Origin of the sequence: Cupriavidus gilardii (assembly GCF_013314895.1) — a bacterium.
In the GTDB taxonomy this organism is placed as follows: Bacteria; Pseudomonadota; Gammaproteobacteria; order Burkholderiales; family Burkholderiaceae; genus Cupriavidus; species Cupriavidus gilardii_C.
Genome location: NZ_JABTYE010000030.1, coordinates 1 through 52,591, shown reverse-complemented (window position 1 = coordinate 52,591; position 52,591 = coordinate 1). Strand labels below are relative to the sequence as shown.

At 68.5% G+C, this 52,591-nt stretch carries 53 protein-coding genes and 1 tRNA gene; 22 read left to right on the top strand and 32 right to left on the bottom strand.

Going from position 1 to position 52,591, the window contains the following annotated elements:
- The coding region (locus HTY53_RS22295; protein WP_174108795.1) for a UbiD family decarboxylase at positions 1-902 on the bottom strand (902 nt) is incomplete at its 3' end.
- Between the two features lie 651 nt (positions 903-1,553).
- Between HTY53_RS22295 and HTY53_RS22290 the strand changes: the two genes are divergently transcribed.
- Positions 1,554-2,678: a lytic transglycosylase domain-containing protein gene (locus tag HTY53_RS22290; RefSeq protein ID WP_174108794.1), complete on the top strand. Its 1,125-nt coding sequence runs from the start codon at positions 1,554-1,556 to the stop codon at positions 2,676-2,678.
- Between the two features lie 152 nt (positions 2,679-2,830).
- On the opposite strand, the gene HTY53_RS22285 is transcribed toward HTY53_RS22290, so the two are convergent.
- The 13 genes from HTY53_RS22285 to glyA form a co-directional block, all read right to left on the bottom strand.
- Positions 2,831-4,015, bottom strand: coding sequence for a pyridoxal phosphate-dependent aminotransferase (locus HTY53_RS22285; RefSeq protein ID WP_174108793.1), 1,185 nt, complete (start codon positions 4,013-4,015; stop codon positions 2,831-2,833).
- Between the two features lie 195 nt (positions 4,016-4,210).
- Positions 4,211-4,705: a transcription antitermination factor NusB gene (nusB, locus tag HTY53_RS22280; RefSeq protein WP_149317773.1), complete on the bottom strand. Its 495-nt coding sequence runs from the start codon at positions 4,703-4,705 to the stop codon at positions 4,211-4,213.
- Positions 4,698-5,198, bottom strand: coding sequence for a 6,7-dimethyl-8-ribityllumazine synthase (gene ribH / locus HTY53_RS22275; protein WP_053821206.1), 501 nt, complete (start codon positions 5,196-5,198; stop codon positions 4,698-4,700). Before ribH ends, nusB begins: the two co-directional genes overlap by 8 nt.
- Before the next feature lie 74 nt (positions 5,199-5,272).
- Positions 5,273-6,382 (bottom strand): bifunctional 3,4-dihydroxy-2-butanone-4-phosphate synthase/GTP cyclohydrolase II, encoded by a 1,110-nt coding sequence (ribBA, locus tag HTY53_RS22270; RefSeq protein ID WP_174108792.1) that lies wholly within the window; start codon positions 6,380-6,382, stop codon positions 5,273-5,275.
- A 316-nt stretch (positions 6,383-6,698) separates the two neighbouring features.
- Positions 6,699-7,328 carry a riboflavin synthase gene (locus tag HTY53_RS22265; RefSeq protein WP_174108791.1) on the bottom strand — a complete coding sequence of 210 codons (630 nt, stop codon included), beginning with the start codon at positions 7,326-7,328 and terminating at the stop codon, positions 6,699-6,701.
- Positions 7,329-7,406: 78 nt separating this feature from the next.
- A complete protein-coding gene (ribD, locus tag HTY53_RS22260) occupies positions 7,407-8,525 on the bottom strand; it encodes a bifunctional diaminohydroxyphosphoribosylaminopyrimidine deaminase/5-amino-6-(5-phosphoribosylamino)uracil reductase RibD (RefSeq protein ID WP_174108790.1) in 1,119 nt (372 codons plus the stop codon).
- 104 nt (positions 8,526-8,629) lie between these two features.
- On the bottom strand, positions 8,630-9,238 hold the full coding sequence (locus HTY53_RS22255) for a GspH/FimT family pseudopilin (RefSeq protein WP_238510700.1): 609 nt from the start codon (positions 9,236-9,238) through the stop codon (positions 8,630-8,632).
- Positions 9,181-9,636 (bottom strand): type IV pilin protein, encoded by a 456-nt coding sequence (locus tag HTY53_RS22250; RefSeq protein WP_174108789.1) that lies wholly within the window; start codon positions 9,634-9,636, stop codon positions 9,181-9,183. Before HTY53_RS22250 ends, HTY53_RS22255 begins: the two co-directional genes overlap by 58 nt.
- Positions 9,637-9,638: 2 nt before the next feature.
- Positions 9,639-10,358 carry a pilus assembly protein gene (locus HTY53_RS22245; RefSeq protein WP_174108788.1) on the bottom strand — a complete coding sequence of 240 codons (720 nt, stop codon included), beginning with the start codon at positions 10,356-10,358 and terminating at the stop codon, positions 9,639-9,641.
- Positions 10,352-11,359, bottom strand: a complete 1,008-nt coding sequence (locus HTY53_RS22240) for a PilW family protein (RefSeq protein ID WP_254600072.1) — start codon at positions 11,357-11,359, stop codon at positions 10,352-10,354. Before HTY53_RS22240 ends, HTY53_RS22245 begins: the two co-directional genes overlap by 7 nt.
- Positions 11,356-11,913 carry a hypothetical protein gene (locus tag HTY53_RS22235; protein ID WP_174108787.1) on the bottom strand — a complete coding sequence of 186 codons (558 nt, stop codon included), beginning with the start codon at positions 11,911-11,913 and terminating at the stop codon, positions 11,356-11,358. Before HTY53_RS22235 ends, HTY53_RS22240 begins: the two co-directional genes overlap by 4 nt.
- A 117-nt stretch (positions 11,914-12,030) precedes the next feature.
- On the bottom strand, positions 12,031-12,495 hold the full coding sequence (nrdR, locus tag HTY53_RS22230) for a transcriptional regulator NrdR (protein WP_053821213.1): 465 nt from the start codon (positions 12,493-12,495) through the stop codon (positions 12,031-12,033).
- Positions 12,496-12,565: 70 nt separating this feature from the next.
- Positions 12,566-13,813: a serine hydroxymethyltransferase gene (glyA, locus tag HTY53_RS22225; protein WP_174108786.1), complete on the bottom strand. Its 1,248-nt coding sequence runs from the start codon at positions 13,811-13,813 to the stop codon at positions 12,566-12,568.
- Between the two features lie 521 nt (positions 13,814-14,334).
- Here glyA and ybgC point away from each other — a divergent pair.
- From ybgC to HTY53_RS22175, 10 genes are all read left to right on the top strand, one after another.
- Positions 14,335-14,739 (top strand): tol-pal system-associated acyl-CoA thioesterase, encoded by a 405-nt coding sequence (ybgC, locus tag HTY53_RS22220; protein WP_174108785.1) that lies wholly within the window; start codon positions 14,335-14,337, stop codon positions 14,737-14,739.
- Positions 14,736-15,419 (top strand): protein TolQ, encoded by a 684-nt coding sequence (tolQ, locus tag HTY53_RS22215; protein WP_174108784.1) that lies wholly within the window; start codon positions 14,736-14,738, stop codon positions 15,417-15,419. The genes ybgC and tolQ overlap by 4 nt, the downstream gene beginning before the upstream one ends.
- A gap of 25 nt (positions 15,420-15,444) precedes the next feature.
- The gene (gene tolR / locus HTY53_RS22210) at positions 15,445-15,882 is read left to right on the top strand and encodes a protein TolR (protein ID WP_149317785.1); all 438 of its coding nucleotides are present in this window, start codon (positions 15,445-15,447) and stop codon (positions 15,880-15,882) included.
- 51 nt (positions 15,883-15,933) lie between these two features.
- Positions 15,934-16,941: a cell envelope integrity protein TolA gene (tolA, locus tag HTY53_RS22205; protein WP_174108783.1), complete on the top strand. Its 1,008-nt coding sequence runs from the start codon at positions 15,934-15,936 to the stop codon at positions 16,939-16,941.
- Between the two features lie 323 nt (positions 16,942-17,264).
- Positions 17,265-18,518: a Tol-Pal system beta propeller repeat protein TolB gene (gene tolB / locus HTY53_RS22200; RefSeq protein WP_174108799.1), complete on the top strand. Its 1,254-nt coding sequence runs from the start codon at positions 17,265-17,267 to the stop codon at positions 18,516-18,518.
- A 30-nt stretch (positions 18,519-18,548) separates the two neighbouring features.
- Positions 18,549-19,055, top strand: coding sequence for a peptidoglycan-associated lipoprotein Pal (gene pal / locus HTY53_RS22195; RefSeq protein WP_149318008.1), 507 nt, complete (start codon positions 18,549-18,551; stop codon positions 19,053-19,055).
- 54 nt (positions 19,056-19,109) lie between these two features.
- Complete coding sequence (gene ybgF / locus HTY53_RS22190) at positions 19,110-19,868, top strand: tol-pal system protein YbgF (protein WP_174108781.1); 759 nt, start codon at positions 19,110-19,112, stop codon at positions 19,866-19,868.
- Between the two features lie 160 nt (positions 19,869-20,028).
- Positions 20,029-20,718 (top strand): 7-cyano-7-deazaguanine synthase QueC, encoded by a 690-nt coding sequence (queC, locus tag HTY53_RS22185; RefSeq protein WP_174108780.1) that lies wholly within the window; start codon positions 20,029-20,031, stop codon positions 20,716-20,718.
- Positions 20,719-20,775: 57 nt separating this feature from the next.
- On the top strand, positions 20,776-21,888 hold the full coding sequence (locus tag HTY53_RS22180) for a YeeE/YedE family protein (RefSeq protein WP_174108779.1): 1,113 nt from the start codon (positions 20,776-20,778) through the stop codon (positions 21,886-21,888).
- Between the two features lie 94 nt (positions 21,889-21,982).
- A tRNA-Lys gene (locus HTY53_RS22175) sits at positions 21,983-22,058 on the top strand.
- Between the two features lie 90 nt (positions 22,059-22,148).
- On the opposite strand, the gene HTY53_RS22170 is transcribed toward HTY53_RS22175, so the two are convergent.
- From HTY53_RS22170 to HTY53_RS22155, 4 genes are all read right to left on the bottom strand, one after another.
- Positions 22,149-23,264 (bottom strand): AI-2E family transporter, encoded by a 1,116-nt coding sequence (locus tag HTY53_RS22170; RefSeq protein ID WP_174108778.1) that lies wholly within the window; start codon positions 23,262-23,264, stop codon positions 22,149-22,151.
- A 124-nt stretch (positions 23,265-23,388) separates the two neighbouring features.
- Positions 23,389-23,898 carry a DUF3318 domain-containing protein gene (locus HTY53_RS22165; RefSeq protein ID WP_174108777.1) on the bottom strand — a complete coding sequence of 170 codons (510 nt, stop codon included), beginning with the start codon at positions 23,896-23,898 and terminating at the stop codon, positions 23,389-23,391.
- 182 nt (positions 23,899-24,080) lie between these two features.
- Positions 24,081-24,458, bottom strand: a complete 378-nt coding sequence (locus HTY53_RS22160; protein WP_174108776.1) for a phage holin family protein — start codon at positions 24,456-24,458, stop codon at positions 24,081-24,083.
- 182 nt (positions 24,459-24,640) lie between these two features.
- Positions 24,641-24,958 (bottom strand): DUF883 family protein, encoded by a 318-nt coding sequence (locus HTY53_RS22155; RefSeq protein WP_315904136.1) that lies wholly within the window; start codon positions 24,956-24,958, stop codon positions 24,641-24,643.
- A 407-nt stretch (positions 24,959-25,365) separates the two neighbouring features.
- On the opposite strand from HTY53_RS22155, the gene HTY53_RS22150 reads away from it, so the two are divergent.
- Complete coding sequence (locus tag HTY53_RS22150) at positions 25,366-26,010, top strand: peroxiredoxin (protein ID WP_174108775.1); 645 nt, start codon at positions 25,366-25,368, stop codon at positions 26,008-26,010.
- A 175-nt stretch (positions 26,011-26,185) separates the two neighbouring features.
- On the opposite strand, the gene HTY53_RS22145 is transcribed toward HTY53_RS22150, so the two are convergent.
- On the bottom strand, positions 26,186-27,379 hold the full coding sequence (locus HTY53_RS22145) for an acyl-CoA dehydrogenase (RefSeq protein WP_174108774.1): 1,194 nt from the start codon (positions 27,377-27,379) through the stop codon (positions 26,186-26,188).
- A gap of 282 nt (positions 27,380-27,661) precedes the next feature.
- Between HTY53_RS22145 and HTY53_RS22140 the strand changes: the two genes are divergently transcribed.
- The gene (locus tag HTY53_RS22140) at positions 27,662-28,516 is read left to right on the top strand and encodes an IclR family transcriptional regulator (RefSeq protein ID WP_174108798.1); all 855 of its coding nucleotides are present in this window, start codon (positions 27,662-27,664) and stop codon (positions 28,514-28,516) included.
- 30 nt (positions 28,517-28,546) lie between these two features.
- Here HTY53_RS22140 and kynA read toward each other — a convergent pair whose 3' ends face one another.
- The 3 genes from kynA to kynB all read right to left on the bottom strand — a co-directional run bounded on the left by kynA (position 28,547) and on the right by kynB (position 31,499).
- On the bottom strand, positions 28,547-29,449 hold the full coding sequence (gene kynA / locus HTY53_RS22135; protein WP_438820984.1) for a tryptophan 2,3-dioxygenase: 903 nt from the start codon (positions 29,447-29,449) through the stop codon (positions 28,547-28,549).
- Positions 29,450-29,471: 22 nt separating this feature from the next.
- Positions 29,472-30,728 (bottom strand): kynureninase, encoded by a 1,257-nt coding sequence (gene kynU, locus HTY53_RS22130; RefSeq protein WP_174108773.1) that lies wholly within the window; start codon positions 30,726-30,728, stop codon positions 29,472-29,474.
- Between the two features lie 96 nt (positions 30,729-30,824).
- On the bottom strand, positions 30,825-31,499 hold the full coding sequence (gene kynB, locus HTY53_RS22125) for an arylformamidase (RefSeq protein WP_174108772.1): 675 nt from the start codon (positions 31,497-31,499) through the stop codon (positions 30,825-30,827).
- A 188-nt stretch (positions 31,500-31,687) separates the two neighbouring features.
- On the opposite strand from kynB, the gene HTY53_RS22120 reads away from it, so the two are divergent.
- On the top strand, positions 31,688-32,170 hold the full coding sequence (locus tag HTY53_RS22120) for an Lrp/AsnC family transcriptional regulator (RefSeq protein WP_174108771.1): 483 nt from the start codon (positions 31,688-31,690) through the stop codon (positions 32,168-32,170).
- A gap of 27 nt (positions 32,171-32,197) precedes the next feature.
- Here HTY53_RS22120 and HTY53_RS22115 read toward each other — a convergent pair whose 3' ends face one another.
- Both HTY53_RS22115 and HTY53_RS22110 read right to left on the bottom strand, forming a co-directional pair.
- A complete protein-coding gene (locus HTY53_RS22115) occupies positions 32,198-32,629 on the bottom strand; it encodes a MarR family winged helix-turn-helix transcriptional regulator (RefSeq protein ID WP_174108770.1) in 432 nt (143 codons plus the stop codon).
- 47 nt (positions 32,630-32,676) lie between these two features.
- A complete protein-coding gene (locus HTY53_RS22110; RefSeq protein ID WP_174108769.1) occupies positions 32,677-33,246 on the bottom strand; it encodes a flavin reductase family protein in 570 nt (189 codons plus the stop codon).
- 201 nt (positions 33,247-33,447) lie between these two features.
- Here HTY53_RS22110 and HTY53_RS22105 point away from each other — a divergent pair, with 201 nt between their 5' ends.
- From HTY53_RS22105 to msrA, 5 genes are all read left to right on the top strand, one after another.
- On the top strand, positions 33,448-34,518 hold the full coding sequence (locus tag HTY53_RS22105; RefSeq protein ID WP_174108768.1) for a peptidase M29: 1,071 nt from the start codon (positions 33,448-33,450) through the stop codon (positions 34,516-34,518).
- 76 nt (positions 34,519-34,594) lie between these two features.
- Positions 34,595-35,434, top strand: a complete 840-nt coding sequence (locus HTY53_RS22100) for an alpha/beta fold hydrolase (RefSeq protein ID WP_174108767.1) — start codon at positions 34,595-34,597, stop codon at positions 35,432-35,434.
- Between the two features lie 159 nt (positions 35,435-35,593).
- Positions 35,594-36,838: an acyl-CoA dehydrogenase family protein gene (locus tag HTY53_RS22095; protein WP_174108766.1), complete on the top strand. Its 1,245-nt coding sequence runs from the start codon at positions 35,594-35,596 to the stop codon at positions 36,836-36,838.
- On the top strand, positions 36,835-38,472 hold the full coding sequence (locus tag HTY53_RS22090; protein WP_174108765.1) for a class I adenylate-forming enzyme family protein: 1,638 nt from the start codon (positions 36,835-36,837) through the stop codon (positions 38,470-38,472). Before HTY53_RS22095 ends, HTY53_RS22090 begins: the two co-directional genes overlap by 4 nt.
- 59 nt (positions 38,473-38,531) lie before the next feature.
- On the top strand, positions 38,532-39,077 hold the full coding sequence (msrA, locus tag HTY53_RS22085; protein ID WP_174108764.1) for a peptide-methionine (S)-S-oxide reductase MsrA: 546 nt from the start codon (positions 38,532-38,534) through the stop codon (positions 39,075-39,077).
- A 33-nt stretch (positions 39,078-39,110) separates the two neighbouring features.
- On the opposite strand, the gene HTY53_RS22080 is transcribed toward msrA, so the two are convergent.
- The 5 genes from HTY53_RS22080 to HTY53_RS22060 form a co-directional block, all read right to left on the bottom strand.
- Positions 39,111-40,220, bottom strand: a complete 1,110-nt coding sequence (locus HTY53_RS22080) for a DUF72 domain-containing protein (RefSeq protein ID WP_174108763.1) — start codon at positions 40,218-40,220, stop codon at positions 39,111-39,113.
- A complete protein-coding gene (locus HTY53_RS22075; RefSeq protein WP_174108762.1) occupies positions 40,213-41,445 on the bottom strand; it encodes an SAM-dependent methyltransferase in 1,233 nt (410 codons plus the stop codon). Before HTY53_RS22075 ends, HTY53_RS22080 begins: the two co-directional genes overlap by 8 nt.
- Before the next feature lie 217 nt (positions 41,446-41,662).
- Positions 41,663-42,301: a pyridoxamine 5'-phosphate oxidase gene (pdxH, locus tag HTY53_RS22070; protein WP_174108761.1), complete on the bottom strand. Its 639-nt coding sequence runs from the start codon at positions 42,299-42,301 to the stop codon at positions 41,663-41,665.
- 266 nt (positions 42,302-42,567) lie between these two features.
- Positions 42,568-43,761, bottom strand: a complete 1,194-nt coding sequence (locus HTY53_RS22065; protein WP_174108760.1) for an MFS transporter — start codon at positions 43,759-43,761, stop codon at positions 42,568-42,570.
- 336 nt (positions 43,762-44,097) lie between these two features.
- Positions 44,098-46,398 carry an AsmA family protein gene (locus HTY53_RS22060; RefSeq protein ID WP_174108759.1) on the bottom strand — a complete coding sequence of 767 codons (2,301 nt, stop codon included), beginning with the start codon at positions 46,396-46,398 and terminating at the stop codon, positions 44,098-44,100.
- A gap of 299 nt (positions 46,399-46,697) precedes the next feature.
- Here HTY53_RS22060 and HTY53_RS22055 point away from each other — a divergent pair, with 299 nt between their 5' ends.
- Positions 46,698-47,540 carry a tRNA threonylcarbamoyladenosine dehydratase gene (locus HTY53_RS22055; RefSeq protein ID WP_438820985.1) on the top strand — a complete coding sequence of 281 codons (843 nt, stop codon included), beginning with the start codon at positions 46,698-46,700 and terminating at the stop codon, positions 47,538-47,540.
- A 12-nt stretch (positions 47,541-47,552) separates the two neighbouring features.
- Here HTY53_RS22055 and HTY53_RS22050 read toward each other — a convergent pair whose 3' ends face one another.
- A complete protein-coding gene (locus tag HTY53_RS22050) occupies positions 47,553-48,131 on the bottom strand; it encodes an AAA family ATPase (RefSeq protein ID WP_174108757.1) in 579 nt (192 codons plus the stop codon).
- A 128-nt stretch (positions 48,132-48,259) separates the two neighbouring features.
- On the opposite strand from HTY53_RS22050, the gene HTY53_RS22045 reads away from it, so the two are divergent.
- Positions 48,260-48,733 carry a bacteriohemerythrin gene (locus HTY53_RS22045; protein ID WP_371556932.1) on the top strand — a complete coding sequence of 158 codons (474 nt, stop codon included), beginning with the start codon at positions 48,260-48,262 and terminating at the stop codon, positions 48,731-48,733.
- A 164-nt stretch (positions 48,734-48,897) separates the two neighbouring features.
- Here the strand turns inward: HTY53_RS22045 and trxA are convergent, their stop codons facing one another.
- Positions 48,898-49,743, bottom strand: a complete 846-nt coding sequence (trxA, locus tag HTY53_RS22040) for a thioredoxin (protein WP_174108756.1) — start codon at positions 49,741-49,743, stop codon at positions 48,898-48,900.
- A 320-nt stretch (positions 49,744-50,063) separates the two neighbouring features.
- Between trxA and HTY53_RS22035 the strand changes: the two genes are divergently transcribed.
- Complete coding sequence (locus tag HTY53_RS22035) at positions 50,064-51,761, top strand: long-chain fatty acid--CoA ligase (RefSeq protein ID WP_174108755.1); 1,698 nt, start codon at positions 50,064-50,066, stop codon at positions 51,759-51,761.
- A gap of 82 nt (positions 51,762-51,843) precedes the next feature.
- On the opposite strand, the gene HTY53_RS22030 is transcribed toward HTY53_RS22035, so the two are convergent.
- Complete coding sequence (locus HTY53_RS22030) at positions 51,844-52,590, bottom strand: ankyrin repeat domain-containing protein (protein WP_254600071.1); 747 nt, start codon at positions 52,588-52,590, stop codon at positions 51,844-51,846.
- Position 52,591 lies beyond the last annotated feature (1 nt).

Here is a 52,591-nt window from a genome sequence, read left to right as displayed (position 1 = left end):
TAGCCGGACGGGTGGGTTGGGTCGGGCTGGATATGGCCCTCCAGCACGATCTCGGCAGAGGCCGGCACGCTCAGCTCGGACAGCGTCGGCGTCAGGCATCCGGCCAGCGCGGTACGACTGCCGCGCAGCAGGCCGGCGAACTGGTATTCGGACAGCGTATCGGGCACCGGCGTGACCGCGCCAAGCATCGTGGCCGGATCGGCGCCGAGCGCGACCGCGATCGGAAACGGCTTGCCCGGATGTGCGAGCGCATGCTCGCGGAAATCCAGCGCGCCGCCGCGGTGGGCGAGCCAGCGCATGATGACCTGATTGCGGCCGATCACCTGCTGACGGTAGATGCCCAGGTTCTGCCGCTTCTTGTGCGGGCCTTTGGTTACCACCAGCCCCCAGGTGATCAGTGGCGCGGCGTCGCCGGGCCAGCAGGTCTGGATCGGCAGGCGCGTCAGATCGACGTCATGGCCTTCCCAGACGATCTCCTGGCAGGCGGGGCTGGAGACCTTCTTCGGCGCCATGTCCCAGACCGACTTGACCAGCGTGAACAGCTTGCCGGCCTCGCGCAGTCCGCGCGGCGGCTCGGGTTCCTTCAGCGCCGACAGCACGCGCCCGATGTCGCGCAGATCGGCCAGCGATTCCGCGCCCATGCCCAATGCGACCCTGCGTGGGGTGCCGAACAGATTGGCCAGCACCGGCGTGTCGAAAATCGCCCCAGGAGCTGCCGTGGTGTCGCCTGCGGTCGCGGTCCGTGTGGGCCTCTCGAACAGCACCGCCGGACCTTCGGCCCGCAGCAGCCGATCGCAGATCTCGGTCATTTCGAGGTCCGGCGACACTGGCGTCGCAATGCGCCGCAACTCGCCTTGCTGTTCGAGTTGACCGATGAAATCGCGCAAGTCTTTGTATTGCATCAGGAATTTGTCGTTTGGCGAGGGGCGGGGCGATGGCGCCACGCTCGTCGGAGAGCGGATTGGAGTGCAGTACGGTCCCTGTTCGACCGCGCCGCGAGAAAAATTTTGCGCTACAGCGTACCGGCAAATTGTAAGTTTTTTTCAAAGGCAGGCGGACGGGCCGGGCCCGACAACCTAGGCCAGCACTGCGATTGCGACCGGTCGAGTGATTCCTTGACCCCACGATAGCGGGGTTTCGTTATAACGGAAAGGAATGATTTTTCGTTCCTTAATTCTTGACTCGATATAAAACGGTTTTTACAATCGCGTCTGCTCAAAGGTGTGCTGCGTTGCAACAACGAACTTCTCGATCCTGTCAAGGGGTGTAACGCAGATCACCATGTTGGATCAACCAGAGCGGACCGCTACAAGGGAGGTCCCTCCGATCACCGCCGGCACTGACCGGCGCGTCTTGAGTCTTCGCAGCAGGGCAGGCTACCCCAAGAGCCTCCTCTGCTAATCGCTGGGCGCTTGGGGAGCGCCCACCAACAACAGATGCCGGTCGCCCCTGCAAGGCGGTGCGGTGTCCTTACTTGACTACGTTGCCAGAGGACGGTGATGCGTGGGCGAATGCCCTGCAGGACCGGGAGACGGCGGCGCATGGAGGTAAGCATGAGTGGTTGGAAAACCCTTCATCTTCCCGGTGTCGGGCGGGCGTTGCAGGTCCGCTTCAGGCAACCGGTTCCCGGTGTGCGGCGTGCCCTGCAGGTTCGTCTCGCGCATCCGGTCGCAGGCCGCGCGTTGCGCAGCGGTCGTGCAACCTTGAAGTACGCGCTGAACAGCGCCGGTCTGATCGCAGTGGTGGCCGGTATTTCGCTGTCGGTCAGCCAGGAATGGCGCACCGCGCTGGCCGGCATGCTGGCCGGCGACGAAGCGCCTGCGATTCTGCTGCAGGCGGCGACCGCGTCGGCGCCGGCGCATGCCAGCACGGCCGACGTGGCAGCAGCCAAGCTGCTGCCGGCGGTCAAGGTGCCGGCCGGCGGCGCCGCTGCCTCGCCGGTAGCGACGGCCGCCACGGCCGGCCTGCCGACCGTCTCGGGCGTTGGCGAGTGGGCCAATGCCAGCCAGTCGAAGGTGCCGTCGGTCGCCCATCTGGCGGCCCGTATTCCGGCCCAGCGCGTGGCCCTGGACGCGCGATACAGCAGCACGCTGGCCAGCGCCCGCGAACAGGCCGCCGTGGCCGAGTACATCGCGCGCAAGTACCGCGTGGCCGCACAGGCGACCGCGCAGCTGGTCAAGGCCGCGTATCTGACCGGCCGCGAGGTTGGCATCGATCCGCTGCTGATCCTGGGCGTGATCGCGATCGAGTCCAGCTTCAATCCGTACGCGGAGAGCGGCGTGGGCGCGCAGGGCCTGATGCAGGTGATGACCAAGGTCCACCAGGACAAGTACGAGCACGTCGGCGGCGTCGCGGCCGCGCTCAATCCGTACGCCAACATCAAGATCGGTGCGCTGGTGCTGAAGGATTGCATCGCCCGCGCCGGTTCGATCGAAGGGGGCCTGAAGTACTACGTCGGGGCCACCACGGCGACCGATGGCGGTTATGGCGCCAAGGTGCTGGCCGAGCGCGCACGGCTGCGCCAGGTGCTGGGCGTCCGCGGCAACGCGCCGGCGGCCAAGCCGGACGTGATCGAGTCACTGCCGGGGCCGTCGTCGACCAAGACGCAGGCCGAGCATACGCCGGAGCCGCAGGACAGCCTCGAGCTCGAGGCGGCGCAGACGCCTCGCAAGGCCTGATCCCGGTCGGATTCCTAGGACGGATTCCTCGGTTGGATTCCCGCGCGGCTTGTCCGCGCAGCGCGAAAAGAAAAGCGGCGCAGCCTGATTGGCTGCGCCGCTTTCGTTTTGGTGGGCCGCGGCGATGGCCGCCGATTGCGCTATCGCGATCTCTATTGCCCGAACAGCTTGCCCAGCCGCCGCATCGCCTCGTCGATGTGGGCCATCGACGTGGCGTACGAGATGCGGATGTACTCGCGCGCGGTATGCGGGCCGAAATCGAGCCCGGGCACGAGCACCACGCCGGCCTCGTGCAGCATCGCCTGCGTCAGCCGGTCCGAATCGCCGGCGGCCGGGTGCTGCACGCCCCGGCAATCGGCGTAGACATAGAAGGCGCCATCGGGTTTGACCGGTACGCGGAAACCCAGCGCTTCGAGGGCCGGCACGATGGCGTCGCGGCGGCGCTGGAACTCGGCCTTGCGCCCGTCGTAGATCGCCAGCGCCTCGGGCGTGAAGCAGGCCAGCGCGGCGTGCTGCGCCACCGCGGAGGCGCAGATGAACAGGTTCTGCGCGACCTTCTCGAAGTCGGCGACCAGCGCGTCCGGCACCACCAGCCAGCCCAGCCGCCAGCCCGTCATGTTGAAGTATTTGGAGAAGCTGTTGACGGTGACGGCATTGTCGTCCAGCGACAGCGCCGATACGGGCGCGCCGTCGTACGACAGCCCCTGATAGATCTCGTCGACGATGGCGAAACCCCGGCGCCGGCGCACCTCGGCGAGGATGCCCGCCAGCTCGTCCGGCAGGATCGACGTGCCGGTCGGGTTCGACGGCGAGGCCAGCAGCACGCCGCGGGTTTGATCGCCCCAATGTTCGCGCACCTGGTCGGCGGTCAGCTGGAAGCGCGCCTGCGGGCCGCTGGGGATCATCCGGGCGACGCCGTCGAAGGCCGCGACGAAATGCCGGTTGCACGGATAGCTCGGGTCGGGCATCAGCACCTCGGCACCGATCTCCACCAGCACCGCGCAGGCCAGCAGCAGCGCGCCCGAGGCGCCGGCGGTGACGATCACGCGCCGGGCCGGGATATCGAGCCCGTAGGCAGTCTTGTAATAGCCGGCGATGGCCTCGCGCAGCGCGTGGATGCCCAGCGCGCCGGTGTATTGGGTCACGCCACGACGCATCGCCGCTTCCGCCGCGCGTACCACCGGCTCGGCCGCGGTGAAGTCGGGCTCGCCGATGCCCATATGGATGATGTTCCGGCCGGCGCGTTCGAGTTCGGCCGCCTGCTTGGCGAGCTCCATCACGTGGAAGGCGCGGATATTGGCGAGGCGGGAGGCGGTGGCGAGGCGCTGTGGGTCCATGGCGGGAAAGAGGATTCGGAGTCGTTGTTGTCGATGTCGGGGGAAAACGGCGCGCGGCAAACGGCGCGGCAATCAGCGCGGCAAACGGCGCGGCAAACGGCGCGGCACACGGCGCGGTACGCGATCATCGCCCGAAATGAAAACACCCGCCTGGGCGGGTGTCGGTCCGGCGCGTGCCGCGGGGCAGGGCGCCGGTCAGCGTCGGGCCGCGACCTCGGTGGCGCGCACCTGGGCGGCGACCTTGTCGAGCACGCCGTTGACGTACTTGTAGCCCTCGACGCCGCCGAAGGTCTTGGTCAGCTCGACGGCCTCGTTGATGACGACCTTGTACGGGATATCGATGCAGTGCACCAGCTCATAGCTGCCGATCAGCAGCGCGGCCCGCTCGACCGGCGACAGCTCCTCGACGGTGCGGTCCAGGAACGGCGAGAAGGCGGCGGTCAGCCGTTCTTCCTCGCGCACGGCACCATTGAGCAGCGCGTCGAAATGCTCGCGGTCGGCCTTGTTGAAGCCCTGGGCGTCGTGCAGATGGGCCTGGATCGCGCCGATGTCGTTGCGGTTCAGCAGCCACTGATACAGGCCCTGCAGCGCCAGTTCGCGCGAACGGCGGCGCGCGCTCTTGGGCGGCGCCTTGGCGTCGGAGCGGCCGGACTTGGCGGCAGGCTTGCCGCCCTGTGCTGCATCACTCATCGTCGTCCTCGTCCTCGTCGTCCTGGCCGCGCAGCGAATCGAGCGCTGCCACCAGGTTGGCCATCTCCACCGCGGCACGGGCGCAGTCGCGGCCCTTCTCACGGGTGCGGGCATGGGCTTGCGCGTCCGTATCGACGGTCAGGATGCCGTTGGCGATCGGCAGGTTGAAGTCCAGGCCGACGCGCGTGATGCCCGCGCCCGACTCGTTCGACACCAGCTCGAAGTGGTAGGTCTCGCCGCGCACCACGGCGCCCAGCGCGATCAGCGCATCGAACTGGCCGCTCTCGGCCATCTTTTGCAGCGCCAGCGGAACTTCCAGTGCGCCGGGCACCGTCACCACCAGGGTGTCTTCGCCTTCGATGCCGAGCTTTTCCAGCTCGGCCAGGCAGGCTTCGCGCAGTTCGTCGCAGACCGGCTCGTTGAACCGCGCCTGCACGATGCCGATGCGCAGGCCTTCGCCGTCGAGGTTGCTCGGGTAGAAACCGTGATCCATATCGTTCTCCAGGGTTCGGTGGGGGGCCGCGCCAGGGTGGGGCGGCCCCCGGTATCGGGTAGTGTCAGGGGCGCTTAGTCGTCGTCGCCGTTCATCGGCTGGTAGCCGGTCACTTCGAGATCGTAGCCGGTCATGCTGGGCATCTTGCGCGGCGAGGCCAGCACGCGCATCTTGCCGACGCCGACATCGCGCAGGATCTGCGCGCCGATGCCGTAGGTGCGCAGGTCCGGCTTGCGCGGGGCGCGGGTCTGCGGTTCGTCCAGCGCGCTGAATTGCGCGAACAGCCGCTCGGCGCTGTCGCCGCAGTTCAGCAGCACCATCACGCCGCTGTCGGCCGCGCCGATCGCCTCCAGCGAGGCCGGCACGGTCCACGAGTGGGTGGTGCGGGAGACTTCGAGCAGGTCCAGCACCGACAGCGGCTCGTGCACGCGCACCAGCGTTTCCCGGTCGCGCTGCGGCTCGCCCTTGATCAGCGCCAGATGGGCCTGGCCGCTCGGCGTGTCGCGGTAGGCGATGCTGCGGAAGGTGCCGTACGGCGTCTGCATGGTGCGCTCGCCGACGCGGTCGACGATGCATTCGGTGCGGCTGCGGTAGTGAATCAGGTCCGCGATGGTGCCGATCTTCAGGCCGTGCAGCTCGGCGAATTCGATCAGGTCCGGCAACCGCGCCATGGTGCCGTCGTCCTTCATGATTTCGCAGATCACCGCGGCCGGTGTCACGCCGGCCAGCGCGGCCAGGTCGCAGCCCGCTTCCGTGTGTCCGGCGCGCATCAGCACGCCGCCGGGCTGGGCGGTCAGCGGAAAGATGTGGCCGGGCTGGACCAGATCGCTGGGCTTGGCGTCGCGGGCAACGGCGGCCTGCACGGTACGGGCGCGGTCGGCCGCCGAAATGCCGGTGGTGACGCCCTCGGCCGCCTCGATCGACACGGTGAACGCGGTGCCGTGCGGGGTGCCGTTGCGGCTCACCATCGGATGCAGGTCCAGCTGGCGGCAGCGTTCCGGCGTCAGCGTCAGGCAGATCAGGCCGCGGCCGTACTTGGCCATGAAGTTGATGGCCTCGGGCGTGACGAAATCGGCCGCCAGCACCAGATCGCCCTCGTTCTCGCGGTCTTCCTCGTCGACCAGGATGACCATGCGGCCGGCACGGATCTCGGCAATGATGTCTTCGGTTGGGGCGATCGTCATGAGGTAGGCAAAGGAAAGTCTGGCGGGGGCGGCCCCGGGGCGATGCCCGTGAGGCGACTGCGGCGCGCCGGGGCGGCGCGCGGTTTAACCCGGCATTGTACGCGATGCGGGCCGGGGGCAAGGGGCGCCCGGGGGCTGCTTGGCCGAGCCGCACGGTGGGGATGGACGCGGGGATGGATCCGGGGATGGATCCGGGGATCGAGCCCGGGGATCGAGCCCGGGGATCGAGCCGGGGGATGGACCCGGAGGCTGGACCCGGAGGCTGGACCGGGTCGAATCCGGGTCCGGCGGGCCTGTGCGGGCCCGCCGACGGGTTTCAGCCCGCCTTGCCCTCGGCGCTCAGCATCCGTTCCACGTAGCGCGCGATCAGGTCGATCTCCAGATTGACCTTCGCGCCGGGACGCAGGTCCTGCAGCGTGGTCACCTCGATCGTATGGGGAATCAGGTTGATCGAGAATTCGCAGCCGTCCGCCTGGTCGGCCACGCGGTTGACGGTCAGCGAGACGCCGTTGACCACCACCGAGCCCTTGTACGCCAGATAGCGCGCCAGCTCCCGCGGCGCCCGGATGCGCAACTCGTGCGATTCGCCGACCGGGGCGAAATGGGTGACCTCGCCGAGACCGTCGACATGGCCGGACACCAGATGGCCGCCCAGCCGGTCCGCGAGCCGCAGCGCCTTCTCCAGATTGACGCGGCCGGGCTGCGCCAGGCCGGTGGTCTTGTCCAGCGACTCGCGCGAAACCTCGACGTCGAAACGACCGGGCCGCAGCGCCACCACGGTCATGCAGGCGCCCTGGATCGCGATGCTGTCGCCGATCTGGACGTCGGACAGATCGAGGCCGCCGGCGTCGATTTGCAGGCGGACGCCGGCGTTCTCGGTGTTCTGGTCGCCCAGCGGCGTCACGGAGTCGATGCGGCCGACGGCCGCCACAATGCCAGTAAACATGGTCTGGTCAGCAGAGAAGGAAATCGAAGGGGTAGAGGAAAGCGGCATGCGGGCAGTCCGGTGCGAGGGCCGTGCCGATCAGCCGGCCGGATGGCGCCGCGCGATCAGCCGCAGGTCGTCGCCGATCTGCCGCACATCGTGCCAGCGGAAGGCCGGCGCATCCTGCAGGCGGGCCAGCGGCGGCAGGTTGAACATGCCCTGCGCGTCGCCGAGCAGCCGGGGCGCCAGATAGACCAGCAGTTCGTCGGCGCAGCCTTCGCGGATCAGCGAGCCGTTGAGCTTGAAGCCGGCTTCGACGTGCAGCTCGTTGATGCCGCGCCGGCCCAGCTCTTCCAGCATGCGGCGCAGCTCGACCTTGCCGTAGGCGTTCGGCAGCACCACCACTTCGGCGCCGCGCGCCTCCAGCGCGGTGCGGCGCGCGCGATCGTCGATCGCGCAGAACACCAGCACGGGTTTGGCGAACTCGCCGGTGTCCGGCGTCAGCATGCGGGCATCGAGCGGGACCTCGAGGCGCGAGTCGATCAGCACGCGCTGGGGCTGGCGCGGCGTGTCGATGGCGCGCACGGTCAGCTGGGGGTCGTCGTCGCGCACCGTGCCGATGCCGGTCAGGATCGCGCAGGCGCGGGCCCGCCAGGCATGGCCGTCGTCGCGCGCGGCCTGGCCGGTGATCCACTGGCTGGTGCCGTCGTGCAGCGCGGTGCCGCCATCGAGCGATGCCGCGACCTTGACGCGGACCCAGGGCAGGCCGCGCGTCATGCGCGAGACGAAGCCGATATTCAGGTCGCGCGCCTCCTTTTCCAGCAGGCCGCAGCGCACGTCGATGCCGGCATCGCGCAGCCGCTGCAGGCCCCGTCCCGATACCGCGGGATTCGGATCCTCCATCGCCGCGACCACGCGCTTGACGCCGGCACGCACCAGCGCATCGGCGCACGGCGGCGTGCGGCCGAAATGGCTGCATGGTTCGAGCGTGACGTAGGCGGTGGCGCCGGCGGGATCGATGCCGCGCGCCGCGGCGTTCTTCAGCGCCTGGATCTCCGCATGGTCCTGGCCCGCGGGCTGCGTATAGCCTTCCCCGATCACCTTGCCGCCCTTGGTCAGCACACAGCCCACGCGCGGATTCGGCGTGGTGATGAACATGCCCCGCGCGGCGAGCGCGAGGGCCTGCTGCATGGCGGCGTGATCGGTATCGGAGAACATGAGTGGGCGGTTTCCTGCCGGTTGTCTTGACTGGCGTGGCGGGCCGGGTAATTCGATCGAACGTGCCGGGCCGCAGTCCGTGGCCGGTTCAGCTCAGGCCCGGCTCAGGGCTCGGCGCCGGGCCGGCTGTCGCAGTCGGCGTCCTGTTCGGGCGTACAGATGCGCAAGCGGCCCAGCGCGCCGAGCCTGACCTGACGTTGGGCGCGGCCGCAGCGCAGGGTAAAGGTGGCGGCATAGAAGCCGCCACGTTCCGACCGAGAGTATCCCACAGGAGCCAGACGCAGCGCGCGGCTGCCATCGGTGGCGCGCAGCGCGACGCGCAGGCAGGCGGCGCCGAGGCCCACCGCAGATAGCGGCGGCGCGTCGTCGGCCTCGCTTGCGACGATGCGCCAGCCGCGCGAGAAGTCCGCCGCGCCGGACGGCGGCGCCAGCAGGACGGTGCTGCGCCTGGCCAGCGCGAATTCGCGCGCCGCTTCGATCGATGCCGCCAGCAGATCGGCCGCCAGGCGGACCTGCTGGCGCTCCAGCGCGTCGCGATAGGACGGGTAGCCGGAGGCGGCCAGCGTCGCCGTGATCGCCATCGCGGCGAGCCATTCGATCAGCGAGGCGCCCGCCATGTTCTCGCGGCGCGGTCGGGCAGCACCGCAGGGCGCCTTCAACAGCCGTCCGGCCATGGTGCCGGGCCGGCCGTGTCCGTCGATTCCACCAGCCACGCTCCGCTGCTGCGCAGGATCAGCGTGCCGCAAGCGGGGTCGGGCCATTGGGGCACGGCGTGCAGTTCGATGCAACGGCCGATGTCCGCGTCGCGCTGGCCGGCATCGGTGCAGGGCAGCGCCGCAAGCCGGTAGTGCGGACGCGCTGGCGGCGCAGGCACCCACTGTGGCCAGCGTCCGGCCGGACGGTTGCCGCTGTCGTCGGCGAAGCTGCCGCGAGCCATCGCGTGGCGCTGCAATTCGAGCATCGCCGCGATCATCGCGGTGCGTGCTTGCGCCCGCCAGCTGCGTTGCACGTGGCGATGCCAGCTGGTGGCCGCGATGCCGGCGACGATGGCGGCGATGACGATCGCGATCAGGAGCTCGATCAGCGTGAAGGCGGCGCGGTTGGCGCTCATGTTCAAAATGGCGGGACGAGCTCGCGCCAGCTCACGCGACCGACTCGGCCGCGTCCGGGCTGGCTCGGCGCTGCAGGGCGTGGCGACGGATCGATCCATTCGGTCTGCAACACGACCCGGGTGGCGGGATCGCGGCCCTGACCGAGTGCGGTGATGCGATAGCGCTGCGGGGGCGCACCAGCGGGGGAACCAGCGGGCGATGACCCGCCGACGGTCGGCAGTGGCAGGCGTTCGATCAGATAGCGCGGCACGATGGTCGTCCCCGCCATCTCCGGTGGAATCGGCGGCAAGGTGGCGCCGGTCACGCTGCCGATCGGTATGCCGATGTCGTTGGCAAACAGGACGCCGTCCATCCAGGCGCGCCACGGCGGCGGCTGGCCCGCCGCCGGGCTGCACAGGCCGCGCTGCGCCTGCGTGCCGCAATGCCCGGGCGCAGGCCATGAGGCGAAGCGGCCGGTGGAAGCGGTCGATGCCGCGCCGGTGCCGGACGCCGCCGTGGCACGCGACAGATCGCGCTCGCCATCGAATAGCGCGGTTTCGGCGCCGCGGAACGCGATCTCGCGTTCGAGCCGCTGTCCGATCGCCTGATGTCCCGCGAGCAGCAGCACGAACAGCGCGCCTGCCAGCGCCAGGGTCAGCGTCGACATCACCACCACGGAGATCAGCGTAATGGCACCGCCAGCACGATGCGGCGGCATCGCCCCGTCAATGGTTGTCAGCATGATGACTCTGCGCAGAACGGCGCATTGCGCAGCCATACCGTGGTGGCGAAGACGCGCCGCAAAGCGGCAGGCCGCGTGCGCGGCACGAACGCGATGTCGTCGCCTTGCTCGCCCGCCGTGCGCGCCGGCAGCAGGGCAAGCGGCGAGGCTGGCGAGCCGCCCACGCCGGCCCCGGTGCGCAGCACCAGTGCGATCTGTACCGCCAACACCTTGCGCCAGGCAGCCGGCCCGTCGACGTTCAGCTCGCTGGCGCGCATCACGGAGTCGACGCGGCCGTCGCCATCGCGATCGACGCCGTAGCGCAGCTGCAGCGTCTCGACACCGCGGGCCAGCGCGCCCGTGCTCCACGTGTTGTACCCGGTACCGCCGTCGCTGCGACCGGGGTAGCGACACAGCAATTGCGGCTCGCCGTCCGCGCCGTCGGCGACGTACAACAAATTGGCGCTCAGATAGCGCGGCGCCTGCGGCGACGAGGCTGGCGCCGTTGCGGCAGCGGGCACCGTGATCGCGACGGGATATCCGCTGCAATCGGCCAGGTAGCGGTCGGGCATCGCCGGATCGCCGAACGGATGGTCACCGCCGAAGCGGATCCACAGCGCATCGCTGCCGGCGATGCCGGGTTTGCCGCAGTTCAGCGCGTCTCCGAGAGCCGGTTGTCCGCAGTCGTCGCGGCCGATGAGCGGCGGGGGCAGCGCGGCGGTGGGCGCCGGATGCCAACCCGCATGGCGCAGCAGCGTGGCGACGGTTTCCAGCAAGGCGCCGCCGCGCTGCTCCAGTTCGCGTTGCTCGGCGGCGATGACATAGGCCGTGCGCATGGTGTGGAACGTGGTTACCGCAGCCCCGGTCGCCAGCATTCCGAGCAGCAAGCCGACCATCACCTCGACCAGCGACGACCCGGCCGGTGCGGCGCAGCGCCACGTCCGGTCCGCGCTGACGATGACGGTCGATGCGATGGCGCGCGGCGCCATGACCATCGCGATCGTTACGATCGACGCCATCATGGCCGCAACCGCAGCGCGATGGCGCGTAACGCGGTCCGAGGTTGGGCGTCCCCAGCTTCTAAGCGTATGCCAGGTGTGGAAGGCAACGGGCCGACCACGACGACGCGCTGGCCGGCGGGACAGCTCGACTGGGCCGCGTCGGCCGGCACCGTCGCGCACCAGCGTGGCGATGGCAGGCCTGGACGCTGCGCCAGCGCCGGCAAGCGGGCGGGATCGGGTACGGCTTCATGTCCCGCGAGCCCTGCCAGCTCCGCGAGTTCGGCGCCCTCGGCGGCGAGCCGCAGTGCCTGGCCAATCAACAAGGGCTCTCGCCACCATTGCAGGGCGGTGGGGCCGAGCCAGGCCAGCGGCAACAGGCCGATGCCGAGCAAGGCCAGCGCTACCAGCGATTCGAGCAGCAGATATCCGCGGAGGCGTATCCAGGGGCGGTTGGACAAGCACAGGGGAGGGCAGGCGCGAAAAACCGTGCGCCATGGAAGGGCGCCGGTGTTCGAGGCGCCGGAAGGCGCCGAAGCGGTCGACAGCCCGGAAGCCGCCGAAGGGATTGCATCCATCGCTCTGGTCCTGTGCGTGACAAGCGGGGACCAGATTAATCGTCAGCGAGCGCGAATAAGGTTTCCGACCGTGGAGGATGCGACAAGGATTGCAACAGCGGCGATCGTGTTCAGCGCTCAGCGCTTGCCGTTGGGCGAGCTGACTTCGGCGAGCACGTCGGAGAACTCCGACACGTCCTCGAAGCTGCGATAGACCGAAGCGAAACGGATATAGGCGATCTTGTCGAGCTTGCGCAGCTCGCGCATCACCAGTTCGCCGACCTGGCTGCTCGGAATTTCCTTCTGCCCCAGCGCCAGCAGCTTTTCCTCGATGCGCGCGATCGCCTCGTCGATGGCCTCGGCCGACACCGGCCGCTTGCGCAAGGCCAGCCGCATCGAATCCTTCAGCTTGCTGCGCGCGTAATCGACGCGGCTGCCGTTCTTCTTGACGATGGCCGGGAAGAACAGCTCGATGCGCTCATAGGTGGTGAAGCGCCGGTCGCAGGCCTCGCAACGGCGGCGCCGACGCACGGTATCGCCTTCCTCGGACATGCGGGTGTCGAGCACCTGGGTATTGGAGTGACCGCAGAAGGGACATTTCATCGGACCACCTGGGGGCGGAGTTGGACTGCCGCGCGCCCCCGGCGAACCGGGGGCGCGCGGCGACGGCCGATCAGCCGTAGACCGGGAAGCGCTTGGTCAGCGCCGCGACCTGCTCGCGCACGCGCGCGATGTTGTCGGCATCGTGCGGGTTGTCCAGCACGTCGGCGATCAGGTTGGCGACCTGGCGCGCTTCCTCTTCCTTGAAGCCGCGCGTGGTCATCGCCGGCGAACCCAGGCGGATGCCCGAGGTCACGAACGGCTTTTCCGGATCGTTGGGGATCGCGTTCTTGTTGACCGTGATATGCGCGTCGCCCAGGATCTTCTCGGCTTCCTTGCCGGTGATCTGCTTGGCGCGCAGGTCGACCAGCATCACATGGCTCTCGGTGCGGCCCGAGACGATGCGCAGGCCGCGCGCGATCAGCGTTTCGGCCAGCGCCTGGGCGTTCTTGACGACCTGCTGCTGATACGCCTTGAACTCGGGCGACAGCGCTTCCTTGAAGGCGACCGCCTTGCCGGCGATCACGTGCATCAGCGGGCCGCCCTGGATGCCGGGGAAGATCGCCGAATTGATGGCCTTCTCGTGCTCGGCCTTCATCAGGATCACGCCGCCGCGCGGGCCGCGCAGGCTCTTGTGCGTGGTGGTGGTGACGAAGTCCGCGTGCGGGACCGGATTCGGGTAGACGCCCGCGGCGATCAGGCCCGCGTAGTGCGCCATGTCGACCATGAAATAGGCGCCGACCGACTTGGCGACGGCGGCGATGCGCTCGAAGTCGATGCGCAGCGAGAAGGCCGATGCGCCGGCGATGATCAGCTTCGGCTTCTTCTCCTGGGCCAGCTTTTCCAGCGCGCCGTAGTCGATGTCCTCGTCGGCGTTCAGGCCGTAGCTGACCACGTTGAACCACTTGCCGCTCATGTTCAGCGCCATGCCGTGGGTCAGGTGACCGCCTTCGGCCAGGCTCATGCCCATGATGGTGTCGCCCGGCTTGAGCACGGCGAAGAACACGCCCTGGTTGGCCTGCGAGCCCGAGTTCGGCTGCACGTTGGCGGCTTCGGCGCCGAACAGCTGCTTGACGCGGTCGATCGCCAGCTGCTCGACGATGTCGACATATTCGCAGCCGCCGTAATAGCGCTTGCCGGGATAGCCCTCGGCGTACTTGTTGGTCAGCTGCGAGCCCTGGGCGGCCATCACGGCCGGCGAGGTGTAGTTCTCGGAGGCGATCAGCTCGATATGGTCTTCCTGGCGCTGATTTTCCTGCTGGATGGCGGACCAGAGTTCGGGATCGATCTGGTCGATCGTGTAGCGGCTGCGTTCGAACATGGCGAAACTCGTCTGTAGATGGATCGGTGAAATACGTCGGCGGTTGACGCGAATGACGCGATTACGGCGGATTACCGAAGGATACGGGAACGGTACGACGGTAGGGCGCGCGGGGAAGACGCATGCGAACCGCGTCGCCGGCGTGGGCACGAGGCCCGGAGCTGGCGGCGCAGGGCGCACCCTGCTTCCCATTCGCTGGCCCAGGCGAGCGGCAGGCGCGGCGGCTATCGCAAGGGACCGAGGCCGGGCGCGGCGCGCTGGCTTCGGACCGCTTCCGGTGGCTTGGCGCCAGAGATCTTGCGCTTCCTCGTGGTAGTACCCACTGACTTCGCCAGTCGCGCAAGGTGGAATGGTTGGCCGGAGTTTACGCGAGGCCCCGGCTTGCCGCAAGCCGGCGGGGCCGCTTGTGGCGGGGCCTGGCGGGCTGGAAGGGGGCTGCTCGTCTGTAGGATGCGCCGGCGTTGCGTTGTCGGACGCCGTGTGACACCGAAGCCGCGCCTGCGTCCGTTACAATCGCGGCCATGACGAATTTCGTATGGCCCCTGCGCGTCTACTGGGAAGACACGGACGCCGGCGGGGTGGTGTTCTACGCGAACTACCTCAAGTTTTTCGAACGAGCGCGCACCGAATGGCTGCGCGCGCTCGGTATCGAGCAGCAGGCCCTCGCCGACGAATCCGGCGTGGTCTTTGTCGTGCGCAGCACGGCGGTGGAATACAATGCGCCCGCCCGGCTGGACGATCTGCTGGAGATCCGCACCCGTATTGAACGGGTCGGGCCGGCCTCGGTCCAATTCGCCCAGGAAGCGTGGCGCGGGCCGCAGATGCTGGCCGCGGGCACGATCCGGGTGGGATGCGTGGACCGCGACAGCTTCCGCCCGGCCCCGATTCCCGCACCCGTCCTCGCAACCATCAAGACCGCTCGATGAATCCCGTGACCGTCACGCAAGACATGTCGATCCTTACGCTGGTGCTGCACGCCAGCTTCCTGGCGCAGGCCGTGATGGCCTTGCTGGTCGTCATGTCCCTGTTTTCCTGGACCTATATTTTCCGCAAGCACATGGCGCTGCGCGCCGCGCGCACCCAGACCGAAGGCTTCGAGCGCGATTTCTGGGCGGGCGGCGATCTGCAGGCGCTGTATCACAGCGCGGCCAACAACCGGCACAGCACCGGCGCGCTCGAGCGGATCTTCGAATCGGGCATGGGCGAATACCTGAAGGCGCGCGAGCGCAGCAACGACGCCGGCGCGCTGCTCGACGCGGCCCGCCGCGCGATGCGGGCGGCCTACCAGCGCGAGATGGACGTGCTCGAATCCCACCTGCCGTTCCTCGCCTCGGTCGGCTCGGTCAGCCCCTACATCGGTCTGTTCGGCACGGTCTGGGGGATCATGAACGCCTTCCGCGGCCTGTCCAACGTCCAGCAGGCGACGCTGGCCTCGGTCGCCCCCGGCATTGCCGAAGCGCTGGTGGCCACCGCGATCGGTCTGTTCGCCGCGATTCCGGCGGTGATCGCGTACAACCGCTACGCGACCGAGATCGACCGTCTGGCGATCCGCTTCGAGAGCTTCATGGAAGAATTCCTCAACATCCTGCAGCGGCAGACCCGCTGAAGGCCAGGCCAAGGAGAAGCGCAGCATGGCAGCCATTCAGCGCCGCGGCGGCTCGCGCCGCCGGGCCAGCGCCGACATCAACGTCGTGCCGTACATCGACGTGATGCTGGTTCTGCTCGTCATCTTCATGGTGGCGGCGCCGATCGTCAGCCCCGCCGTGGTGGACCTGCCGACCGTGGCCGACGCCACGCCGCAGCAGAAGACGCCGCCCATCGTCGTCACCGTGCACGAGGACGGCACGTTGACCGCGCGCGGCAAGAGTCCCGAGGGCGCCTCGTTCGAGCGCAAGCTCGACACCAAGGGCCTGCTGGATTTCGTGCACCAGCGCCAGAACGAGAATCCGGACCAGCCGGTGGTGATCGCCGCCGCCCGTGCGGTCAAGTACGAGGCGGTGCTCGACGTGATGTCCGAACTGAAGGCCGATGGCGTCAAGCGCGTCGGCCTGATGGTCAAGTCCAAGTAACCGCTGGATGACGACCGGATGTCGCCCGGAACCTTGCCGTTAGCCTTTCCCATGAAGACCGCCGACTCCTATCCGTATCAGCCGGTCAAGGAACGCGGCACGCTGCGCTCCTTCCTGCTGGCGCTCTTCATGCATCTGCTGCTGGCCATCGTGCTGTACTACGGTGTCAATTGGCAGATCAGCACCCCGGCCGGCGTCGAAGCCGAACTGTGGGAGGAAGTCCCCGATACCCCGGCCCCGGAGCCCGCGCCGCGCCCGCAGCCGCAGCCGACCCCGGCGCCGCCTGCGCCCGTGGCGCAGCCCAGGCCCGAAGAGGACGCCGACATCGCGCTCGAGCGCCAGAAGCGCCGCGAAGCCGAACAGCGGGAGGCCGCGCGCAAGCAGGCCGAGCTGAAGGCGCGCCAGGAGCGCGAGGAACGCGAAGCGGCCGAGCGCCGCGAGGCGCAGCGCAAGGAAGAACAACGCAAGGAAGCCCTGCGCAAGGAAGAGCAGCGCAAGGAAGAGCAGCGCAAGGAAGAACAGCGGAAAGAAGCTCAGCGCAAGGAAGAGCAGCAGCGCGCCGAGGAGCAGAAGCGCAAGGAGCAGGCCGAGCGCAAGGAAGAGCAGGCGAAGAAGGCCAAGGCCGACGCCGAGGCCAAGGCAAAAGCGAAGGCCGATGCGGAAGCCAGGGCCAAGCGCGAGGCCGCCGCCAACGCGCAGCGCCAGGCCGAACTGGCCCGCCTGAAGGCGCTGGCCGGCGGCAGCGGCTCGGGCGGCGGCACGTCGGAGAACGCCGGTTCGGGCGGCCGCGCCTCGCCGGGCTACGCCGACAAGGTGCGCCGCCGGGTCAAGCCGAACATCGTGTTCACCGAGGACGTGCAGGGCAATCCGACCGCCGTGGTGTCGGTGTCGCTGGCGCCGGACGGCTCGCTGCTGTCGGCCCGCCTGTCCAAGTCCAGCGGCAATTCGGCCTGGGACAACGCCGTGCTGCGCGCGGTCGAGCGTTCCGACCCGCTGCCGCGGGACGACAACGGCAAGGCGCCGTCGAGCTTCACGATCACTTTCCGGCCCAAGGACTGAGGCGGGGAAGCGTATGATTTGCAACATAGTGCAACCGGGATCGCTGGCTGCCGGGCGGCTGGCTACCATCCACGGTTGCCTGACGCGGCCCGGCGGCGCCTCGCTCCGCGCGCCGTTGCCGACGCGTCCGATGCATCGATTGACGATCTCGATCTAGATAGAGGAGCAGCATGCGATCGCTTTTGGCCCCGCTTTTGGCTCATTTGGCCCGTCCGGCCCATGGGGGCTTCGCCTGCCGGGCGACCGACGCCCGCCGCGGCACCCCGGCCACGACCCTCCCCAACCGGCGCACCGGCCGTTCGGCCGTGCTGGCCTGGATCACCATGGCGCTGGCCATGATGCTGACGATGGGCACGGCCCACGCCCAGCTGAACGTCGAAATTTCGGGCGTCGGCTCCAGCCAGTTCCCGATCGCCGTCGCCAACTTCCAGAATGAAGGCGCGGCGCCGACCAATCTGACGGCGATCATCCGCGCCGACCTGCAGCGCAGCGGGCGCTTCCGCAATGTCGACGTGGCCGGCGCGACCGTGGCCGAGACCGCCAACGTCGACCTGGCCGGCTGGAAGACCCGCGGCGCCGACGCCTTCGTCGCCGGCAGCGTGACGCCGGCCGGCGGCGGGCGCTACGAGGTCCGCTTCCGTCTGTACGACACCGTCAAGGGCGCCAGCCTGGGCGGCCTCGCCTTTACCGTCGGCCAGGACCAGTTGCGCGTGACCGCGCACAAGATCGCCGACTATATCTACGAGAAGCTGCTGGGCGAGCGCGGCGTGTTCGCCACCCGGCTGTCCTACGTCTCGCGCGTCGGCAACCGCTTCCAGCTGTTGATCTCCGACTCCGACGGCCAGAATTCGCGCGTCGCGCTGACCAGCAACGAGCCGATCATCTCGCCGTCGTGGTCGCCGGACGGCGCCAAGGTGGCCTACGTCTCGTTCGAGGCGAAGAAGCCGGTGGTCTATGTGCATGACCTGGCCACGGGCCGCCGCACGCTGGTGTCGAACCAGAAGGGCAACAACAGCGCCCCGGCATGGTCGCCCGACGGCCGCCATCTGGCACTGGCGCTGTCGCGCGACGGCAATACGCAGATCTATCAGGTCAATGCCGACGGTTCGGGGCTGCGCCGCCTGAGCCGCAGCAGCGCGATCGATACGGAGCCGCAGTATTCGCCGGACGGCCGCCATATCTACTTCACCAGCGACCGCGGCGGCGCGCCGCAGATCTACCGCATGCCGGCCGCCGGCGAAGAGTCGGGCGCCGCTCAGCGCGTGACCTTCAAGGGCAACTACAACGTCAGCCCGCGGATCTCGCCGGACGGCAAGCAGCTGGCGTACATTAGCCGCGGCGGCGGTTTCAAGCTGCAACTGATGGACCTGGGCAGCGGCGATGTCACCGCGCTGACCGATACGGCCAACGACGAGGCGCCGAGCTTCGCGGCCAACGGCAAGTACATTCTCTACGCCACTCGCGTCGGCGGTCGCGCGGTGCTGGCGGCGGTGTCGACCGATGGACGTACCAAGCAGGTTTTGTCGCTCCAGTCCGGCGAGGTTCGCGAGCCGTCCTGGGGACCCTTCATGCAATAACAGAAACAGGAGCCTCCTACCATGTCCAACATGATCACCAAGTCTCTCGCCATCGCCGTTCTGCTGACCCTCGGCGCCTGCTCGTCGGGCGTCAAGCTCGACGACTCCGCCAAGGCCGGTGCCGGCACCGGCGGCACCTCGACCACCGATCCGCGCGCCGTCGCGCCGGTGGACGTCTCGCGTGACCCGCTGAACGACCCGAACAGCCCGCTGGCCCGCCGCAGCGTCTACTTCGACTTCGACAGCTACAGCGTCAAGCCGGAATACCAGGGCATGCTGAACGAGCACGCCAAGTACCTGCAGGGCAACCGCAGCCGCCGCATCCTGATCCAGGGCAACACCGACGAGCGCGGTACCAGCGAGTACAACCTGGCGCTGGGCCAGAAGCGTGCCGAGGCGGTGCGCCGTTCGCTGGCGACCATGGGCGTGCCCGAGAGCCAGATGGAAGCGGTCAGCCTGGGCAAGGAAAAGCCCAAGGCGCTGGGTCATGACGAAGCGTCGTGGGCCGAGAACCGCCGCGCCGATATCGTCTATTGATACCCGTCTGGATTCGTTTCGATCCATTGATTCCGCGCTGAAGAAAGTCGATCCATGAAAGCAAGCGTCTCTACTCTGTCGTGGCTAGTCGCCGCAGTTTGTGCCGGCCTGTTGCCGGTCGCCCAGGCGCAGGCCGGTGTCTTCGACGATGACGAGGCGCGTCGCGCCATCATCACGCTGCGAGAGCAGTTCAATGGCTTCCAGGCCACTGCCTCGCAGCGGATCGACCAGAACAGCCGCGCCCAGATCGATATCCAGAACCAGCTCGAAGGGCTGCGCCAGGAAGTGGCGCGGCTGCGGGGCCAGAACGAGGTGCTGCAGAACGAGGTTGCCAATCTGCAGCGCCAGCAGAAGGACTACTACGCGGACCTGGACGCGCGGCTCAAGAAGTTCGAGCCGCAGCAGGTCACCGTGGAGGGCCAGCAGGGCCTGGCCCAGCCGGGCGAGAAGACCGAGTACGACGCCGCGCTCAAGCAGTTCCAGACCGGGGACTTCAAGGGCGCCGGCGCCAATTTCTCGGCCTTCATCAAGAAGTATCCGCAGAGCCCGTATCTGCCGCTGGCGCAGTACTGGCTGGGCAATTCGCTGTACGCCCAGCGCGACTACCGCGGCTCGATCACGGTGCTGCAGAACATGGTCCAGGCCAGCCCGACGCACCCCAAGGTGCCCGACGCGATGATTGCGATCGCCAACAACCAGCTGGAATCGAACCAGAAGGCGGCGGCGCGCAAGACGCTGGAGCAGGTGGTGGCCAAGTACCCCGGCACCGAAGGTGCGCAGGCGGCCAGCAACCGGTTGAAGACGCTGAAGTAACGTCCCCGTCGTCCCGGGTTCGCGGGGCGACGTGTGGAAAGATGCCGAAGGCCCGCGCAAGCGGGCCTTTTTTCGTGGTCGCGCTAAAATAACGGGTTACCCGATTTACCGCGAAGGCCGGCTGGCGCTTCGCGCGCTACCCGGCATGCGCCACCCCGAGATGACCCAACGCGCAATCGTCCTGCTTTCCGGCGGTCTGGACTCCGCCACCGTGCTCGCCATGGCCAATGCCCAGGGCTTCGAAACCTATGCGCTGTCGATGCGCTATGGCCAGCGGCATTCGTCCGAACTGGAGGCGGCCAAGCGGGTCGCCGCCGCGCTCGGCGCGAAGCGGCACGAGATCGTCGATCTGGATCTGCGCCGCTTCGGCGGCTCGGCGCTGACCGACGACGCGCTGGACGTGCCGACCGATGGCGCGGCCGGCGGCATCCCTGTCACCTACGTGCCCGCACGCAACACCATCATGCTGTCGCTGGCCCTTGGCTGGGCCGAGGCGATCGGTGGCCGCGACCTGTTCTTCGGCGCCAATGCGGTCGATTATTCGGGCTATCCCGATTGCCGTCCGGAATATGTGCAGGCCTACGAGGCGCTGGCCAACCTGGCCACCAAGGCCGGTGTCGAGGGCGAGCGCATCCGCGTCCACGCACCGATCATCGACATGACCAAGGCCGAGATCATCCAGGCGGGCGTCCGGCTCGGCGTCGACTACGGCATGACCGTGTCGTGCTACCAGGCGGACGAGCAGGGCCGCGCCTGCGGCGTCTGCGATTCCTGCCGGATTCGCCGGGCGGGCTTCGACGCCGCTGGCGTGCCGGACCCGACCCGCTACCAGAACGTCGCGTCATCCTGATGGCTCTGGTGCGGCTATTCCGCTTGTTCCTTATCGTTCTGCCACCGGCAATCCGCCATGCCTGAAATCGACGTCCCCGCGCTGACGCGCACCGTGCTGGTCTGCACCTTCGCCCTGACCTTCCTGTTCGGCGCGGTGCTGCAACGTACGCACTTCTGCACCATGGGCGCCGTCTCCGACATCGTCAACATGGGCGACTGGACCCGCATGCGCATGTGGGTGCTGGCGATCGGCGTCGCCATGATCGGCACCGGCGTGCTGGCGTGGACCGGCCAGATCGATCCTGCCCGGACCATCTACGCCGCCGACAAGCTGGCCTGGCTGTCGGCGCTGGTCGGCGGGCTGCTGTTCGGCTTCGGCATGGTGCTGGCGTCGGGCTGCGGCAGCAAGACGCTGGTGCGGATCGGCGCCGGCAACCTGAAGTCGCTGGTGGTGTTCGTGTTCCTGGGCCTGTCGGCCTATATGACGCTGCGCGGCCTGTTCGGCGTGATCCGCGTCAATACCGTCGACGCGGTGGCGGTGCAGCTGCCGACCTCGCAGGACCTGCCGTCGCTGTTGGCGCAGACGGGCCTGTCGCGCGGCACGCTGCAACTGGTGCTGGGCCTGCTGCTCGGCGGCGTGCTGTCGCTGTGGGCGCTGGCCGGCAAGGGCTTTCGCACCTTCGACAATCTGCTCGGCGGCATCGCGGTCGGCCTGATCATCGTGGCGATGTGGTACGTGTCGGGCCATCTCGGCTTTGTGCCCGAGGATCCGAACACGCTGGAAGAGGTATTCGTGGCCACCAACAGCGGCCGCATGGAAAGCCTGAGCTTCGTCGCGCCGTATGCCTATACGCTGGATTGGCTGATGATGTTCAGCGACAAGAGCAAGGTGCTGACCGTGGGCATCGTCAGCGTGATCGGCGTGATCGCGGGTGCGGCAGCCTATGCGCTGGCCTCGCGCACCTTCCGCTGGGAAGGCTTCGGCAATGCCGAGGACGTCGCCAACCATATCGTCGGCGGCATCCTGATGGGCGCGGGCGGCGTGACCGCGCTCGGCTGCACGATCGGGCAGGGACTGTCGGGCGTGTCGACGCTGGCGATCGGTTCGTTCATCGCGCTGGCCGGGATTTTGCTCGGCGCAGTGCTGGCGTTCCGCTATCAGATGTGGCGTCTGGAACGGATGGTCTGAGCGGCGCGGTCAGAGCGCGAAGATCGGTCCGCCAAGGGCAGCGCCGTTGACATGATTAGTCAAAGCTGACTATAATCGCGGCTTCGGTTTTTTCGGGTCGTTAGCTCAGCCGGTAGAGCAGCGGACTTTTAATCCGTTGGTCGCAGGTTCGAATCCTGCACGACCCACCAGGTATTGAAGAAGGGCCTGTGGCGCAAGTCACAGGCCCTTTTTGTCTTGCATGGCGCCCGCCCCGGGGCGGGGTCGCCGCGAGCGCAGATTCAGCGCCCCGGGGCTGGCGGTTGCGTAGGCGGAGCAGGGGGCGTGGGCTGCGTCGGCGGGACCTTCGGCGTCGTGTTCGACTCCGTTTCCCGCATCGATACGAACAGATCCCAGCTGGCGATGAACAGCGCGGCGATCAGCGGTCCGATCACGAAGCCGTTGATGCCGAACAGCGCCATCCCGCCCAGCGTGGAGATCAGAATCACCCAGTCGGGCATCTTGGTGTCCTTGCCGACCAGAATGGGGCGCAGCACGTTGTCGACGGCGCCGATCACCAGCGCGCCGAACGCGATCACGGTGATGCCCTTCCAGATCACGCCGGTCAGCAGGAAATAGATCGCGACCGGCCCCCAGATCAGGCCCGCGCCGACCGCCGGCAGCAGCGACAGCACCGCCATCACCACGCCCCACAGCACCGCGCCCTGGATGCCCAGCACCGCGAACAGCAGGCCGCCCAGCAGGCCCTGCAGCGCGGCCACGGCGAGATTGCCCTTGATGGTGGCGCGGATCACGCCGGTGAACTTGAGCAGCAGCATCTGCTTGTGTTCTTCGCTGAGCGGCAGCGCCAGCCGGATCCTGCGCGTCAGCTTGGCGCCGTCGCGCAGCAGGAAGAACAACAGATAGAGCATCACGCCGAAGCTGATGACGAACTGGAACGTGTTCTGGCCGATGCTGAGCGCTTGTGTTGCCAGGTATTGGCTGATCTGGCCGGCGGCGGTCGCGAGCTTTTCCTGGATCGAGGCGACGTCGTTCAACTCGAGGCGCGTCAGCGCCGAATTGAGCGTCGATGGCAGCGCGGCCACGGCCTGCTCGAAGTACGCGGTGAAATTGATATGGCCGGAGCGGATCTGGTGCACCACCGCGGTGGTTTCATTGAGCAGCGAGGCGGTGACCAGGAACATCGGCAGCACCACCACCAGCAGGCACAGCAGCAGCGTGATCAGCGCCGCGAGGTTCGGATGGCCGCGCATCTTGCGCGTCAGCAGATTGTTCAGCGGGGTAAAGATGATCGCCAGGATCACGCCCCAGAATACCGCGCCGAAAAACGGCTGAAGCACCCAGAAGAAGGCGATGGTGACGATGGCCAACAACAGGTAGAAGGCCTTCTGGTGCATGGCGGTTCAGTGTCGAGGTGTCGAGGACACGCGATAAATGGCGATGGATCGGCGATGGGCTGGTCAGCCGGCGGCCCGTGCGGATGCCAGTGGAATCTGGTGTCCTGCGGCGTGGCGCGACGGCTCAGCGTACCAGCGGATCGTGAAAACCGGTATCGGTGCGCGCGGTGGCGTCGCCGCGGGCCGGGCGCGGTGCGGGGACATCGCCTTCGGGCGTCTGCGCGCGCGCCTGCTGCCAGGTCCGGTAGGCCCAATATCCGGCGCCCGCTACCGCGCCCAGCTTGGACAGCTTCCAGCCCCAGCGCAGTACCGGCACGCGCCGCATCAGCGGCAGCGCCAGGGACAGCGCCGAACTCATGACCGGATAGTCTTTTGCCATGCCGAGCAGCTTCCACATCGATTGCGGCCGCGCCATGCGCGGCAGCCAGGCGCCGATGCGGCCGATGTTGCGGACGCTCGCGCGCACGTCGGCGAGCGATTGCGCGGCGTCGTAACGTTCGAGGGCCGCGCGCGTGATCAGCAATTCCTTGCGGACCGCCAGCGGCAGTCGCACTTCGCGGGGAGTGCGCCGGCGCGCCGGCGGCTCGGCTCGCGCGGTTCGCGCGCCCACGCCGGTCGGCGGCATCGGCGGCATTCCGGCCTCATCCAGTGCTGCGGCCGATGGCGCGGCGTAGGCATCGGCGGACGATGCCGTGGACGGGCCGGGCGTCGGCGTCGGGACCGGCGTCGGGACCGGCGTAGAGGTCGGAACAGGGGCCGAAGTCGCCGACGGGGTAGCGGACGGCGTAGCGGAAGGAGTCGGAGCGGGGGTCGGTGTCATTGGCGCAGGCTCTCCCGGTCCTTGTCGATTTCGGCCAGCGTGGCTTCGAACATCGGCGGCGAATTGCGGATGATGTTGCGTGCGGCAAGCAGGCAAATCCCGCTGAGCAGCAGATAGACCACGACCACTGCGCCCAGCGCCTGCACCCGGTAATTGTCCCAGAACAGCAGCACGATCAGGCCGGTCAACGCGAACAGCGAGAGCCCGAAGAAGATCAGGCCGACCAGCGCCAGCAGCGCCATGCGCAACAGCCGGGATTTTTCCTCGGACAGTTCGACGCTGGCCAGTTCCAGTCGGGTCTGCACCATCGCCGCCACCGAGCTGCCCAGCGCGCGCAGCGAGTCCAGTAACTTGGGTGAGGAGGTGTCGGTCATGCGGTTCCGCTGATTGGAGTGTCGTCATGCGCCGCGTCGCGGCACCCGGCAGGAGGCGGCCCGCGTCGTCGGTGCGCCAGGGGCGCCCGCGAACGGGGCCCGGATGCGCGTCGGCGCGCAGGCCGGCAGGTCGCGGTCGGGCCGCAGGACCGGATTGGTCCCGTACGCCCGACCGGCTGGCATTACTTGCGGTTCAGCAGCAGCCCGATCAGCAGACCGGCACCGGCCGCGATACCGACCGCGCGCCAGGGATGGTCGTGTACGTAGTCGTCGGTGGCGCGGGCCGCGGCCTTGCTCTTGGTGACGACGGCGTCCTGCAGGTCCTGCGCTTTTTCCTTGGCTTGCTTCAGCAGGCCCATGCCACGCTCGCGCAGTTCGGCGGCCTTCTCGCCGGTGGTCGAGGCGGCTTGTTTGAGCAGCTCCTCGGCATCGGACAGGACGGTTTTGACATCGCTCATCAGTTTCTCCTGGTTGCGGGCGGTAGTTTCGGATAGTTGCATGTTGGCCTTCCTCGCTCTCGTAGGGTGTCTTCGCCTTGCTGCGGTCCAAGCATTTCCTAGGATATGCGGCGCTCAGCAATGGTTTCAAGACAGCGAGTCCTACAAGTCATGTAGGACATCGGCGCGGCGCGATGCAAACCTTAGCGTTTTGATCGGCCGGCGCGTCGTCAGGCGTCGCGCACCCGTCGGGCGCGCCCCCCGGATCGCGAGTTGGCGGCGGGTTTCGGCGTCACGCAAATGCCTTCGGCGATCCATGGTGCAAATGACTTCGCGTGATGTTGTAGTGACTTTATATTTGTTTGTGTCTCACCGCAATCGGAATAGACTGGTCTGAGTCCGGGTGCTGGCTGGCCCGGAGGCAAGCATCATTGGATAAACACTGACGATCGACAGGCAAGGAGGCAACCATGGCACTCAGGCTAGGCGACATTGCGCCGGACTTCGAACAGGATTCCAGCGAAGGCCGCATCCGCTTTCACGAATGGCTGGGCAACAGCTGGGGCGTGCTGTTCTCCCATCCGGCGGACTTCACCCCGGTCTGCACCACCGAACTGGGGCTGACGGCCAAGCTCAAGGACGAGTTCGCCAAGCGCAATGTCAAGGCGATCGCGCTGTCGGTGGACCCGGTCGAGTCGCACCTGGGCTGGATCCAGGACATCAACGAGACGCAGGGCTGCCAGGTCAATTTCCCGATCCTGGCCGACGCCGACCGCAAGGTGTCCGAGCTCTACGACATGATCCATCCGAACGCCAACGAGACGCTGACGGTGCGCTCGCTGTTCGTGATCGATCCGAACAAGAAGGTGCGGCTGATCATCACCTATCCGGCCAGCACCGGCCGCAACTTCAACGAGATCCTGCGCGTCATCGACTCGCTGCAGCTGACTGACAAGCACAGCGTGGCGACGCCGGGCAACTGGCAGCAGGGCGAGGACGTGGTGATCGTGCCGTCGTTGAAGGACGAAGAGGTGATCAAGCAGAAGTTCCCGAAGGGGTACAAGGCGATTCGCCCGTACCTGCGGATGACCCCGCAGCCGGACAAGCAGCAATAGCGTCGCAAGAAACAGAAACGCCGCCCGCGGCCCGCATCGTGCGCATGGCGCAAGCGGGGCCGGGGCGGCGGCAACGGTGTCGTACCGACGGGTTCGCCCGTCGTCTCCTTGGTAGTGTGCTTTGGCCCGGCGACAGCCGGGCCTTTTTATTGGCCGCGGGTGGTGCGGGCCCCGATCAGAAAAAGGCCTGAATGCCGGTCTGCGCGCGGCCGAGGATCAGCGCGTGGATGTCGTGCGTGCCCTCGTAGGTGTTGACCACCTCGAGGTTGACCACATGGCGGATCACGCCGAATTCGTCCGAGATGCCGTTGCCGCCCAGCATGTCGCGCGCCACGCGCGCGATGTCGAGCGACTTGCCGCAGGAATTGCGCTTCATGATCGAGGTGATCTCGACCGCCGCGGTGCCCTCGTCCTTCATCCGGCCCAGGCGCAGGCAGCCCTGCAGGCCCAGCGTGATTTCGGTCTGCATGTCGGCCAGCTTCTTCTGCACCAGCTGCGTCGCGGCCAGCGGGCGGCCGAACTGCTTGCGGTCCAGCGTGTACTGGCGCGCGGTATGCCAGCAGAATTCGGCGGCGCCCAGCGCGCCCCAGGCGATGCCGTAGCGCGCCGAGTTCAGGCAGGTGAACGGACCCTTCAGGCCGCTGACGCCCGGCATCAGGTTCTCTTCCGGCACGAACACCTGGTCCATGACGATTTCGCCCGTGATCGAGGTACGCAGGCCGACCTTGCCGTGGATCGCCGGCGCGCTCAGGCCCTTCCAGCCCTTTTCGAGGATGAAGCCGCGGATGGCTTCCTTGCCGTCCTCGCCCATCAGCTTGGCCCACACCACGAACACGTCGGCGATCGGCGAATTGGTGATCCACATCTTGGCGCCGCTGAGCTCGTAGCCGCCGTCGACCTTCTTCGCGCGCGTGACCATCGAGCCGGGGTCGGAGCCGTGGTTCGGCTCGGTCAGGCCGAAGCAGCCGATCCATTCGCCGGTGGCCAGCTTGGGCAGGTACTTCTGCTTTTGCGCCTCGCTGCCGAATTCATAGATCGGCACCATCACCAGCGACGACTGCACGCTCATCATCGAGCGAAAGCCCGAATCGACGCGCTCGACTTCGCGCGCGATCAGGCCGTAGCTGACGTAGTTCAGTCCCGGGCCGCCGTACTGCTCCGGAATGGTCGGACCGAGCAGGCCGAGTTCGCCCATCTCGCGAAAGATCGTGGCGTCGGTCTTTTCATGCCGGAAGGACTCCAGCACGCGCGGCATCAGCTTGTCCTGGCAATAGGCCGCGGCGGCGTCGCGCACCATGCGCTCGTCGGCGGTCAGTTGCTGGTCGAGCAGCAGGGGGTCGGCCCAGTGGAATTCGGCGTTGGCGGCCATCGAGGTCTCCTTCGGTAGAACGGTGAACGCGGGTCAGCGTGATTGGACTTGGAATCGGGTCGGCGAAGCGTCGGCAAGGACGACCGCCGCAGCTTGTTGGCGGACGGCTTTCGAAGTTCCGCATTGCGGAACCATGTTCCGATGCGTTAGTATAGCGCAAAGCGTCCGGACGGCAACAGCCCGGCCAGCGCGTTCCGTCTTCCGTTATCTGTCTTTCCCTTGAACCGCCATTCGACTCAGGAGCCTGCCGTGGCCAACTCCGACGTGCTTTCCCCCGCGGGCATCTCCGCCGACGCCGGCCCCGCTGCCGACGAGGCCAGGCCGGAACGCGCGGTGCGCGAGAGCGATCCGAACTTCGTCACCGCGCTGGCCCGCGGCCTCGAGTTGCTGCGCTGCTTCCGCACCGGCGAGTCGATGCTCGGCAACCAGGACTTCGTGCGGCGCACCGGCCTGCCGAAGGCAACCGTCAGCCGCCTCGCCGGCACGCTGGTGCAACTGGGGTATCTGCGTTACGACGACAGCCTCGGCAAGTACGCGCTCGACGCCGGCGTGCTGGCGCTGGGCTTCGCCTATCTGTCGGCCTCCGACGTGGTGGCGCTGGCGCGGCCGCATATGCTGGCGTTCGCGCAGACGCATGGCGTGTCGGTGTCGCTCGGCAAGCGCGAGCGGCTGGAGGTCATCTATCTGGAATCGATCCGCAACGATGCCGGCTCGATGCTGGGGCTCGGCGTCGGATCGCGGCTGTCGCTGGTGTCGAGCTCGATGGGGAGGGCGTACCTGGCGGCGCTGCCCGGGCCGAAACGCGAACGGCTGCTGGCCGAGTTCGCCCAGGCCTACCCCGAGCAATGGAAGGCGCAGGAGGCGCCGATGCGGGCGGCCGTGGCCGAGGCGGAGCAGCGCGGCTACGCGGCGTCGTTCCGCGATTGGCACCCGGCCATTCACGCCGTCGCGGTGGCGTTCCGCCCGATCGGCGAGAAGGACGTCCACATGCTCAGTTGCAGCGCGTCGTATGGCAGCGTCGACGAGACGGCCTTCCACGACACGCTGGCGCCGGCGCTGCGCGCGCTGGCGGCGCGGCTGGCGGAAGGAGCGGCAGGGACGGCAGGGACGGCAGGGACGGCAGGGGCCGCCCGCTGAGCAGGGCGGCCCCGCCGTTTCAGGCGGACCTCACAGGTCGGTGCGCAGCTTCCACAGTTCCGGGAACAGCACGATGTCGAGCATCTTGCGCAGATAGCTGACCCCCTCGGTACCGCCGGTGCCGCGCTTGAAGCCGATCACGCGCTCGACCGTGGTGACATGGCGGAAGCGCCATTGGCGGAAGGCGTCCTCGAGATCGACGAACTTCTCGCCGAGCTCGTACAGCTCCCAGTGCGCCTCCGGCTGGCGATAGACCTCCAGCCACGCCGCCTCGACCGAGGCGTTATAGCCGGCCGGCTCGGTCCAGTCGCGCTCCAGGCACGCCGCGTCGATCGGAAAGCCGCGCCGCGCCATCAGCCGGATCGCTTCGTCGTACAGCGACGGCGTGCGCAGCGCCTCCTCGACCAGCGCATGGTGCTCGGGACGATGCGCATGCGGGCGCAGCATCGCGGGGTTCTTGTTGCCGAGGATGAATTCGATTTCGCGGTACTGGAACGACTGAAAGCCCGACGACATCCCCAGATAGGGCCGCATCGCGGAATACTCTGGCGGCGTCATCGTCGCCAGCACGTTCCACGCCTGCACCAGCTGATCCATGATGCGCGACACCCGCGTCAGCATCTTGAATGCCGGCGGCAGATCGTCGCGCCGCACCGCGTCGCGCGCGGCGCGCAACTCATGCAGCATCAGCTTCATCCACAGCTCGGTGGTCTGATGCTGGACGATGAACAGCATCTCGTTGTGGTCCGGCGACAGCGGATGCTGCGCGTTGAGAATCTGGTCGAGCGCCAGATAGTCGCCGTAGCTCATCTGCTGGCGCATGTCGAGCTGGGCGCCGTGCCAATCGCCCTCGCCGGAAGCCTCGCCGTGACGGGCCGCCGCGCCGGACATCGGGCAGCCACCGTGCCCGGCCTTGGTGTTATCGGATTGCATGGTCATCTCGTTCGCTCGCCGCTCAGGTCACCGCCGTGCGCGTCTGGAAGCGCGCCGCTTCGTAGGCGCCGCTGTCCAGCACGTCGCGAAGCACTTCCACCGCATCCCAGACGTCCGCAAAACCAGTGTAGAGCGGCGTGAAGCCGAAGCGGATGATCTGCGGCTCGCGGTAGTCGCCGATCACGCCGCGCTCGATCAGCGCCTGCATCACCGCATAGCCCTGCGGATGGGCGAAGCTGACCTGGCTGCCGCGGCGCGTGTGCTCGCGCGGCGTGACCAGCGTCAGCGGATGATGGCCGCAGCGGCTTTCCACCAGCGCGATGAACAGGTCGGTCAGCTGCAGCGATTTGGCGCGCAGCGCCTGCATGTCGGTGTGTCCGAAAATCTCCAGCCCGCATTCGACCATCGCCAGCGAGGTCATCGGCTGCGTGCCGCACAGGAAGCGTGCGACGCCGCTGCGCGGACGATAGTCGGGCTCCATCGCGAACGGCGCGGCATGGCCCCACCAGCCCGACAGCGGCTGCCAGAAGGCGTCGCGCAGCGCCGGCGCGACCCACAGGAAGGCCGGCGAACCGGGACCGCCGTTCAGATATTTGTAGGTGCAGCCGACCGCGTAGTCCGCGCCGGACTCGCGCAGGGCCACCGGCACCGCGCCCGCCGAATGCGCCAGATCCCAGACCGTCAGCGCGCCGCGCGCATGCGCGAGCTCGGTCAGCGCGGCCATGTCCAGCATCTCGCCGGTCTTGTAGTTGACGTGGGTCAGCATCAGCACGGCGGTATCGTCGCGCACCGCGGCGTCGATTTCGTCGGGGCTGTCGACCAGGCGCAGCGAATATCCCTGCTGCAGCAGATCGGCCAGGCCCTGGGCGATATACAGATCGGTGGGGAAGTTGCTGCGCTCGGAGACGATCACCTTGCGCGCCGCAGCGCGCACGCCCTGCACGCGCAGCGCGGCGGCCAGCACCTTGAACAGATTGACCGAGGTGGTGTCGGTGACGACGACCTCGTCGGGGCCGGCCCCAATCAGCGGCGCCAGCAGGTTGCCCAGGCGCTGCGGCAGTTCGAACCAGCCGGCGCTGTTCCAGCTGCGGATCAGGCCTTCGCCCCATTCCTGCTCGACCACCTGGGCGGCGCGTGCAGCGGCCGCATGCGGGCGGGCGCCCAGCGAATTGCCGTCCAGATAGATCACGCCCTCGGGCAGCGCGAACGCGTCGCGCAGCGGGCGCAAGGGGTCTTGCCGGTCCAGCGACAGGCATTGCTCGCGGGTACTTGCGGTCATGGATTCCTTGGGTGTCTGAGGGTGACTGAGGATCGCCGCAGGGCGATCGTTGATCGTTGTCGAATACGCGAATACGGCAGGCCGGAACGGCGGCGCTCAGGCCAGGCTGCGCAGCACCGCGCGCACCGGGCTGGCGTCCAGCTGCGCAAGGCGCAGCGGCAGCGCAATCAGTTCGTAGTCGCCCGGCGCGACCGCGTCGAGCACCAGCCCTTCGAGAATCGCCATCCGGTGCCGGCGCACCATGCGATGCGCGTCCATGGTCTTGGACTGCTGCGGATCCAGCGACGGCGTGTCGATGCCGATCAGCCGTACGCCGTGCTCGGCCAGCAGCGCGATGGTTTCCGGCGCCACCGCGCAGAAATCCGGGTCCCAAGCGGCGAGCGGCGCGCTGCGGTAGGTGCGCAACAGCACGCGCGGCGGCACGCCTCCCGGTGCGCCCCCCAGCGCGCCCGCGACCTGCTCCGGCCGCACCAGCGGCGCGGCGCCGATGCAATGGATCACGCGGCACGGGCCCAGATACGGGTCCAGATCCACCTCGCCGATCGGCGCGCCATCGGCCGCGTAGTGCAGCGGCGCATCCGCATGGGCGCCGGTGTGCGGCGACAGCGTGATGCGGCCGACGTTGACCGGACAGTGCTCGTCCATCTGCCACGCGCTCTGCTGCTGGAACGGCGTGTCGCCTGGCCACACTGGTGTCGCGGGCGACAGCGGCGGGCTGATGTCCCACAGCGTGCGCGCCGTGGACGGAGAAGCGGAAAAGGCGTCGGACATGGGGCGCTTGTCGTGATGTGTTCGCGCTTTGCCGCGGTTCGTGATGATGGCCGCGGCGGGCGGCGGTGGTGCCGATCCCGGCATGATAGTCAAGATTTCGGGAAAGAGGCTTGCTATTTCGACGGCTGGCACCGCCAAAATTCGCATAGAATTCGATAAACAAACGTCACCACGAAATAATCTTCGACATGACCCTCGACCCCATCGATCTGCGCATCCTGACCTGCCTGCAGCAGAACGGCCGCATCAGCAACCAGGACCTGGCCGAGCGCGTGGCGCTGTCGCCGTCGGCCTGCCTGCGGCGCGTGCGGCTGCTAGAGGAAAGTGGCGTGATCGGCGGCTATCGCGCCTGGTTCGATGCCGAGCGGCTGGGGCTGGAGCTGGAGGCGATCGTCCAGGTGTCGATGCGGCCCGCGGTCGAGGGTTGGCACGACACCTTCAACGCGGCGGTGCAGTCATGGCCCGAGGTGCTGTCGGCCTATGTGATCACCGGCGACAGCAATTACATCCTGCGCGTGCAGGCGCGCAATCTGAAGCACTACTCCGACTTCATCGTGAACCGGCTCTATCGCACGCCGGGGGTGATGGACATCCGCTCGAACATCGTGTTGCAGCGGATCAAGACGGAAGGGTCGCCCTTGGCGCTGGTGCAGGCGCGCGGCCAGGGCTAGCCCGCAGTCTTGGGGGAAACCGCGCGCTTACCGCCGCGCGTGCAGCGCGATCAGCCGGCGCAGCGTCTCCTTCAGCTGGTCGCCCTGGCTGGCGCCGAACGCGGCCAGCACCTGGGCCTCGTGTTCGGCCGCCTGGACCAGCAGCGGGCGGGCCCGTTCGCGCCCGCGCTCGGTGATCGACACCAGCGCCTGGCGGCGATCCGGCGCGCCGTCGCGGCGGCGCTCGACCAGGCCGTCGGCGGTCATGCGATCGAGCAGCTTGGTCAGCGTCGGCTGCTTGGTCAGCGTGATATCGGCCAGCGTGCCGACCGTGCAGTCGTCGCGGTCCGCCAGCGTCGCCAGCACGCGCCATTCGGGCACGCTTAGGCCGGCCGCCTCGACCTTGCGGTGAAACTCTCCCGACACCAGATGGCTGGCGCGCGCCAGCAGATAGGGCAGATATCCGTCGACGAAGGGCATGGTCGGGTGCGGCCGATGCGGCGGGCGAAGGGGGAGGCGCGGCGCGTTCAGTCGCGCAGCGGGCAGGTGGTGGAGAACGCCCCGCCCTGGAACACCAGCGGCAGGCCGCCGCTGGTGTGGATGCCGCAACGTTCCACCTCGCCGACGAAGATCACGTGATCCCCCTCGTCGTAGCGGCTGCGGTTGTGGCATTCGAACCAGGCCAGCGCATTGGCCAGAATCGGCAGGCCGGTGGCCGACAGGCGGTAGTCGACGCCGGCGAAGCGGTCCCCCTTGAGCGTGGCGAAGCGCTGGCACAGGTCCAGCTGGGTCGCGGCCAGCACGTTGATGATGTAGTGCGAGCCGCCGCGGAACATCGGCAGACTGTTGGCGCGGCTCGCCATGCTCCACAGCACCAGCGGCGGATCGAGCGAGACCGAATTGAACGAGCTGGCGGTGATGCCGACGAAGGGCGGATCGGCCGGCGATTCGCGCATCGCGCGCGTGGTGATGACCGTGACGCCGGTGGCGAACTGCGACAGCGCGCGGCGGAAATGCAGCGCGTCGAAGTCCGGCGCGGCGGCTTGGCCGTGCGGCATCAGGTTCCCGTCAGGCGGGTTGGCGTCGGGAAATCCCATAGGTCGGGTACCGCTGATTTCCATGAAATTTCATATATTATTTGCCGCAGAACGCAGAATCACAAGCTGGAAACGCAAGCGAGGAACGCAGGCGCGGGATCGCAAACGGCAAGGCGGGGCTTTGCTGCGATGCCGCGGAGCGCACCGAGGGCGGGGCCCGGCCCCGAATGAGCAGCAGAGCAGCAGCAGAGGAGAAGTGTCATGCTCGTCGAGCAGATCGAACACCGCTGGCTGGCGGCCTTTCGCCGAACGCTGGAGCTGTGCGCGCTTTCCGCGGGTGAAGTTGTCGGCATTGTAGCGGAGTCGCAATCCCGACAAGTCATCGTGGACTTGGCCGAACTGGCGGTGCAGGCGCTGGGCGCGACGCCGATCCGCGTGCGCGTGCCGACCCCCGCGCTGCAGGCGCCGGCGCCGGTGCGCTCGACCGGCGCCAGCGATGCGCTGCAGCAGCTCGAGCCCGTGATTGCCGCGCTGTCGCGCTGCCATCTGGTGCTGGACTGCACCGTCGAAGGCCTGCTGCACGCGCCGGAACTGCCGCGGATCCTGCAGGGCGCCGACGGCGTCGTGCCGCGGCTGCTGATGATCAGCAACGAACATCCCGAAATCCTGGAACGCTGCGTGCCCGACCCCGCGCTGGAGACCGGCGTGCGCGCGGCGATGCGGCGGCTGCGCGGTGCCGCGCAGATGCGCGTGACCTCCGGCGCCGGCACCGATCTGCGCATCGGACTGGCCGGCGCGCGTGTCGGTGGCGTCTGGGGCTATTGCAACAAGCCGGGCCAGGTCGCGCACTGGCCGGGCGGGCTGTGCCTGGCGTTCCCCGCCACCGGGCAGGTCAACGGCACGCTGGTGCTGGCGCCGGGCGACGTCAATCTGACCTTCAAGACCTATCTGCGCGACACCGTCGTCTGCCATGTCGACAACGACTACATCGTCGGCATCGAGGGCAGCGGCGTCGATGCCGACATGATGCGCGGCTACTACGCGGCCTGGGCCGACAAGGAAGGCACGCGCGACGCCTACGCGGTCTCGCATGTCGGCTGGGGCATGAACCCGCAGGCGCGCTGGGACGCGCTGACGTTCTACGACAGGCGCGATTGCAACGGCACCGAACTGCGCGCGTTTGCCGGCAATTTCCTCTATTCGACCGGCGCCAACGAAGTGGCCGGCCGCCATACGCTGGGCCATTTCGATCTGCCGCTGCGCGGCTGCACGGTGACGCTGGACGGCGTGGCCGAGGTGGAGCAGGGCCGGCTGGCCGATATGCCGCGCTGACGCGCCGACACGCCGACACGCCGACACGCCGACACGCCGAGGCGCCGATACCCCCGACACGCCGCAAGGAGCTTCGATGTCCGAGTTTGATTCCGACCGCCATGCCGATCACGTAGTGCGCCACGCCAACGGCATCGCCACCTTGGTGCGTGGCGACGGCCCCGTCGCCGTGGTGATGCTGCATGGCATCGGCGGCGGCAAGGCCGCCTGGCCCGCGCAATTCGACGCGTTGACCGAGGCCGGCTACCGTGCGGTCGCATGGGACATGCCCGGCTACGGCGACAGCGCGACGATCGGCCCGTACGACTTCGCCGGCCTCGCCGCGGCGGTGGCCCCGGTGCTGCAAGCCGAGCGCGACGCCGGCCGCCGCCTGGTGCTGCTCGGCCACAGCATGGGCGGCATGGTCGCGCAGCAGGCCTATGCGGCGATGCCCGAGGCGATCGACGGCATGGTGCTGTCGGGTACCTCGCCGGCCTTCGGCAAGGCCGACGGCGACTGGCAGCGCGACTTCATCGCGGCGCGCACGGCGCCGCTCGATGCCGGCCGCACCATGGCCGAGATGGCCGCCGGCCTCGTGCGCGGCATGGTCGCACCCGATGCGCCGGCGGACGCCGTCGCCTTCGCCACGCGCGTGATGGCCAGCGTGCCGCCCGACACCTATCGCGCCGCGCTGCATGCGCTGGTGCGATTCGACCAGCGCGCGGCGCTGGCGGGCATCGCGGTGCCGGTGCTGGCGCTGGCCGGCGAACACGACGCCAATGCGGCGCCGGCGGTGATGGAGCGGATGGCGGCGCGCATTCCCGGTGCCGAGTATCGGTGCCTGCCGGGCGTCGGCCACCTGGCCTGCATGGAGCGGCCGGCGCGGTTCAACGAGGCCGTGCTCGATTTCCTGTCGCGGCATTTCCCGGTCCGCTGACGTCGACCCCCCGTCGAAGCAACGGACCACCGCACCAACCCGCCACCGCACCAACGCACCAACGCACCAACGCACCAACGCGCCAACGCCCCAACGCCCCAACGCCCCAACGCACGATCGCGCCCACCGCATAACAAGCTGACCACGAGAGACACCATCATGCCCCTGGACTTCGTTCCCGCTGTCGGCGAGGCCGATTTCACCGACGATCAGGTCCGTCTGCTGACGCTGGCCAACCGGCTCGGCCGCGAGCGCTTCGCGCCGCGCGCGGCGCAATGGGACCGCGAGGCAAGCTTCCCGTTCGCCAACTACGACGATCTGCGCGAGGCCGGCCTGCTGGCGCTGTGCGTGCCGAAGGCCTTCGGCGGCGAGGGCGCGGACTTCGCGACCTACTGCATGATCGGCGCGGAGATCGGCCGCTTCTGCGGCGCCACCGCGCTGACCTACAACATGCATATCTGCTCGACGATGTGGACCGGCATGCTGGCCGACGGCATCGCGATGACGGACGCGCAGCGCGCCGAACATGCGGCCCGCCGCGAGCTGCATTTCGCGCGCGTGGTCAAGGACGGCGCGGTCTATGCGCAGCCGTTCTCGGAAGGCTCGGCGGCCGCGGCCGGCAAGGCGCCGTTCGGCACCACCGCGCGCAAGGTCGAGGGCGGCTGGCTGCTCAACGGCCGCAAGATCTTCGCCTCGCTGTCGGGCGCGGCCGACTACTACGGCATCCTCTGCACCGAGGACCGCGGCGACCATCATCCCGACATGCGCGACACGCTGTATATCGCGGTGCCGGGCAAGGCCGACGGTCTGACCGTGACCGGCGACTGGGACCCGATGGGCATGCGCGGCACGGTCTCGCGCACGCTGCTGCTCAAGGACGTGTTCGTGCCCGACGACGAGCAGCTGATGCCGCGCGGCGTCTACTACAAAGCCGCGCAGACCTGGCCGGCGATGTTCTTCACGCTGTCGCCCACCTATCTGGGCGTGGCGCAGGCCGCCTACGATTTCACGGTGCAATACCTGCGCGGCGAGGTGCCCGGCCAGCCGCCGGTCAAGCGCCGCATGTACCCCACCAAGCAGATCGCGGTGGCGCAGATGCGGATCCAGCTCGAGTCGATGCGCTCGCTGTTCTGGCGCGTCATCCACGAGGCGCGCCCCAATCCGTCGAAGGACCAGCGCATGCGGCTCTATGCCGCGCACTACGCGGTGATGGAAGGCGCCAACGATATCGCGCGGCTGGCGATCCGCACCTGCGGCGGCCAGTCGATGCTCAAGGACCTGCCGCTCGAGCGGCTCTATCGCGATTCACGCTGCGGCGCGCTGATGCTGCCGTGGACCGCCGAGCTGATTCTCGATCGCATGGGCCGCGAAACGCTGTACGAACCGGGCGAGCGCGACGAATGAGCGGCGCCTGCGGAGGGCGGCCGCATCTGGACGCGGCCAGCGTCGGCGCGCTGCTGCGCCCGCTGCATGCGCTGGCCGACGGTCAGCCGCATCGGCCGGCGCTGCATTTCCAGGGGCGCACGATCGGCTATGCCAAGCTGTGGAGCCGCATCGAACGCGTGGCCGCCCATCTGCTCGCCGATTGGGGCATCGCCCGCGGCGATCGCGTCGCCACGCTGTGCCTGAACCACGATCTGCAGCTGGCGTTGCTGTTCGCCTGCGCGCGGCTGGGCGCGATTTTCGTGCCGCTGAATTACCGGCTGGCGGTGCCCGAACTGGCCGCGATCACCGGGCACGCCGGCGTGCGCGCGATCTTTCATGACGACGCGCACGCGGAGGCTGCGGCCGCGGTGGCGCGCGCCGGCGAAGGTGCGGCCGCGGGTGAAGTGGCAAGTGAAGTTGCCGGTGCAGTCCGCGAGGAAGGCCGGCGCGGCGCCGTTCGCCACGCCCATATCGACCGCCTGATCGACCGCCCGGCCCCGCCCGAGCCGACCGAGTCGCCGATCGGCCCGATGCCCGACGACACGCCGCTGCTGCTGGTCTACACCTCCGGCACCACCGGCCAGCCGAAGGGCGCGCTGCATACGCAGGCCGCGCTGCTGGCCAATGCGCGCGCGAGCTGGTGGGCGCACGAGATGCGCGACACCGACCATGTCCTGTCGACGCTGCCGATGTTCCATGTGGGCGGGCTGTGCATCCAGACCGTGCCGGCGCTGCTGCTCGGTGCGCAGGTAACCCTGCACGAGCGCTTCACGCCGGACGGCTGGCTCGACGCGCTGGCGCAGGCGCGGCCGACGCTGTCGCTGATGGTGCCGGCCACGCTGCGCGCGGTGCTAGAACATCCCGGCTGGAACGATGCCGACCTGAGCGTGCTGCGCGGCGTGATGGCCGGCTCCTCGACCATCCCGCGCGCCTATATCGATGCCTTCCACGCGCGCGGCGTGCCGCTGGGCCAGGTCTACGGCGCCACCGAGACCGGTCCTGTATCGATCGTACTGCGCCTGCACGAGGCGATGGCGCGGCCCGGTTATGCCGGCTGGCCGCAGCCCGAGGCGCAGGTGCGGCTGCTTGGCCGCAACGGCGAGGAAGTGGCAGAAGGGGAGGTCGGCGAGATTTGCATCCGCGCCAGCAATCTGATGCAGGGCTACTGGCACGAGCCTGCCCATCCCGGCTTCGTCGACGGGTGGTTCCGCTCGGGCGATCTCGCGCATCGCGACGCCGACGGCTGCATCGAGGTGGTCGGCCGCAGCAAGGACATGATCATCTCGGGCGGCGAGAACATCTATCCGGCCGAGATCGAGAACGCGCTGGTGGCGCTGCCCGGCGTGGCCGAATGCGCGGTGGTGGGGTTGGCCGATCCGCGCTGGGGCGAGGTGCCGGTCGCGGTCATCGTGCCGGCGGCCGGCGCGGACCGCGCGGCGCTGGCGACCGAGTCCCTGCGCGAGGCGCTGTCGGCGCGCATCGCCCGCTTCAAGCTGCCGCGCGAGGTGGTGCTGCTCGACGCGCTGCCCAAGAGCGCGCTCGGCAAGGTCCTGAAGCCGCAGCTGCGCGCGACGCTGGAGGCGGCGCGGGGCGGCAGCGGCGGCACGAACTGAGCGCGGCGGGTATCATCGTTCGATCGCGCCTTGCCGCGCATCCCAACGGGTAAGCATCCATGGAAGATCGAACCGAAATCGCCACGCTCGGTGGCGGCTGCTTCTGGTGCCTGGAGGCGGTCTATCAGCAGGTCGAAGGCGTGACCGCGGTGGAGTCCGGCTATACCGGCGGCCATGTCGACGATCCCAGCTACGAGCAGGTCTGCAGCGGCGACACCGGCCATGCCGAAGTCGTGCGGGTGAGCTTCGATCCGGCGGTGATCTCCTATCGCGAGATCCTCGAGATCTTCTTCGCGATCCACGATCCGACCACGCTCAATCGCCAGGGCAACGACGTCGGCACGCAGTACCGCTCGGTGATCTACACCCACTCGGACGCACAGCGTGCGACCGCGCAGCAGGTGATGGCCGACATCGCTGCGCGCCAGCTGTACGACGGGCCGCTGGTCACGCAAGTCGAGCCGGCGCAGCGCTACTGGCGCGCCGAGGCCTATCACCAGAACTACTTCCGCAATCATCCGGAGCAGGGCTATTGCGCCTTCGTGATCTCGCCGAAGGTGGCCAAGTTCCGCAAGAGCTTCGCGCATCGGCTGCGCTCACAGTAAGCGCGCGTCGATGGCGGCAGCAGCGGCGGGCAGCTACACCCGGAGCCGCTGCGCGATCGCCTCGGCCAGTCGCGCCAGCGTCAGCGGCGCGCAGCCCTCGGCGTTGTTGCTGACGATCAGATAGGCCGGCTGCCCGGCCTGCAGCGTGCGCACGGCAAGGTCCGCCGCGGCCGCCAGCGTCTGCGGATCGAGCGCGTGCAACCGGTCGAACGGCTCGAATGCCGCCTCGGCCTGATCGTAGCCATAGCCTGGATGCAGCAGCCAGCGCAGCACCAGCGGCCCCGGCTCGCCTTCGTCGCGCAGCGCCTGCGCGGCGGCCAGGCGCGTCAGCGGCGGCATGCGATCGCGCGCGCCGCAGCCGAAGCGCACGCCACGCGTGCGCAGCAGCTTGATGAAGCGCGGCGTCAGCAGTTCGGGGTCGCGCAGTTCCACCGCATAACAGGCGTTGGGAGTCTGCATCGGATCCAGCGCCGGCAAGGCCGACAGAAAGGCATCGAGCCGCGCGAGGAAGGCCGCGGCATCGTTGGCCATCGCCCGCAGCGGCGACAGCTGGAACAGCAGCGGCCCGCATTTGGACCCCAGTCCCGCAGTGGCCGGCGTGATGAAATCGCGGATCGCGATCTCCACGTCGAGAAACGCCGCATTGGCCAGCCGGCCGGCGCCGTTGCTGTCGCGCAGCCACGGATCGCAGACGCTGGCGGGCGCCTTGACCAAGAAGCGGAAATCCTCGGGCACCTGCGCCGCATAGGCGAGGTAGTCGGCCAGCGGAATCGGTGCGTAGAAGCCGCGGTCGACGCCGGCCGCGCGCAGCAGCGGATGGCAGGCGTAGGCGGCGAGCCCCTTGCGCGACAGCAGGCTGTCGCTGTAGTCGCCGTCGTAGACGAGGCCCTTCCAGCCGGGGTAGGACCAGGTCGAGGTGCCGAGGTAGAGGTGGCGGGGCAGCCGGGCGGCGAGGGCCGTCAGTTCGGCGGAGGCAGCGACGGGCTGGACCGTCTTGCCGCGCCGAAGACGCTGGGTCCCCGCTTTCGCGGGAACGACACCGCTGTCTGGCGCGGCGTCGTCCCCGCGCAGGCGGGGACCCAGTGACTGTTCGGCTGGTGTTGCGGGTGCAGGCGGCAGGCCGCCAAACAAATCGTCAATCAAGCGTCTTGTCGTAGATGTAATGCCGCGACCAGGGCAGCGTGTTCGATGGCTGGGTGGCCTTGTGGCAGACCACCTGATAGATCGACATCTTCTCGCTGTCGAAGGCCTGCGCGCAGCCGGCCAGGTAGACGCGCCAGATGCGGTACTTCTTCTCGCCGACCATCTCGCGGATGGTCTCGCCATGCGTCTCGAAGTTCTCGGCCCAGTGCCGCAGCGTCTGCGCATAGTGCCGGCGCAGCAGCTCGACGTCGTAGGCCTCGAGCCCGCCCTTGGCCAGCGTATGCAGCACCATGCTGATATGCGGCAGCTCGCCCTGCGGGAACACGTAGCGGTCCATGAACTGCGCGCCGTCCATCGGCACCTTGCCGCTGTCCGGGTCCGGCGAGGTGATGCCGTGGTTCATCGCGATGCCGTCGTCGGCCAGCAGCTCGCACATGCGGCTGAAGTAGGTGACCAGGTTCTCCTTGCCGACGTGCTCGAACATGCCGACGCTGGTGATGCGATCGAAGGTTCCGGTCACGTCGCGGTAGTCCTGCAGGCGGATCTCGATCTGGTCCTGCAGCCCGGCCTGCCTGACCCGCTCGGTCGCCAGCGCGAACTGGTTTTCCGACAGCGTGATGCCGACACAGCGCGCGCCGAACTTCTGCGCGGCGCGCAGCACCAGCGCGCCCCAGCCGCAGCCGATGTCGAGCAGCGTCTGGCCCGGCTGCAGCCGGATCTTGGTCAGGATGTGGTCGATCTTCTTCAGTTGCGCGGTGGCCAGGTCCTCGGTGCCGTGCTCGAAGTACGCACACGAGTAGACCATGTTCGGGTCCAGCCACAGCTTGTAGAAGTCGTTGGAGACGTCGTAGTGGTATTCGATCGACGCCTTGTCTTCCTGCTTGGTATGGGTGAAGCGCTGCGCGACGCGGGCCAGCGTGCTGCCGGCCAGTTGCGTGGTGGCGCGGGAGAAGCCGTAGCCGACCGCGATGATGTCGGCGAGCTTGCCCTCCAGATCGATCTTCTGCTGGACGTAGGCCTCGCCCAGATTGTCCAGCGTCGGCGTCAGCAGCAGCGGCAGCGCGCCGGCCTCGCGCACGGTCAGCGTGACCGCGGGTTGCTCGAAATTGCCCAGCGCGTATTCATGGCCATTCCAGAGCCGCAGCTTGACGGGCAGGTTGGCCTTGTCGCGCAGCTCCGCGACCCAGCGCTCCAGTTGCGTGTCCAGTGCTTGCTTGAAAAACATGCGGCTTTCCTCCTGATGAATGGCGGCATACTTCTCCAACGAACAACTGTGGGGGCTAAGTCTTCGGATATATCAGACTGTGCCATACCCGACGCCAGAGCCCGCTGCCCGGTGCGTCTGGCGTTTCACTTTATACGCCAAACCACGCCGGTGTGCAGTGCACTGCCTAGACCCCATTTCGATGACAGGGGCAAACCGCGCGCCGCGCGCCAAACACTTACGGCGACAGCCGCGCGATGCGCCAGCTGCCGTCCGGCTGGCGCAGATAAGCGATGCGATCGTGCAGCCGCGACGGACGGCCCTGCCAGAATTCGACGCGCGTCGGCGCTACGCGATAGCCGCCCCAGTGCGGCGGCCGCGGCGGGTTTTCGCCGAAGCGCTGGCGGAACTCGGCCTCGCGTTGCTCGAGCAGCGCGCGGTCGGCCACCTCCTGGCTCTGCGCCGACGCCCAGGCGCCGATGCGGGAGCCGAGCGGCCGCGAGGCAAAGTAGGCATCGCTCTCGGCGTCGCTGACTTTCTCGACGACGCCTTCGATGCGAACCTGCCGTTCGAGCTGTACCCAGTGGAACAGCAGCGCGGCGCGCGGATTGACCGCCAGGTCCAGACCCTTGCGGCTCTCGTAATTGGTGAAGAAGGTGAAGCCGCGCTCGTCGATGCCCTTGAGCAGCACGATGCGGGCCGAGGGCTGACCGCTCCCATCGACGGTGGCCAGCGTCATCGCATTCGGCTCGGGCAGCTTGGCGGTCAGCGCTTCCTCGAACCAGCGTTCGAATTGCGCGATGGGTTGGGGCGCGACATCGGCTTCGGTCAGCGAACCGAGCACATAGGTACGACGGAGATCGGCGAGTTGCGTCATGGCGGGAAGAGCAGCGGCACGGCCGCGGGAGGGATGGTTGAAGCGTCCTGATCGGGTCTCCGATAGCGTCGGCACACCTGCTCGCGCGGCCGATATGCGGATCCGGATGCCTGGAGTATAGCGAAGGCATCCCGGCGCGGAACCCGCACAAAGGCCGGCCCGCAATAGCGGCCCAGGCCTCTCAGGCCTCAGGCCTCAGGCGTCAGGCGTCAGACCCCAGGCGTCAGACCCCAGGCGTCAGACCCCAGGCGTCAGACGCCCAGGCGTCATGCGGCAGGCGGCGGCAGCTTGCGCGTCTGCCCGCGCGAATAGAAACCAGCCACGCCCATCGCGCCCGCCATCGACAGGAAGATCGGCAGCATGCCGAGCGCGGTGCCCACCACGCCGAAGGTCAGCGGCCATACCACCTGGCTGGTGTTCAGCACCGCCGAGCGCAGGCCCAGCGCCTCGCCGGCGCGCCCCGACGGCGACGCGCTATGCAGGATGTTCATCACGTTGGGCTGCGCGCTGCCCAGCGCCAGGCCCAGCACGAACGCCAGGCAGCACATCAGCCAGAAGGTCGAGACGAAGGGGTAGAGCAGATAGGCGATGCCGCCGACCAGCAGCGCGCCGCGGATGATCTTCCATTCGGACAGATGGCGCGTGACCAGCGGCATCGCGATGCGGATCGCCAGCGTGGCGATCGCGAAGGCGCCGAGCACCCAGCCGATCGACGACGGCGACAGGCCCACGCGCGTGCCCTGGATCGGGATCAGGAACGCATGCAGATCCCACGCGGCGGAGAGCACCGCGCTGGCGACAAAGACCGCGCGCAGTTCGGGCACCATCAGCAAGTCCAGCGCCGAGCCGCTGCGGCCGTCGAGCGCGGCCTGGCGTGCCGCGCCGGCGCCGTGCGCGGGCAGGCGATCATGCACCAGACGCAGGCCGATCTGCCCGATCAGCGCGATGCCGACCAGCAGCAGGAAGGCGGGCCGATAGCCGGCGTGCTCGATCACGTAGCCGACCGTCACCGGGCCCAGCGTGCCGGACACCGACAGGCCCAGCGCATGCCAGGTGTAGTTGCGAAGACGGGTCTCGTCGGTCGACAGCTGGCCGATCAGCAGCTGCATGGCGACCTGGACCAGCATGAAGCCCACGCCGATCAGCGCGCACGAGGCGTACAGCGCGGCGACGCTCGGCCAGATCGCCGGCAGCAGCGTGCCGGCCACCACCATCAGCGAACCCGCGGTCATCGGCCGGCGCGGCCCGATCTGGTCGATGCGGCGCCCGGCGCGGATCGCCAGCAGCATCGGCAGCAGCGCGTACAGCGACATCAGCAGCCCGAGCGTGATGGTCGAGGCCTTCAGCGAAATGGCGAACAGGGAAACGACGACGCGGCTGGCGTTGAATGCCACGTGGTTGCACACCGTCAGCGCGATCAGAACACTGATCGGCATGGCGGCGGCGGGATACGGCGTCATTCGTGCTGGACCGGGAGGCGGAGGGGTGAGCCGGAACGACCGGCAAGACCGAAAAAGACGAACGGGGGGCGGCATGCGCCGCGCCCCGCAACAGACCGCGCCCTGTCGGGCGCCGTCCGCAAAGTGCCATCTGTTTACAGCGTTGTCTTGTGCATCGAGCCGCCGTTGCTGCGCTGCGGCTCCATGTAAATGGCCGTTTAATTATGGTGCGCTTGTTGACAGGGTGCAACGGTCTTTTAGGTTTTGGTGCACAGAAAGGGTGCCCGCGCACGGGAGTGTTGCGCTGGAGCATCGGTGCGCGCTGCGCCCGCGCGACGATGTGAGCCGGGCAGCGCGTCAGCCGCCCTGATACATCGGCGATCTGTTGGGCCCCGGCGACGGTGCGGCCGGCGCGGTTGGATTTTGGCGACGCGGCTCGGGCTCGTTGCCGCCCGCGGGCTGCTGGGCCGCCGGACCAGAGGCGGCCGGCGCACGGCGATCGCGGTAGGTCTTGCCCGGCGGCGGTGCGGTCGGGCGCTTGCGCAGCTCCGCCAGCAGCTTGGCGCACTGGCTGTCCTCGGCCGGCGACAGATCGATCAGCGGCAGCACCGTCGCGACCGGCGCCAGCAGCGCCAGCGCGACCGCGCCGCCGGCGCGCAGCGCCAGCACGCCGATGTCCGGGCTGACGCGCGGATCCTTCAGCGTGCCGCCGACATACAGCGGCGAGCGCAGCGAGAACACCCGCATGCCCTTGGAGTCCGGATTGATGGTCAGGCCCAGCCGCTCGCTGGCGAGGTCCACCACACCGGTGGCGTTGATGGTGGCGTCCTCCGTATCGATGACGAAGGTGCGGGCGCGGCCCATGCCGTTGGTGAAGGTGAAGTCCGCCACGCCGCAATGGATCTGCACCGGCTTGTCGCCGAACAGCTTGGCGATGATCACGCTGCCGACGTTCAGGCCCATCGCCTCGAGGATGAACTTGCTGATGGTGCCGTTCTCGACCAGCAGCCGCGCCTCGCCATTGGACGAACCGAGCAGCGCCGCCACCGAATTGCCGGTCGCCGACAGTTTGGCGGCGCCGTTGATCTCGCCCACGCTGGCGCGCATCGATTCGAGGTTGGGGAACAGCTGCTTGAGCTTGAGCCGCCGCGCCGTCATGTCGATGGTCGCGCCCATCGGCGTGCGCTTGCCGTTCAGCTGCAGGTTCGACGCGAGGGTGCCGCCGGCCACGCCGAAGTTCAGCGGCTTCAGGTTCAGCACGCCATCCTGCAACTGGATATGGGTCTCGAGATTGTTGATCGGCAGGTCGACGTCGCGAATGATCCGCTGCCCGGTAAAACGCACGTCGGCATCGATATCGTCCCAGCGCTCGGTGCGGAACGGCGCCACCGGCAGCGCCTTGTCGGCGGGCTGGCGCACCGGGCTGCGCGCCGCGGGCCGGCCGGGTTTGGCGTCCGCGCCGATCAGCGGCGCCAGGTCCTCGAAGCGCAGCTGCTTCGACACCAGCTCGCCGGCGAGCAGCGGGCGCGGATCGCGCTGGCTATAGGTCAGCGTGCCGGCGAGATCGCTGCCGCCGACCCGGCCGGTGAAGTTCTGATAGCGGTAGACCGACGCGCCCTTGCGCAGCGTCGCGGTCAGGCGGCCGTTGGTGCGATATGGCGGGGTCTCGGGCAGCACGACGCCGGTCAGCGAATACAGGTCGGCCATGCTCTCGCCGGACAGCTGCAGCATCAGGTCCAGCGCCGCCAGCCGGGCCGGTTCGGTCAGCGTGCCCTCGATCTGCGCGCGGGTGCTGCCGACGCGGACATCGGCCTGGAGCGGATAGGGCCGGCTGGCGTCGCGCAGGTTCAGCACCGCGCCGGCCTTGCCGTTGGCATTGATGGTGGCCTTGTTGTAATGGCCGACCGCGCGCCAGCGGATGCCATAGACCGGTTCCCCCTTGCTGTTCTTCGCGTCGGCTGCCGCGGCTGCCGAGGCCGCCGGCGCCGAAGCGCTGGCTGCGGCGGGGACACTGGCGCCGCTGGCGGGCGCCGCCGAGGCCGCCGGCGCCGATGAGGGCGCAAGCGGCCCGTCGCGGTCCTTGTCGTAAAGCGCCGCATCGCCGATGGTCTCGAGCGTCGCGCGCAGCTCGATCTTGCTGGCGGCGTCGTTCAGCGCCAGATGCCCGCGCGTCAGCACCACCTCGCCGATTTCCAGGTGCCATTGCGATGGCTCCTTGTCTTCGCGGGTGGGGAAGGTCCAGTTGTTGCGCTTGTCGGCCAGCCGTTCGAGCGCGACCGAGGGACCGTCGATGGTGATGCTCGGCAGGGAGATTTCGCGCGTCAGCAGCGGCAGCGGCCGCAGCAGGAACACCAGCTCGCGCGCGGTGGCGAGGTTGGGCTGCTGGGTCCAGTCGGGATTGCCGATGGTGACATCGCGCGCGGACAGCCGCGGCCACGGCACCAGGCGGCGCCAGCCGCTTTCGCCCTCGGGCCGGCGCCAGGTCAGGATCAGGTCGCCGTTGACGGCGAAGGGCCGGCCGATGGCATCGCTGACCTTGTCGTTGAGCCACGGCTTCAGGCGGTTCCAGTCGAACAGCAGCACGAAGGCCACCACCGCCGCAATCAACACCAAGGGCGTCAATACACTCCACAGCACGGCCTGGCGGCGCATCGACATGAGGGGCTCCCTGGCCGGCGCATGCACGAACCGAACTGGCTCGCCGGGCGCGGCGAACGTACCACGTTGCGGCTATTGTATAGTTGCGCGCCGGGCCCTCCTGTCGGCATGCGACTGACAATGATGCCCGCGAATTCCGCATTTTTTGCCCGCCTCCGCCCCTTGCACGTTCGGGCCGGCGGGCCCAGCCGATGGTGAAGTCCTCGATGGCCGACGACCGCAACGCCGCCTCCCCCGCCGACTCCCGCGCCGACTACAGCGCCGACCCCAACGACGAGCTCGCCGCCGCCGCCCAGGCGCTGGCGGAACTGCCCGCCGCGCTGCCGCACGACGGGGCCGAGGACGACGACTACCACCGCCGCTTCGGCGGCGTGGCCCGGCTCTACGGCGCCGACGGCCTGGCGCGGCTGGAGGCTGCCAACGTCTGCGTGGTCGGCATCGGCGGGGTTGGCAGCTGGGCCGCGGAAGCGCTGGCCCGCAATGCGGTCGGCCGCATCACGCTGATCGACCTGGACCACATCGCCCCGTCGAACACCAACCGCCAGATCCACGCGCTGGGCGAGGAATACGGACGGGCCAAGGTCGAGGCGATGGCGCAGCGGCTGGTGCAGATCAACCCGCGCGTGCGCGTGCGTCCCGTCGACGATTTCGTGACGCCGGACAACGTCGAGGCGCTGCTGGCCGGCCACGACTATGTGATCGACGCCATCGACGCGGTCAAGGTCAAGATCGCGATGCTGGGCTGGGCCCGGCGCCAGCGGCTGCCGATCGTCACCTGCGGCGGCGCCGGGGGGCAGCTCGACCCGACCCGCGTGCGCATCGCCGACCTGTCGCGTACCGTCCAGGATCCGCTGCTGGCCAAGGTCCGTGCCGGGCTGCGCAAGCAATGGGGATTCCCGCGCGATCCGAAGAAGCCGTTTGGCCTGCAGGCGGTGTATTCGGACGAACCGTTGCGCTATCCCGAGCCGGAGCAGCAAGCCTGCGAAATCGACGAGGCGCCCTTTGCCGATGCCGCGCATCTGCCGCGGCAAGGGCCGCAGGGGCTGGCTTGCGCGGGCTTCGGCTCGTCGGTGGCGGTCACCGCGGTGTTCGGCTTCGTCGCGGCGTCGGTGGTGCTGAGCGCGATCGCGCAGCCGCGCTGACGGCGGTCCAGGCTACGTGCTCAGGGCATCCAGCAGTCCGGCCACCGCGGCGTCGTCGGGTGCGAGGTTGTCGAAGTAGATCAGTTCGGGATACTCGGCCGGATCGGGCATGAAGCGCCGCTGCCGATAGTCTTCCCAGTGCGCCAGCTTGTAGGCATCGTTGGGATTGCCGCGCTGCACGATGCGCGCGTGCGCCTCGTCCTCGGGCAGATGAACCCAGACCACGCGCACCGTGGTGCCTGCCGGCAGTGCCAGCCACTGCGGATCGCTGAGGCGATGCTCGCGGATCTCGCGCGACAGCGGGCCGATCACGATCGCGCTGATGCCGAGCGCCAGGTTCTCGCGCGCGGTATCGAGCAGGCCCTGATATTCCGGATCGCGCAGATGCTTCAGATAGAGCGGGCTGTCGCGGTCGTTCGGATCGCCGGTCAGCGCGCCCATCGCGGCCGCGCTGTAGCGGCCGTACAGCGTGTCCTTGTCGAGCAGGCAGAACGGTTCGCCGGTGGTCTCCATCAGCGGGCCGATCAGCCGATGGGCCAGCGTGGTCTTGCCGGTGCCGGCATGTCCGCAGAAGAAAATCAGTCGTGGCATCGAGGGAAGCGCAGGGAAGCGGGGCAGCGAACGGGGAATGTGGAACGGGCGCCCGGCGCGGGGATTGGGTATCCTTGCGCGTAGCGCCGCCCCTGCCGGCATTCCGCGCAGCATAACCGATTGCCTTGATGACCGTTTCCGACCCCACCATGATCGCCACGGCCCCAGCGGCCGCTCCGCCCGACCTCGACAGCAGCGCGCTGCCAGCCGACCTGCATCTCGGCGAGCCGGTCACCGACCATACGCATGCGGAGTTCGTGCTGCTGCTGCAGGCGGCCGCGCGCGCCAGCGACGAAGGCTTTCTGGCCGCGCTGGACGAATGGATCGACCACACGCGCTACCACTTCGGCATGGAGGAGGCGTGGATGGAGGCGATGAACTTCGGCCCGCGCCAGTGCCATGCCGGCGAGCATCGGCAGATGCTGGAGATCGTCGACAAGGTCCGGGTCAAGGTCGAACAGGAGGGCGACTTCGAAACCGGGCGCCGCCTGGTGGCCGAGCTGCCCGGCTGGTTCGCGCTGCATGTGCGCAAGCAGGACGCCGCGATGGTGGCGTATATGCAGCAGAACGGTTTTACGCTGGTGGAGGGGCCGGCGGGGTGAGCCGCTTCTGAACCACCCCCTCTCCCCGGCCCTCTTCCCCTGAGGGGGAGAGGGAGAACGCAATCGGCAAGCCCGGACGGCATCGCGATCGGTTTTCTCTCCTCTCCCGCTTGCGGGAGAGGGGCCGGGGGAGAGGGCAACCGCCCCTGGTCAGCGCAGCGAACTCAATTCAACGCCGCGCTCAACTGCCGGCGCCAGCGCGACACCGCTTCCGGTGCGTCGCCCATCATCTCGAACACCGACAGCATCGTCTTGCGGCCGACATCGTCCTCGAACGTGCGGTCGGTGCGCACGATCGCCAGCAACTGCTCCAGCGCCGGTTCGTATTGGCGGCGGGCAATCAGCAGCCGCGCCAGATCGAGGCGGGCCTGCAGATCCGCGGCATCGGCGGCGATGCGGCCGGTCAGCGTGGCCTCGTCGGGCAGGTCGCCCAGGCCCTTCATCGCCTCGAGCCGGGTTTGCAGCGCCGCATAGGCATCGTGCTGCGGCGCGCGCGGCGTCAGCATGCCGAACTGGGCCTCGGCTTCCTCCAGGGCATTGCCGTCGAGCAGGAAGGCGATGTAGTCGATGCGCGCCTCGTCGAAACCGGGATCGAATGCCAGCGCGGCCTGGAAGGCCTCGCGCGCGATATCGCGCTTGCCGCCGGCCGCCGCCTTGCGGGCCTCGCGCAGTGCGACCTGGCCCGGATTCGGCGTGACCCGCGCGATGAATTCGCGCAGGCCGGATTCGGGCAGCACGCCGATGAACTGGTCGACCGGCTTGCCGTCGACGAAGGCCACCACATGGGGAATGCTGCGCACGCCGAAGTGGGCCGCCAGTTCCTGGTTCTCGTCGACATTGATCTTGGCAAGCTTCCACTTGCCGCCGGCCTCGCGCTCGAGTTTTTCCAGCAAGGGCCCCAGCGTGCGGCACGGTCCGCACCATGGCGCCCAGAAGTCCACCAGCACAGGGACGCTGCGCGACAGCGCAATCACGTCGTGGTCGAAGTTCTGCAGGGTGACGTCGCTCATTGCTTGCCTCGCTGTTCTTGAATTCGCGTGATATCGCGTGGGAGCCGCGGGAAGTCGCGAGATCCCATGAACCGGCCCGAGGCGCGCGGAATCGCGCCGCACGGCCGGTTTCCTTTTGTCGATGTGGGGACGGCGCGGCTCATCTCAACCCCGCTTGCGGGAATCTACCCCTTGGAAATAGAACGGTCGTTCGGTTATATTGCTTGACGACTCATCGCCGGGGCTGCTTGCCGGCCACGGCGGCGTCCGCAATCCATCCCGTCCAACACGCGCTCAAGACGCTCGAGAACAGGTCGCGAAGACCGCTCAGGAGACCACGCATGCAGACCCAGAAGGCCGCGCGCCCGCATTTCCAGTTCTGGCCCAAGCGGGCGCCCACCGCCATCGTGCTGCCCGAGACCTCGCTCTGGGTCAATCTGGAGGTGTCGGCGCGGCGCTATGCCGACAAGGCCGCGATCCGCTATTTCGGCAAGGCCATCACCTTCCGCGAGCTCGAGGCGCAGGCCACCGCGCTGGCCGGCTGGCTGCAGCGCGAGGCGGGCGTGGCCAAGGGCGACCGGGTGCTGCTGTACATGCAGAACTGCCCGCAGTTCATCGTCAGCTACTACGCGATCCTGCGTGCCGACGCCGTGGTGGTGCCGGTCAATCCGATGAACCGGGCCGAGGAGTTCAAGCACTACGTCACCGATGCGCAGGCGCGCGTGGCGATCTGCTCGGCCGATCTCGCCGGCGGCGCCGCGGCCGCCAATGCCGAGCTGCCGGCCGAGCAGCAGCTGCAGCATCTGCTGGTGACGCAATACGCCGATGCGCTGCCCGAGAGCCACGAACACCCCGAGGACGCGCCCCCCGCCTGGCTGACCGCCGAGCACGCGCTGCCCACCGGCGCCGTGCAGTGGCGCGACGCGCTGGCGGCCGGCCATCAGCCTGGCCCGCATACCGCCGGTCCGGACGACATGGCGGTAATGCCCTATACCTCGGGCACCACCGGCTTTCCGAAGGGCTGCATCCACACCCATCGCTCGGTGATGCACAACGTGGTCGGAGGCTCGACGTGGTCGGGCTCGGGCGCCGAGTCGGTGATCCTGTCCGTGCTGCCGCTGTTCCACGTGACCGGCATGCAGTACGGCATGAACGGCCCGATCTACAGCGGCGCCACGGTGGTGATGCTGCCGCGCTGGGACCGGGAAGTCGCGGGCCGGCTGATTTCGCGCTATCAGGTCACGCACTGGACCAATATCCCGACCATGGTGATCGACTTCCTGGCCAGCCCCAATCTGGCCGAATTCGATCTGTCGAGCCTGCGCTATATCGGCGGCGGCGGGGCGGCGATGCCGCAGGCGATCGCCGAGCGGCTGCGCGAGCAGTTCGGCCTGAACTATCTCGAAGGCTACGGGCTGTCCGAGACGATGGCGCCGACCCACAGCAATCCGGGCGATCGGCCCAAGCTGCAGTGCCTGGGCGTGCCGACGTTCAACACCGACGCCCGCGTGGTCGACCCGGTCACGCTGAAGGAATTGCCGCCGAACGAGGTCGGCGAGATCATCGTCTGCGGCCCGCAGGTGTTCAAGGGCTACTGGGGCAAGCCGGACGCGACGCGCGAGGCCTTCATCGAGTTCGAAGGCAAGACCTACTTCCGCACCGGAGACCTGGGCCGGATGGACGAGGAGGGCTATTTCTTCATCACGGACCGGCTCAAGCGGATGATCAACGCGTCGGGCTTCAAGGTCTGGCCGGCGGAGGTCGAGAACCTGCTGTACAAGCATCCGGACGTGCAGGAGGCCTGCATCATCGGCACGCGCGACGCCTATCGCGGCGAGACCGTCAAGGCGGTGGTCGTACTGAAGGCGCACGCGAAGGGCAAGACCACGGCCGACGACATCATCGCCTGGGCCAAGGAGAACATGGCGGCCTACAAGTACCCGCGCGTGGTCGAGTTCGTCGACGCGCTGCCGAAGTCGGGGACCGGCAAGGTGATGTGGCGCCAGCTGCAGGAAGCCGAGAACGCCCGCCTGGGCTGACCGTCCGCGAAGCCGGGGCAGGGCAACGGGTCCTTCCCCGGTCCATCCGTGCGAGTGCTGGGCCGCGCGATGCGACGTGCAGTCAGTGCCCGCGCACCCGCATCAGCATCTTGACCATCGTCTTGTAGCCGCGCTCGCGCGCATGGCGCGTCGGGGTGACGCCGTCGCGATCGGCCAGATTGGCGTCGGCGCCCGCATCGAGCAGCAGCTGCACCACGTGTTCGTAGCGCGCGCTGCCGTCGCCGAGCACGATCGCTTCGAGCAGCGCCGTCCATCCCAGCGCATTGACGTGATCGACCGGCACGCCGGCCTGCAGCAGCAGCTGGACCACCTCGGGGCTGCCGTGCTGCGAGGCCGCGGTCAGCGCGGTGCCGCGATAGCGGTCGGTGCTGTGCGGGTCGGCCCCGTGCGCCAGCGTCAGCCGCACCAGCTCCACCTGTCCGCTGGCGGCGGCCAGCAGGAAGGCGCTGTTGGCCTGATCGTCCTTGCGATTGACATCGGCCCCCGCGTGGATCAGCGCGCGGGCGACCTCGGCGTGCCGCTGATAGACGGCGATCAGCAGCGCGGTACGCCCGCGCTCGTCTGCCGCATGCGGGGAGGCGCCGGCGCCGAGCAGCTTGCGCACCAGCGCTGCGTCGCCGAGCGAGGCGGCGGTCAGCAGATTGCGGTTCAGCGCGCTGAGCGCGTCGTGGGGGCGGCCGGCACTGCCGGGCTGCGCAGCGGCACGCTGCGAGGAGCTCGGCGGCGAGGCGGGAGAGGGGGACGAGGAACCGGGGCGGGCCGCCATCGACACGCCGGCGGGGCCCGACAGCAGCGCCCCGCTGAGCAGC

Excerpts from the sequence above, each read along its gene's own strand:
- HTY53_RS22290 (WP_174108794.1), top strand. The coding sequence starts at position 1,554 with ATGAGTGGTTGGAAAACCCTTCATCTTCCCGGTGTCGGGCGGGCGTTG.
- HTY53_RS22285 (WP_174108793.1), bottom strand. The coding sequence starts at position 4,015 with ATGGACCCACAGCGCCTCGCCACCGCCTCCCGCCTCGCCAATATCCGC.
- nusB (WP_149317773.1), bottom strand. The coding sequence starts at position 4,705 with ATGAGTGATGCAGCACAGGGCGGCAAGCCTGCCGCCAAGTCCGGCCGC.
- ribH (WP_053821206.1), bottom strand. The coding sequence starts at position 5,198 with ATGGATCACGGTTTCTACCCGAGCAACCTCGACGGCGAAGGCCTGCGC.
- ribBA (WP_174108792.1), bottom strand. The coding sequence starts at position 6,382 with ATGACGATCGCCCCAACCGAAGACATCATTGCCGAGATCCGTGCCGGC.
- HTY53_RS22265 (WP_174108791.1), bottom strand. The coding sequence starts at position 7,328 with ATGTTTACTGGCATTGTGGCGGCCGTCGGCCGCATCGACTCCGTGACG.
- ribD (WP_174108790.1), bottom strand. The coding sequence starts at position 8,525 with ATGTTCTCCGATACCGATCACGCCGCCATGCAGCAGGCCCTCGCGCTC.
- HTY53_RS22250 (WP_174108789.1), bottom strand. The coding sequence starts at position 9,636 with ATGAGCGCCAACCGCGCCGCCTTCACGCTGATCGAGCTCCTGATCGCG.
- HTY53_RS22245 (WP_174108788.1), bottom strand. The coding sequence starts at position 10,358 with ATGCTGACAACCATTGACGGGGCGATGCCGCCGCATCGTGCTGGCGGT.
- HTY53_RS22240 (WP_254600072.1), bottom strand. The coding sequence starts at position 11,359 with ATGATGGCGTCGATCGTAACGATCGCGATGGTCATGGCGCCGCGCGCC.
- HTY53_RS22235 (WP_174108787.1), bottom strand. The coding sequence starts at position 11,913 with ATGGATGCAATCCCTTCGGCGGCTTCCGGGCTGTCGACCGCTTCGGCG.
- nrdR (WP_053821213.1), bottom strand. The coding sequence starts at position 12,495 with ATGAAATGTCCCTTCTGCGGTCACTCCAATACCCAGGTGCTCGACACC.
- glyA (WP_174108786.1), bottom strand. The coding sequence starts at position 13,813 with ATGTTCGAACGCAGCCGCTACACGATCGACCAGATCGATCCCGAACTC.
- ybgC (WP_174108785.1), top strand. The coding sequence starts at position 14,335 with ATGACGAATTTCGTATGGCCCCTGCGCGTCTACTGGGAAGACACGGAC.
- tolQ (WP_174108784.1), top strand. The coding sequence starts at position 14,736 with ATGAATCCCGTGACCGTCACGCAAGACATGTCGATCCTTACGCTGGTG.
- tolR (WP_149317785.1), top strand. The coding sequence starts at position 15,445 with ATGGCAGCCATTCAGCGCCGCGGCGGCTCGCGCCGCCGGGCCAGCGCC.
- tolA (WP_174108783.1), top strand. The coding sequence starts at position 15,934 with ATGAAGACCGCCGACTCCTATCCGTATCAGCCGGTCAAGGAACGCGGC.
- tolB (WP_174108799.1), top strand. The coding sequence starts at position 17,265 with ATGGCGCTGGCCATGATGCTGACGATGGGCACGGCCCACGCCCAGCTG.
- pal (WP_149318008.1), top strand. The coding sequence starts at position 18,549 with ATGATCACCAAGTCTCTCGCCATCGCCGTTCTGCTGACCCTCGGCGCC.
- ybgF (WP_174108781.1), top strand. The coding sequence starts at position 19,110 with ATGAAAGCAAGCGTCTCTACTCTGTCGTGGCTAGTCGCCGCAGTTTGT.
- queC (WP_174108780.1), top strand. The coding sequence starts at position 20,029 with ATGACCCAACGCGCAATCGTCCTGCTTTCCGGCGGTCTGGACTCCGCC.
- HTY53_RS22180 (WP_174108779.1), top strand. The coding sequence starts at position 20,776 with ATGCCTGAAATCGACGTCCCCGCGCTGACGCGCACCGTGCTGGTCTGC.
- HTY53_RS22170 (WP_174108778.1), bottom strand. The coding sequence starts at position 23,264 with ATGCACCAGAAGGCCTTCTACCTGTTGTTGGCCATCGTCACCATCGCC.
- HTY53_RS22165 (WP_174108777.1), bottom strand. The coding sequence starts at position 23,898 with ATGCCGCCGATGCCGCCGACCGGCGTGGGCGCGCGAACCGCGCGAGCC.
- HTY53_RS22160 (WP_174108776.1), bottom strand. The coding sequence starts at position 24,458 with ATGACCGACACCTCCTCACCCAAGTTACTGGACTCGCTGCGCGCGCTG.
- HTY53_RS22155 (WP_315904136.1), bottom strand. The coding sequence starts at position 24,958 with ATGCAACTATCCGAAACTACCGCCCGCAACCAGGAGAAACTGATGAGC.
- HTY53_RS22150 (WP_174108775.1), top strand. The coding sequence starts at position 25,366 with ATGGCACTCAGGCTAGGCGACATTGCGCCGGACTTCGAACAGGATTCC.
- HTY53_RS22145 (WP_174108774.1), bottom strand. The coding sequence starts at position 27,379 with ATGGCCGCCAACGCCGAATTCCACTGGGCCGACCCCCTGCTGCTCGAC.
- kynA (WP_438820984.1), bottom strand. The coding sequence starts at position 29,449 with ATGCAATCCGATAACACCAAGGCCGGGCACGGTGGCTGCCCGATGTCC.
- kynU (WP_174108773.1), bottom strand. The coding sequence starts at position 30,728 with ATGACCGCAAGTACCCGCGAGCAATGCCTGTCGCTGGACCGGCAAGAC.
- kynB (WP_174108772.1), bottom strand. The coding sequence starts at position 31,499 with ATGTCCGACGCCTTTTCCGCTTCTCCGTCCACGGCGCGCACGCTGTGG.
- HTY53_RS22120 (WP_174108771.1), top strand. The coding sequence starts at position 31,688 with ATGACCCTCGACCCCATCGATCTGCGCATCCTGACCTGCCTGCAGCAG.
- HTY53_RS22115 (WP_174108770.1), bottom strand. The coding sequence starts at position 32,629 with ATGCCCTTCGTCGACGGATATCTGCCCTATCTGCTGGCGCGCGCCAGC.
- HTY53_RS22110 (WP_174108769.1), bottom strand. The coding sequence starts at position 33,246 with ATGGGATTTCCCGACGCCAACCCGCCTGACGGGAACCTGATGCCGCAC.
- HTY53_RS22105 (WP_174108768.1), top strand. The coding sequence starts at position 33,448 with ATGCTCGTCGAGCAGATCGAACACCGCTGGCTGGCGGCCTTTCGCCGA.
- HTY53_RS22100 (WP_174108767.1), top strand. The coding sequence starts at position 34,595 with ATGTCCGAGTTTGATTCCGACCGCCATGCCGATCACGTAGTGCGCCAC.
- HTY53_RS22095 (WP_174108766.1), top strand. The coding sequence starts at position 35,594 with ATGCCCCTGGACTTCGTTCCCGCTGTCGGCGAGGCCGATTTCACCGAC.
- HTY53_RS22090 (WP_174108765.1), top strand. The coding sequence starts at position 36,835 with ATGAGCGGCGCCTGCGGAGGGCGGCCGCATCTGGACGCGGCCAGCGTC.
- msrA (WP_174108764.1), top strand. The coding sequence starts at position 38,532 with ATGGAAGATCGAACCGAAATCGCCACGCTCGGTGGCGGCTGCTTCTGG.
- HTY53_RS22075 (WP_174108762.1), bottom strand. The coding sequence starts at position 41,445 with ATGTTTTTCAAGCAAGCACTGGACACGCAACTGGAGCGCTGGGTCGCG.
- pdxH (WP_174108761.1), bottom strand. The coding sequence starts at position 42,301 with ATGACGCAACTCGCCGATCTCCGTCGTACCTATGTGCTCGGTTCGCTG.
- HTY53_RS22065 (WP_174108760.1), bottom strand. The coding sequence starts at position 43,761 with ATGACGCCGTATCCCGCCGCCGCCATGCCGATCAGTGTTCTGATCGCG.
- HTY53_RS22060 (WP_174108759.1), bottom strand. The coding sequence starts at position 46,398 with ATGTCGATGCGCCGCCAGGCCGTGCTGTGGAGTGTATTGACGCCCTTG.
- HTY53_RS22050 (WP_174108757.1), bottom strand. The coding sequence starts at position 48,131 with ATGCCACGACTGATTTTCTTCTGCGGACATGCCGGCACCGGCAAGACC.
- HTY53_RS22045 (WP_371556932.1), top strand. The coding sequence starts at position 48,260 with ATGACCGTTTCCGACCCCACCATGATCGCCACGGCCCCAGCGGCCGCT.
- trxA (WP_174108756.1), bottom strand. The coding sequence starts at position 49,743 with ATGAGCGACGTCACCCTGCAGAACTTCGACCACGACGTGATTGCGCTG.
- HTY53_RS22035 (WP_174108755.1), top strand. The coding sequence starts at position 50,064 with ATGCAGACCCAGAAGGCCGCGCGCCCGCATTTCCAGTTCTGGCCCAAG.